Origin of the sequence: Paraburkholderia unamae (assembly GCF_003096875.1) — a bacterium.
GTDB lineage: Bacteria > Pseudomonadota > Gammaproteobacteria > Burkholderiales > Burkholderiaceae > Paraburkholderia > Paraburkholderia unamae.
On sequence record NZ_QEOB01000001.1, the window covers coordinates 626714 to 684384 of the forward strand.

Annotated in this window: 46 protein-coding genes and 1 pseudogene (1 of these 47 cut by a window edge); 34 read left to right on the top strand and 13 right to left on the bottom strand. The window is 66.2% G+C overall.

The window, feature by feature from the left end; all coding sequences use genetic code 11:
• Positions 1-112: 112 nt before the first annotated feature.
• From hpf to kdsD, 7 genes are all read right to left on the bottom strand, one after another.
• The gene (gene hpf / locus C7402_RS02850; RefSeq protein WP_112172035.1) at positions 113-469 is read right to left on the bottom strand and encodes a ribosome hibernation-promoting factor, HPF/YfiA family; all 357 of its coding nucleotides are present in this window, start codon (positions 467-469) and stop codon (positions 113-115) included.
• 173 nt (positions 470-642) lie between these two features.
• Positions 643-2160: an RNA polymerase factor sigma-54 gene (locus tag C7402_RS02855; RefSeq protein ID WP_112172034.1), complete on the bottom strand. Its 1518-nt coding sequence runs from the start codon at positions 2158-2160 to the stop codon at positions 643-645.
• Between the two features lie 303 nt (positions 2161-2463).
• The gene (gene lptB, locus C7402_RS02860; protein WP_112172127.1) at positions 2464-3246 is read right to left on the bottom strand and encodes an LPS export ABC transporter ATP-binding protein; all 783 of its coding nucleotides are present in this window, start codon (positions 3244-3246) and stop codon (positions 2464-2466) included.
• A 5-nt stretch (positions 3247-3251) separates the two neighbouring features.
• Positions 3252-3938: a lipopolysaccharide transport periplasmic protein LptA gene (lptA, locus tag C7402_RS02865; RefSeq protein WP_112172033.1), complete on the bottom strand. Its 687-nt coding sequence runs from the start codon at positions 3936-3938 to the stop codon at positions 3252-3254.
• A 31-nt stretch (positions 3939-3969) separates the two neighbouring features.
• Complete coding sequence (lptC, locus tag C7402_RS02870) at positions 3970-4569, bottom strand: LPS export ABC transporter periplasmic protein LptC (RefSeq protein WP_112172032.1); 600 nt, start codon at positions 4567-4569, stop codon at positions 3970-3972.
• Entirely contained in the window at positions 4566-5120 is a 555-nt protein-coding gene (locus C7402_RS02875) for a KdsC family phosphatase (protein ID WP_112172031.1), read from the bottom strand. Before C7402_RS02875 ends, lptC begins: the two co-directional genes overlap by 4 nt.
• Complete coding sequence (gene kdsD, locus C7402_RS02880) at positions 5120-6106, bottom strand: arabinose 5-phosphate isomerase KdsD (protein WP_112172030.1); 987 nt, start codon at positions 6104-6106, stop codon at positions 5120-5122. Before kdsD ends, C7402_RS02875 begins: the two co-directional genes overlap by 1 nt.
• Before the next feature lie 242 nt (positions 6107-6348).
• On the opposite strand from kdsD, the gene C7402_RS02885 reads away from it, so the two are divergent.
• From C7402_RS02885 to C7402_RS02945, 13 genes are all read left to right on the top strand, one after another.
• The gene (locus C7402_RS02885; protein WP_116609542.1) at positions 6349-8358 is read left to right on the top strand and encodes a monovalent cation:proton antiporter family protein; all 2010 of its coding nucleotides are present in this window, start codon (positions 6349-6351) and stop codon (positions 8356-8358) included.
• Between the two features lie 97 nt (positions 8359-8455).
• Positions 8456-9022, top strand: a complete 567-nt coding sequence (locus C7402_RS02890) for an adenine phosphoribosyltransferase (protein ID WP_112172028.1) — start codon at positions 8456-8458, stop codon at positions 9020-9022.
• Between the two features lie 42 nt (positions 9023-9064).
• Complete coding sequence (locus tag C7402_RS02895; protein WP_112172027.1) at positions 9065-9679, top strand: LysE family translocator; 615 nt, start codon at positions 9065-9067, stop codon at positions 9677-9679.
• A gap of 18 nt (positions 9680-9697) precedes the next feature.
• On the top strand, positions 9698-10555 hold the full coding sequence (locus C7402_RS02900) for an NUDIX hydrolase (RefSeq protein WP_116609543.1): 858 nt from the start codon (positions 9698-9700) through the stop codon (positions 10553-10555).
• Positions 10556-10631: 76 nt separating this feature from the next.
• Positions 10632-11501, top strand: coding sequence for a formyltetrahydrofolate deformylase (gene purU / locus C7402_RS02905; RefSeq protein WP_112172025.1), 870 nt, complete (start codon positions 10632-10634; stop codon positions 11499-11501).
• 271 nt (positions 11502-11772) lie between these two features.
• Positions 11773-13089, top strand: coding sequence for an MFS transporter (locus C7402_RS02910; RefSeq protein WP_116609544.1), 1317 nt, complete (start codon positions 11773-11775; stop codon positions 13087-13089).
• Between the two features lie 45 nt (positions 13090-13134).
• A complete protein-coding gene (locus tag C7402_RS02915; RefSeq protein ID WP_116609545.1) occupies positions 13135-14529 on the top strand; it encodes a NarK family nitrate/nitrite MFS transporter in 1395 nt (464 codons plus the stop codon).
• A gap of 214 nt (positions 14530-14743) precedes the next feature.
• Positions 14744-18475, top strand: coding sequence for a nitrate reductase subunit alpha (locus C7402_RS02920; RefSeq protein WP_116609546.1), 3732 nt, complete (start codon positions 14744-14746; stop codon positions 18473-18475).
• Positions 18472-20025 (top strand): nitrate reductase subunit beta, encoded by a 1554-nt coding sequence (narH, locus tag C7402_RS02925; protein ID WP_116609547.1) that lies wholly within the window; start codon positions 18472-18474, stop codon positions 20023-20025. The genes C7402_RS02920 and narH overlap by 4 nt, the downstream gene beginning before the upstream one ends.
• A gap of 17 nt (positions 20026-20042) precedes the next feature.
• Entirely contained in the window at positions 20043-20729 is a 687-nt protein-coding gene (gene narJ, locus C7402_RS02930; protein ID WP_116609548.1) for a nitrate reductase molybdenum cofactor assembly chaperone, read from the top strand.
• Positions 20726-21409: a respiratory nitrate reductase subunit gamma gene (gene narI / locus C7402_RS02935; protein ID WP_112172019.1), complete on the top strand. Its 684-nt coding sequence runs from the start codon at positions 20726-20728 to the stop codon at positions 21407-21409. The genes narJ and narI overlap by 4 nt, the downstream gene beginning before the upstream one ends.
• A 290-nt stretch (positions 21410-21699) precedes the next feature.
• On the top strand, positions 21700-23700 hold the full coding sequence (locus tag C7402_RS02940; protein WP_116609549.1) for a type IV pili methyl-accepting chemotaxis transducer N-terminal domain-containing protein: 2001 nt from the start codon (positions 21700-21702) through the stop codon (positions 23698-23700).
• A gap of 105 nt (positions 23701-23805) precedes the next feature.
• Positions 23806-24498: a response regulator gene (locus C7402_RS02945; protein ID WP_116609550.1), complete on the top strand. Its 693-nt coding sequence runs from the start codon at positions 23806-23808 to the stop codon at positions 24496-24498.
• A 37-nt stretch (positions 24499-24535) separates the two neighbouring features.
• Here the strand turns inward: C7402_RS02945 and C7402_RS02950 are convergent, their stop codons facing one another.
• The gene (locus C7402_RS02950; protein ID WP_112172016.1) at positions 24536-25621 is read right to left on the bottom strand and encodes an AI-2E family transporter; all 1086 of its coding nucleotides are present in this window, start codon (positions 25619-25621) and stop codon (positions 24536-24538) included.
• Between the two features lie 76 nt (positions 25622-25697).
• On the bottom strand, positions 25698-28589 hold the full coding sequence (uvrA, locus tag C7402_RS02955; RefSeq protein ID WP_116609551.1) for an excinuclease ABC subunit UvrA: 2892 nt from the start codon (positions 28587-28589) through the stop codon (positions 25698-25700).
• A gap of 228 nt (positions 28590-28817) precedes the next feature.
• On the opposite strand from uvrA, the gene C7402_RS02960 reads away from it, so the two are divergent.
• The 6 genes from C7402_RS02960 (at position 28818) to C7402_RS02985 (ending at position 35577) form a co-directional block, all read left to right on the top strand.
• Positions 28818-30023 carry an MFS transporter gene (locus C7402_RS02960; protein WP_372460511.1) on the top strand — a complete coding sequence of 402 codons (1206 nt, stop codon included), beginning with the start codon at positions 28818-28820 and terminating at the stop codon, positions 30021-30023.
• Between the two features lie 136 nt (positions 30024-30159).
• Positions 30160-30699 carry a single-stranded DNA-binding protein gene (locus tag C7402_RS02965; protein WP_112172013.1) on the top strand — a complete coding sequence of 180 codons (540 nt, stop codon included), beginning with the start codon at positions 30160-30162 and terminating at the stop codon, positions 30697-30699.
• A 341-nt stretch (positions 30700-31040) separates the two neighbouring features.
• Positions 31041-32708 carry a hydroxylamine reductase gene (gene hcp / locus C7402_RS02970; RefSeq protein ID WP_116609552.1) on the top strand — a complete coding sequence of 556 codons (1668 nt, stop codon included), beginning with the start codon at positions 31041-31043 and terminating at the stop codon, positions 32706-32708.
• Between the two features lie 17 nt (positions 32709-32725).
• Positions 32726-33781: a 2Fe-2S iron-sulfur cluster binding domain-containing protein gene (locus tag C7402_RS02975; RefSeq protein ID WP_116609553.1), complete on the top strand. Its 1056-nt coding sequence runs from the start codon at positions 32726-32728 to the stop codon at positions 33779-33781.
• Positions 33782-33940: 159 nt separating this feature from the next.
• Positions 33941-34609 carry a helix-turn-helix transcriptional regulator gene (locus C7402_RS02980; protein WP_116609673.1) on the top strand — a complete coding sequence of 223 codons (669 nt, stop codon included), beginning with the start codon at positions 33941-33943 and terminating at the stop codon, positions 34607-34609.
• The gene (locus tag C7402_RS02985) at positions 34606-35577 is read left to right on the top strand and encodes a threo-3-hydroxy-L-aspartate ammonia-lyase (protein ID WP_112172010.1); all 972 of its coding nucleotides are present in this window, start codon (positions 34606-34608) and stop codon (positions 35575-35577) included. Before C7402_RS02980 ends, C7402_RS02985 begins: the two co-directional genes overlap by 4 nt.
• 38 nt (positions 35578-35615) lie before the next feature.
• On the opposite strand, the gene C7402_RS02990 is transcribed toward C7402_RS02985, so the two are convergent.
• On the bottom strand, positions 35616-36500 hold the full coding sequence (locus C7402_RS02990) for a LysR family transcriptional regulator (RefSeq protein WP_112172009.1): 885 nt from the start codon (positions 36498-36500) through the stop codon (positions 35616-35618).
• A 125-nt stretch (positions 36501-36625) separates the two neighbouring features.
• Between C7402_RS02990 and C7402_RS02995 the strand changes: the two genes are divergently transcribed.
• From C7402_RS02995 to C7402_RS47355, 7 genes and pseudogenes are all read left to right on the top strand, one after another.
• Positions 36626-37936, top strand: coding sequence for an MFS transporter (locus C7402_RS02995; RefSeq protein ID WP_116609554.1), 1311 nt, complete (start codon positions 36626-36628; stop codon positions 37934-37936).
• Positions 37937-38212: 276 nt separating this feature from the next.
• Positions 38213-38854 (top strand): response regulator, encoded by a 642-nt coding sequence (locus C7402_RS03000; protein WP_116609555.1) that lies wholly within the window; start codon positions 38213-38215, stop codon positions 38852-38854.
• Entirely contained in the window at positions 38851-39648 is a 798-nt protein-coding gene (locus tag C7402_RS03005) for a response regulator (RefSeq protein WP_244314722.1), read from the top strand. The genes C7402_RS03000 and C7402_RS03005 overlap by 4 nt, the downstream gene beginning before the upstream one ends.
• Before the next feature lie 54 nt (positions 39649-39702).
• Positions 39703-40386: a response regulator gene (locus C7402_RS03010; protein ID WP_116609556.1), complete on the top strand. Its 684-nt coding sequence runs from the start codon at positions 39703-39705 to the stop codon at positions 40384-40386.
• A gap of 270 nt (positions 40387-40656) precedes the next feature.
• A complete protein-coding gene (locus tag C7402_RS03015; protein WP_116609557.1) occupies positions 40657-41391 on the top strand; it encodes an aquaporin in 735 nt (244 codons plus the stop codon).
• A gap of 65 nt (positions 41392-41456) precedes the next feature.
• Positions 41457-43508 (top strand): annotated as a pseudogene (locus C7402_RS47570) (transporter substrate-binding domain-containing protein); the annotation flags it as partial.
• 541 nt (positions 43509-44049) lie between these two features.
• Positions 44050-46002, top strand: a complete 1953-nt coding sequence (locus tag C7402_RS47355) for an ATP-binding protein (protein WP_244314723.1) — start codon at positions 44050-44052, stop codon at positions 46000-46002.
• A gap of 161 nt (positions 46003-46163) precedes the next feature.
• On the opposite strand, the gene C7402_RS03025 is transcribed toward C7402_RS47355, so the two are convergent.
• Positions 46164-47129 (bottom strand): LysR family transcriptional regulator, encoded by a 966-nt coding sequence (locus tag C7402_RS03025; RefSeq protein WP_244314724.1) that lies wholly within the window; start codon positions 47127-47129, stop codon positions 46164-46166.
• A gap of 470 nt (positions 47130-47599) precedes the next feature.
• Here C7402_RS03025 and C7402_RS03030 point away from each other — a divergent pair, with 470 nt between their 5' ends.
• The 3 genes from C7402_RS03030 to C7402_RS03040 all read left to right on the top strand — a co-directional run bounded on the left by C7402_RS03030 (position 47600) and on the right by C7402_RS03040 (position 50433).
• Positions 47600-48724: a porin gene (locus tag C7402_RS03030; protein WP_116609559.1), complete on the top strand. Its 1125-nt coding sequence runs from the start codon at positions 47600-47602 to the stop codon at positions 48722-48724.
• A 251-nt stretch (positions 48725-48975) separates the two neighbouring features.
• Positions 48976-49410 (top strand): CHRD domain-containing protein, encoded by a 435-nt coding sequence (locus C7402_RS03035; protein ID WP_112172000.1) that lies wholly within the window; start codon positions 48976-48978, stop codon positions 49408-49410.
• Between the two features lie 54 nt (positions 49411-49464).
• Positions 49465-50433 (top strand): alpha/beta hydrolase, encoded by a 969-nt coding sequence (locus C7402_RS03040; protein ID WP_116609675.1) that lies wholly within the window; start codon positions 49465-49467, stop codon positions 50431-50433.
• On the opposite strand, the gene C7402_RS03045 is transcribed toward C7402_RS03040, so the two are convergent.
• Positions 50403-51299 carry an EcsC family protein gene (locus C7402_RS03045; RefSeq protein ID WP_116609560.1) on the bottom strand — a complete coding sequence of 299 codons (897 nt, stop codon included), beginning with the start codon at positions 51297-51299 and terminating at the stop codon, positions 50403-50405. The genes C7402_RS03040 and C7402_RS03045 overlap by 31 nt on opposite strands.
• 121 nt (positions 51300-51420) lie before the next feature.
• Between C7402_RS03045 and C7402_RS03050 the strand changes: the two genes are divergently transcribed.
• Together C7402_RS03050 and C7402_RS03055 are read left to right on the top strand one after the other, a co-directional pair.
• A complete protein-coding gene (locus C7402_RS03050) occupies positions 51421-53016 on the top strand; it encodes an MDR family MFS transporter (protein ID WP_116609561.1) in 1596 nt (531 codons plus the stop codon).
• Positions 53017-53063: 47 nt separating this feature from the next.
• On the top strand, positions 53064-53534 hold the full coding sequence (locus C7402_RS03055) for a MarR family winged helix-turn-helix transcriptional regulator (RefSeq protein ID WP_112171997.1): 471 nt from the start codon (positions 53064-53066) through the stop codon (positions 53532-53534).
• A 90-nt stretch (positions 53535-53624) separates the two neighbouring features.
• Here C7402_RS03055 and C7402_RS03060 read toward each other — a convergent pair whose 3' ends face one another.
• Positions 53625-54905, bottom strand: a complete 1281-nt coding sequence (locus C7402_RS03060; protein ID WP_116609562.1) for an amino acid deaminase — start codon at positions 54903-54905, stop codon at positions 53625-53627.
• Positions 54906-55032: 127 nt separating this feature from the next.
• Here C7402_RS03060 and C7402_RS03065 point away from each other — a divergent pair, with 127 nt between their 5' ends.
• From C7402_RS03065 to C7402_RS03075, 3 genes are all read left to right on the top strand, one after another.
• Positions 55033-55962, top strand: a complete 930-nt coding sequence (locus tag C7402_RS03065; RefSeq protein WP_116609563.1) for a MurR/RpiR family transcriptional regulator — start codon at positions 55033-55035, stop codon at positions 55960-55962.
• Positions 55963-55996: 34 nt separating this feature from the next.
• Positions 55997-57478, top strand: coding sequence for an N-acyl-D-amino-acid deacylase family protein (locus C7402_RS03070; RefSeq protein ID WP_116609564.1), 1482 nt, complete (start codon positions 55997-55999; stop codon positions 57476-57478).
• An 84-nt stretch (positions 57479-57562) separates the two neighbouring features.
• A protein-coding gene (locus C7402_RS03075; RefSeq protein WP_116609565.1) for a RidA family protein crosses the window boundary here: on the top strand, positions 57563-57671 show its start. It continues 281 nt past the right edge of the window; only the first 109 of its 390 coding nucleotides appear in the window; the start codon lies at positions 57563-57565; the stop codon falls past the right edge of the window.

Below are 57671 nucleotides of genomic sequence, written 5' to 3' on the forward strand. Positions count from 1 at the left end.
CCAAAGTTGCGCACACTCATGAAAAAGCCGCCCGGTTCGGGCGGCTTGCTTCACGGGCGGAGGATGAACTATCGACTCCAGCCCTGCTTCATGGCGTGGATCGCCACGAGGCTCATTGCGGCGGGACCTCGATCACGGGCGCGGGCTGATGCTTGATCGCATCGTGCTGATGCCCCTGCACGCGGTCCTTGTGACGCACGACCTGGCGGTCCAGCTTGTCGACCACGAGGTCGATGGCGGCATACATGTCGCCGTTCGCGCTCTCCACAAAAATATCCTTGCCTTTCAGATGAAGGTTCACTTCAACCTTCTGTCTCTTATCCTTTTCCTTATGGTTGTCGACCGAGAGGACCACATTGCCATCGATTACCTGATCGAAATGTCTTAGCACCCTGTCCAGTTTGGTGATCACGTATTCTCGCAACGCTGGCGTTACTTCGAGATGGTGTCCACTGATCTTCAGATTCATAGTGCTTCTCCAGGCTAATGGCCGCGTGACGCGTGAAGTGCGGCAATGCCGGTCGACTCTCTGCCTGCGCGCGGCTCCCCGAAAGGCCTGCGACGACGGGCTAGCTCGGCCGGCCATGTCCACCAACGGGCGTAGCGGCCGGAAAACGCTTGCTCCGTAAAAGCCGGAACAAGCTAAAGAGACTTGCGCAGATTGACCGCCGGAATCTTCAGCGCTTCACGATACTTCGCGACGGTGCGTCGCGCGACGACGAAGCCCTGTTCCGCCAGCAGTTCGGCTATGCGGCTGTCCGAAAGAGGAGATTTGGGGTTCTCGGCTCCTATGAGTTGCTTGATGAGGGCGCGGATGGCGGTGGACGATGCAGCGCCCCCCGTGTCCGTCGATACATGCGATCCGAAGAAGTACTTAAATTCAAGTGTCCCGAACGGAGTCAGCATGTATTTGCCGGTTGTCACACGCGAGACAGTTGATTCGTGTAGGCCCAGCGTATCAGCAATCTCCCTCAAAACCAAGGGGCGCATGGCGATTTCGCCGTGCACGAAAAAGTTCTTCTGACGCTCGACGATAGCCTGCGCCACGCGCAGGATCGTCTCGAAGCGCTGCTGGATGTTCTTGATGAGCCAGCGCGCTTCCTGCAACTGCTGGCGCAGCGATCCGCTGCCCGGGTCGCCCCGGTTGTTGCGCAAAATATTCGCGTACAGATGGTTGATGCGCAGCTTCGGCACCACTTCCGGGTTCAGCTCCGCGTGCCAGTTCTGGCCGCTTCGCTTCACGATGATGTCCGGCACCACGTAATCGGCTTCGGCCTTACCGTATGACGCACCCGGGAACGGTTCCAGCGAGCGGATCAGCGTATGCGCGTCGCGCAGCTCGTCGTCGCCCGTCTTCAGTTGCTTGCGCAACCGCGTGAAGTCGCGTGCGGCGAGCAGTTCCAGATGGTTCGACACGATCTCGAGCGCGAGCGTGCGCGTTGGCGACGAATTGACGCGCAGCAGTTGCAGCTTGAGGCACTCGGAAGCCGAGCGCGCGCCGACGCCTGCGGGGTCGAAGCTGTGCAAAAGCGCGAGCGCCGCGTTCAGCTCGTCGCCGTCGACTTCGAGTTCCTCAGGAATATCGGCAAGAATTTCCTCACAGGTCGCGCTGAGGTAGCCGTCTTCGTCGAGCGATTCGATGAGGAACGTGATCAGTGCGCGATCGCGCAGGCTCGCGTTCGTCTCGCGCAACTGCGCCATCAGGTGATCGCGCAGCGTGGTGGTCGATTCGTGGATCTGGAGCGGCGGCAGGTCGTCGTCGTCGGAGGCGTTGCCCGAGCGGCCATAGTCGTCGAGGTTCCACTGGCTCGCGTCGCCGTTCGCGTCGCCGCCGAGGCCGTCGTATTCGTCCACGCCGCGCGGCTCGCTTTCGCCGTTCTCGCTGCTGCCGTTGGCCGAGGTAGTGGACGTGCTTCCGCCCTGCATCGGCTCGGCGCCCGCGGAGGCGGGCGGTTGCGCGATGAGCGAACCGTCGGCGGCCACGCGCAGCGGGCTCGCGATCCAGTCGTCCTCGTTCTCGAGCAACGGGTTCTGCGCGATCGCCGTGGCGACCTCCTGTTGCAGTTCGAGCGTCGACAGCTGAAGCAGCCGGATGGACTGTTGCAGTTGTGGCGTGAGCGCAAGATGCTGCGAGAGGCGGAGTTGGAGGCTGGCTTTCATGGCGGTGTGCGAACCATTGTAAAGAGTTTGCCACGCGGACGAAACCACGGGACATTCGCGAATACGAGCGTGTGCCGTGTCGCGACGCGCCCCGAATTTGGTGCGCAAACAGGATTGCCGTGCACCCGTCATGGACAAGGTCGATACAGCGGGATTACACAGGAAAAACCCAGGAAAAAGCCGGAAAACGCGGGAAAAATGCGCGCAAGCGTGAGCATGCGCGCTGCGGCTCGCTCACGTTCCGTGAGCGCCGCGGGGACAGCCGTGAACGATGGGCGGGCGCGCGAGGCGCGCCCCTGGGACTTACATGCGGAAGTGCTCGCCGAGATAGACGCGGCGCACGCTTTCGTTTTCGATGATGTCGCCGGGTGCACCGGCCGCGAGCACGGTGCCGTCGCTGATGATGTACGCGTGGTCGCAAATGCCGAGCGTCTCGCGCACGTTGTGGTCCGTGATCAGCACGCCGATGTTGCGCTGCTTGAGGAACTTCACGATCTTCTGGATTTCCAGCACGGCGATCGGGTCGACGCCCGCGAACGGCTCGTCGAGCAGGATGAAGCTCGGGTCGGTGGCCAGCGCGCGCGCGATTTCGACACGACGGCGCTCGCCGCCAGACAGCGAAAGCGCGGGATTTTCGCGCAAATGCGAGATCTGCAACTCGTCGAGCAGCGCCTCGGCGCGCGAGGTGATGACGTCTTTCGACAGACGTTTGCCGTTGCCGTCCACCTGAAGCTCGAGCACCGCGCGGATGTTCTCCTCGACGGTGAGCTTGCGGAATACCGAGGCTTCCTGCGGCAGATACGACAGGCCGAGCGCCGCGCGCTTGTGAATGGGCAAGAGGCTGATGGACTGGCCGTCGAGGTCGATCTCGCCGGCGTCGAGCGGGACGAGCCCCACGATCATGTAGAACGAGGTGGTCTTGCCGGCGCCGTTGGGGCCGAGCAGGCCGACCACTTCGCCGCTTTTCACGTCGAGCGAAACGTCCTTGACGACCGTGCGCGAGCCATAGCGCTTCTTCAGGTTGCGCACGACGAGCGAGCTTGTCTTGCCGGCGAGCTGGCGGCCGTGGCTTTGGGGTGCGGTGATGGTGTTCACTGTTGCGGCGCTCCCTTCAGCGTAGAGGACGGAGCGAGCGTGGCCGGCGCGCCGGTGAGTCCCGCTGCGCCCGTGTTGCGCGGCGCAAGCATCGCGCGCACGCGGCCGCCGGGGTTGCCGGGGCCGGCGACATCCTTGCCCGAGCGCGCGGTGTAGAAGTCGTTCTGGCCGTCGTACGTGACCACGCTGCCGTGGACCTGATCCATCACCGTCGAGGTGCCCTGGAGGCGGCGCACCGTGGCGCGGGTCGTGAGCGTGGTGAGGTCCTGCTTGCCGTCGTAGTCGATGCGCTCGGCCGTGCCGTCGACGAATTCGTCGAGTCCTTCGCGCTTCTGGCGGAAATAGGCGAGCTTGTCGTCGGGCGTGCCCGGCGCAACGGTGCCGGTCGCGTACTGGTAGCCCTGCGGGTCCTGCGTGACGACGAGCTTGTCGGCCTTGATGAGGATCGTGCCCTTGGTGGCGACCACGTGGCCGGTGAAGACGGTCTGCTGCTTCAGGTCGTCATAGGTCATGTTGTCCGCTTCGATATTGAGCGGCTTGTCCTTGTCGGCGCGCTCGGCGTGGGCCGCGGGCGCGAGGCCGCCGAGCAGCAGCGCGGCGGCGAGCGCCGGCAGCGCCGCGAAAAGGGCGCGGCGCGCGTTGAGCGAACGGCCGTTCAGAGGACGGGGAAGCGAATCGTTCATGCAATCATGCCTTGCGTGGACGGCCCGGCGTTCAGGACGAGCCGCCGGAGTCAGCCGGGGCGATCGCGCCTCGGACGTTGCCGAAGAGCTGGATGACCCGGGTAACGTTGTTGTAGTTCATGCCGCTGGTGGCCGTCATGACCGACTGGCCGCGTCGAAGTTTAACCGGCTTTTCAGTCAGGATCACATCGTCGTTCACGAGCACTTTGAAATGTTCGGAATCGGCTTGCATTTCCGGGTCGCCTGCACCAGCCGAGCGCACGATGCGCGCGTTGTCGTACAGATTGACGATCGAGGCGTCGGCGTTGACCGTGCCGCGCAAGCCCGTGGCCGTCACGATCGGCTTGCCGGGCTGGAACGCGCGCACGGCCGGGTTCGTGAGGTCGCTGTTCTCGTCGTCCTCGTAGTGAACCATGTGCGTGGCCGTGAGCCGGTACTGCGTGGCGCCGGACTGGTCGAGCTCGGACACCGAGAAGTTATCGGCGAAATAATCGGGCGAGTGCGTGAGCGGACGCGGCGCCGCCTCTTTCTCGCGCGGCTGGACGGCCTGTAGCAGCCACCACGTGAAGCCGGCGAGCGCGGCCACGCAAAAGAGCGGCACGAGCGAAGTGAGGCGGAACTTCTGGTTCATCGCGGCATCCCGGCAAGCGGCGCGCAGGCCGCGGCGAGCAGGGCGTCGTAATGGTTCTGCGCCCGCAGGATCAGGTCGGTGACTTCACGCACGGCGCCGTGGCCGCCCACCTTGTCGGACACCCAGTGGGCGCGCGAGAGCACGTCCGGGTGGGCGTTCGAGGGCGCGGCGGCGAAGCCGCACTGGAGCATCACGCCGAGGTCGGGCCAGTCGTCGCCCATGTAGCCGCACGCCTCGGGCGCGATGCCCGTTTGCGAGAGCAGCTCGGCGAACGCCACGCGCTTGTCCTCCACGCCTTGCCACAGGTGCGTGATCTTCAGCTCCTTCGCGCGCACGGCGACGATTTCCGAGCGGCGGCCGGTGATGATGGCCGTGTCGATGCCCGCTTCGCGCAGGAGCTTGGCGCCGTGGCCGTCGAGCGAGTTGAACGCCTTCATCGTGTCGCCCGCGCCGGTGAACAGCAGCCCGCCGTCGGTGAGCACACCGTCGATGTCGAAAATCATGAGCCGCACGCGCGCCGCGCGCGCGGTTGCGTCGAGTGGGGTAGCCATCAGATCACCTTCTTGGAGAACAGGTCGTGCATGTTGAGCGCGCCGATCAGCATGCCCTCGGTATCGACGACCAGCATCTGATTGATGCGATGGCGCTCCATGAGTTCCACGGCTTCGACGGCGAGCTGGTCCGGACCGATGGTGCGCGGGCCCTTCGTCATGACTTGCGTGATCGGCAGGTCGCGGAAATCGCCCGCGCGCTCGAGCACGCGGCGCAGGTCGCCGTCGGTGAAAATGCCTTGCACGCGGTTCTCCGCGCTGACGATCGCCGTCATGCCCATGCGCTTGGCCGTGAGCTGGAAGAGGGCGTCGCGCACGGTGACGTCGTCGCGCACCTTCGGGATCTCGTCGCCCGTGCGCATCACGTCGCGCACGTAAGTGAGCAGACGCCGGCCGAGCGCGCCGCCCGGATGCGAGCGCGCGAAGTCGTCCGCGCCGAAGCCGCGCGCGTCGAGCACGGCGACCGCGAGCGCGTCCGAAAGCGCGAGCGCCGCCGTGGTGCTCGCGGTGGGCGCGAGGTTCAGCGGGCAGGCTTCCTTCTCGACGCCTGCGTCCAGATGCACGTCGGAGAGCTGGCCGAGCGTCGATTGCGGGCGATTGCCCGTGATGCCGATGAGCTTCGCGCCAATGCGCTTGACGAGCGGCAGGATGGCGACGAGCTCTTCCGACTCGCCGGAGTTCGACAGGCCGATGAAGACGTCGTCAGCAGTGACCATGCCGAGGTCGCCGTGGCTCGCTTCGGCCGGATGCACGAAGAAGGCGGGCGTGCCGGTGGAGGCGAGCGTAGCCGCGAGCTTGCGGGCAATGTGGCCCGATTTGCCGATGCCGGAAACGACCACGCGTCCACGGCAACTGAGGATGAGATCGACCGCGCCGACGAAGTTGTCGTCGAGCCGGTCGCGAAGTCCGCGCACGGCGTCGGCTTCGATGTCGAGCACGTCGCGAGCGAGCTTCAGCGCCCGATCGCCATTGATTTTCGCTATCATTCGCGGAGTATAACAAAGGCGTCTGTGCGCCGCGCCGACGCCCCCTGCGCGAAAACCTCGTGCACGGACCGCGAGGCGCGGCCTCGCAGTTTCCTGTAGCTCCCCGTGGTTCCCCGTAGATTCTCCCTGGCACTTCCCATCAAGCCGCCTTTGCATCGATCATTGACCCGGACTGGGACAGGATCGGCGCGGGTGAATAATTGCATCGCCGGTCACGCTGACGAACGAGGACGTTTCACACGATGATTTCCCCGCTGGAAATGACGCTGTTCCTGCTGCTCGCCTCGGTGGTTGGCGTCGTGCTGTTTCGGTATCTGAATCTGCCGCCCATGCTCGGCTATCTCACGGTCGGCATTCTGGTGGGCCCGCGCGCGCTCGGCATCGTGCCGGACACGCACGGCGCGCAGAACCTGGCCGAGTTCGGCGTCGTGTTCCTGATGTTCTCGATCGGGCTCGAATTCTCGCTGTCCAAGCTGCGCGCGATGCGCCACGCCGTGTTCGGCCTCGGGCTCTCGCAGGTGCTGGGCACGATTCTGGTGGCGCTGCTGCTCGGGCTCGTGCTGGAGCCGTGGGTGCATATCACGTGGCAGGCGTGCGTGGCGCTGGGCGGCGCGCTCGCCATGTCGTCCACGGCCATCGTGAGCAAGATGCTCTCCGAGCGGCTCGAAATCGAATCGGAGCACGGCCGCAACATTCTCGGCGTGCTGCTGTTCCAGGATCTGGCCGTGGTGCCGCTGCTCATCGTGATCGCCGCGTTCGGCGGCTCGTCGAGGTCGCTGCTCGAATCGCTCGGCACGGCCGCCGTGAAGATCGTGCTCGCGCTCGGCATCCTGCTCTTTGTCGGCCAGAAGTTCATGACGCGCTGGTTCAACGTGGTCGCGCGCCGGCGCTCGCAGGAGCTGTTCGTGCTCAACGTGCTGCTCGTCACGCTGGGCGCGGCGTTCATCACCGACAAGTTCGGCCTGTCGCTTGCGCTCGGCGCGTTCATCGCGGGCATGCTGATCGCCGAAACGCCGTACCGGCACCAGGTGGAGGAGGACATCAAGCCGTTTCGCGACGTGCTGCTCGGCCTCTTCTTCGTGACCACGGGCATGCTGCTCAATCCGCACGTGATCTGGCAGCACCCGGTCATGGTCGGGGCGTTCGTGGTCGGCCCGGTCGTGCTCAAGGCCGTGCTCATCACGGCGCTCACACGCCTTTTTGGCGCGTCGCCGGGCGTGGCCATGCGCACGGGTCTCGGCCTTGCGCAGGCCGGCGAATTCGGCTTCGTGCTGTTGAACCTCATTCTCGACAAGCATCTCGTCGACCCCACATTGCTCCAGGCGATTCTCGCCGCCATGCTGCTTTCCATGCTGGCCGCGCCGTTCCTGATCCAGAACGCCGATCGCATCGTGCTGCGCCTTTCCTCGACGGAATGGATGCAGCAGTCGCTGATGATGACGCGCATCGCCACGCAAAGCATCAAGCAAAGCGGCCACGTGATCGTGTGCGGCTACGGCCGGGCGGGGCAGAACCTCGCGCGCATGCTCGAATACGAAGGCCTCTCGTATGTCGCGCTCGACCTCGACCCCGACCGCGTGGCGGCGGCGGCGGCGGCGGGCGAGTCGGTGGTGTTCGGCGACGCCGCGCGGCGCGAGTCGCTCGTGGCGGCGGGCATCCATCGCGCGGCGGCCGTGGCGATCACGTACGCCAACACGCAGTCGGCGTTTCGCGTGCTCCACCACATTCACGAACTGGAGCCCACGCTGCCCGTGATCGTGCGCACCGTGGACGACTCCGATCTCGAACGCCTGCTCGCCGCGGGCGCGACCGAGGTGATTCCGGAGATCGTGGAAGGCAGCCTGATGCTCGCTTCGCACATGCTGGTGGTGATGGGCGTGCCGATGCGCCGCGTGGTGCGGCGCGTGGAGGAGCTGCGCGACGAGCGCTACAGCCTTTTGCGCGGCTACTTCCACGGCACCGACGATGCAGGCGAGGACGGTCACGAGCAGGTGCGGCTACAATCCGTACCGGTTGACGAGCGCGCCGACGCCGTGGGCCGCACGCTCGCGGAACTGGGTCTTTACGACCTCGGCGTGGAGGTCACGGCGATCCGCCGCCACGGCATTCGCGGCGTGGAGCCGGACCCGTCGACCAAGCTGCGCGAGGCCGACATTGTCGTGCTGCGCGGCTTGCCGGAGCAGCTCGCACAGGCCGAGGAACGGCTTTCGCGGCACCGCAAGCCCGGCGCCGCCGGCGCGGCGGCGGCCTGAGGCGTGCGGGCGAGCGCACCTTGAAAATCCGCTTGCGGGGTCCCGCCCCGTTTATGCGTTCTACTGTTCTTTATTCTTGTCACGACCCGGAGAAATCATGTCCAACGCACCCGCGAGCCCGAGCGCCGAAGCCGCCCAGTTCGTGAAAAGCCTGATCCGCACGGTGCCCGACTGGCCTCAGCCGGGAGTGCAGTTCCGCGACATCACCCCGCTCATCGGCGACCCGAAGGGCCTGCGCGTGCTGATCGACCTGTTCGTCGAGCGCTACGTGGACGCGAAGCTCGACTACGTGGCGGGGCTGGATGCGCGCGGCTTCATCATCGGGCCGATCGTTGCCTATGAACTGAACGTGGGCTTCATTCCGATCCGCAAGATCGGCAAGCTGCCGTACAAGACGGTGTCCGAGACCTACAAGCTCGAATACGGCGAAGCGACCGTCGAGATTCACGAAGACGCCTGCGGCAAGGGCGACCGTGTCGTGATCGTGGACGACCTGATCGCCACCGGCGGCACCATGATGGCCGGCAAGCTGCTGCTGGAGCGCCTCGGCGCGAGCGTGGTGGAGGGCGCGGCGATCATCGATCTGCCGGACCTGGGCGGCTCGAAGCTGCTCACCGATGCAGGGCTGCCGCTTTTCACCGTGACCGCTTTCGGCGGTCACTGAGCACCGCTGAATTCCGAACGCATACCGCCACGAGTCGATCTCATGCCGAATTTCGCGCTCTTTCTCGCCACCTCCATCGCCATCACGTTCGCGCCCGGCCCTGACAACCTCCAGGTGCTCGCGCGCGGCATCTCGCAGGGCCGCGCGGCCGGCCTCGTCGCCGCGCTCGGCTTTGCCGCGGGCGTGACGTTCCACATCACGCTCGCCGCACTCGGCGTGGCCGCCGTGCTGCGCTCCTCGCCGCTCGCGTTCCAGATCCTCAAGCTCGCGGGCGCGGCGTACCTCGTGTGGATCGGCGTGAAGGCGCTGAGGAGCCAGGGTCTCGCCGCAGCGGGCGAGCGGCCGCGCCAGGCGCTTTCCGCGATTTTTCGCCAGAGCGTGCTCGGCAACATCATGAATCCGAAGGTGACGCTTTTCTTCGTGGTGTTCCTGCCGCAGTTCGTGGATGCGCATGGCGCGCACAGCGTCACGCTGCAAATGCTCGAACTCGGCCTCGTGTTCATGGCGCAGACGGTCGTGGTGTTCTCGATCTTCGGGCTGTGCGCGGGCACGATCGGCGGCTGGCTCAAGCGCCGCCCGCGTGCGGGCGTGTGGCTCGATCGTCTCGCCGGTTTCACCTTCATTGCCATCGGCATTCGCATCGCCCTGCGCGACTGACCTACGGAGTCCTGACCGATGACCTTGCCTTGCATTACCGACGCGCGGCGCTTCGACGTCGGCGCGCATCTGCCGTTTCATATCGGCGACGAGCGCGTGGGCTGGATCCGCGAAAATGACGTGGCGCTGCTCGCGCGCTGGCCCGATGTGTTCGAGATCGACGGCGACGCGGACAACGCGCGCGTCACGCTCGCGCCGCACTTCGACAACGTCGCGGCGCGCAGCGCGGCGCTCGGCTCGGTGATCGGCGCGCTCGCCGCGGAAGGCCGCATTCCGGGCTGGCGCAACGAAACCTACGCGATCCGAAACGCATTCGACGCGACGCCGCTGGCCTATATCGAGCGCGCGGCGTCGCGCTTCTTCGGCACGATGACGTACGCGGTGCATCTGAACGGCGTCGTAGAATATGCGGAACGCGCGCCGCAGTTGTGGATCGCGCGGCGCAGCGACACCAAGGCCACCGACCCCGGCATGCTGGATAACGTCGTGGCGGGCGGCATCGGCTGGGGCTTCGGCATCGAGGCCACGCTCGTGAAGGAGTGCTGGGAAGAGGCGGGCATTGCCGCCGATCTGGCGCGCGAGGCGCGCGCGGGCCGCACGGTGCACGTGCTTCAGTCGCTGCCGGAAGGCACCCAGGCCGAGCAGATTTTCGTCTACGATCTCGCGCTGCCGGCCGATTTCGTGCCTCACAACCAGGACGGCGAAGTCGGCGAGCATCGCCTCGCGCGCATCGACGAAACCGCGCGCTGGATCGAGGAAGGCGCCATGACGGTGGACGCGAGCCTCGCGACGCTCGACTGCCTGCTGCGCCGCCAATGGATTGACGAAGACGCGTGCGAGGGCATTGCCGCGATCTTCGAACCGCCGACGCTGTGAAAGGGCGCCGGTTTTTTAAAGCCCAAACCAAAGCCCTTTTAGAAACACCAAAGTATTGACGGGAGTTACCAAGGTCATGTCGACCGATCACAGCTTCATCCTCAAACTGTCGTGCGCCGACCGGCCGGGCATCGTGCATGCCGTGTCGGGTTTTCTGTTCGAGCGCGGCAGCAACATTCTCGATTCGGCCCAGTTCGGCGACAGCCACACGGGCGAGTTCTTCATGCGCGTGCACTTCCAGCAAGTGGGCGGCGATCCGGGTCTCGAAGGCTTGCGCAGCGCGTTCGCGCCGCTCGCGCAGGAGTTCGGCATGCGCTGGGAGCTGCACGATGCGAACGTGAAGCCGCGCGTCGTCATCATGGTCTCGAAGATCGGCCATTGCCTGAACGACCTGCTGTTCCGCTATCGCACCGGCCAGTTGCCCATCGAGATTCCGGCGATCATCTCGAACCACAAAGACTTCTATCAGCTCGCCGCGAGCTACAACGTTCCGTTCCATCACTTCCCGCTGCTCGGCGGCACGGCGGCCGACAAAGCCGCGCAGGAAGCGCGCGTGCTCGAAGTGGTGAACCGCGAAGGCGCTGACCTCGTGGTGCTCGCGCGCTACATGCAGATCCTCTCGACGCAACTGTGCGACGCGCTCGAAGGCCGCGCGATCAACATCCATCACTCGTTCCTGCCGAGCTTCAAGGGCGCGAAGCCGTACTACCAGGCGTTCGACCGCGGCGTGAAGCTGATTGGCGCAACGGCGCACTACGTGACGTCGGATCTCGACGAGGGTCCGATCATCGAGCAGGAAGTGGAGCGCGTGGATCACAACATGACGCCCGACCAGCTCACCGCCATCGGCCGCGACGTGGAGTGCGTGACGCTCGCGCGCGCGGTGAAGTGGCATGTGGAGCATCGCATCGTGCTCAACGGGCACAAGACGGTGGTGTTCCGCTGATTTCGCTTTGGTCTTGCGCTGATCTATCGTTGATCAGGTGCGACACCGTGCCGTAGCGTGTTGTGTGACACGCTACGGCTTTTCGAAATATTCTTGTTGTTCTCCCGCGCATTCGCGTACCCGCGTTTTTCCCGTGCGCACCGCCTCATACCCCCGTACTACTCCTTAAGGCCTAGCGGCGCATCGTCGCGCACTCCCTGCGGAGAATAGTCCTTACCTTCCCCGTTTCCTACGCTTGTCACGTCAACAAGACGAGCGAGAGGAAACACCCATGAAAGCCGCCCCATCCCCACAGGCGGAGCCCGTGCCGGATAGCCGCGCGTGGCGCGTGCTCACCTCGAGCACATTTGCATTCACGATCTGCTTTGCCGTCTGGATGATGTTCGCGATCCTCGGCATTCCCCTCAAGAAGCAGCTTCATCTCACCGATACGGAATTCGGCCTGATCGCCGCGATGCCGGTGCTCACCGGTTCGCTCGCGCGCGTGCCGCTCGGCATCTGGACCGACCGCTACGGCGGGCGCGTCGTGTTCTTCATCACCATGCTTGCGACGATCGTGCCGATCTGGCTCGTCTCGTACGCGACGCAACTGTGGCAATTCCTCGTGCTCGGACTGTTCGTGGGTTTCGCGGGCGCCTCGTTCTCGGTGGGCACGCCCTATGTGGCGCGCTGGTTCCCGAAGTCGCGCCAGGGCTTCGCTATGGGCGTTTTCGGCGCGGGCAACTCGGGCGCCGCGCTCAACAAGTTCGTGGCGCCGGTGCTGATCGTGGCGGCCGGCACGTGGACCATCGTGCCGAAGGTCTACGCGGTCGCGATGCTCGTCACCGCGTTGCTGTTCTGGGTGTTCTCCGCGAGCAACCCCGCGCACCGCGTGTCGGGCTCGACGAGCGTGGCGGCCCAGATGCGCGTGCTCGCCGACCCGCGCGTGATGCGCTATGCGCAGTACTACTCGGTGGTGTTCGGCGGCTATGTCGGCCTTTCGCTGTGGATGCCGCAGTACTACGTGAACCAGTACGGCTTCGGCATCGAGCAGGCCGCGTTTCTCGCCGCGTGCTTCTCGCTGCCCGGCGGCGTGCTGCGCGCGCTTGGCGGCTGGCTCTCCGACCGCTACGGCGCGTATCGCACGACGTGGGCCGTGATGTGGGTCGCGCTCGCCTGCTTCTTCCTGCTGAGCTACCCGCCGACCGACTTCACGATCCACGGCGCGCACGGCCCGCTCGGCCTGCATATCAGCACGGGGCCGGTGTTCTACACAGTGCTGATGTTCATCGTCGGCATTGCGATGGCGGTGGGCAAGGCTTCCGTCTTCAAGTTCATCGGCGACGACTACACCGACAACATCGGCGCGGTCTCGGGCGTGGTGGGGCTGGCGGGCGGTCTCGCGGGCTTCATCCTGCCGATCCTGTTCGGCTTCCTCGTGGACCTGACGGGCGTGCGCACCACCTGCTTCATGCTGATGTTCGGCGCGACGGTGGTGAGCCTGCTCTTCATGCACGTCTCGTTTCGCCCTGAAGCGCTCGCGAAACTCACGAGCAAGACCCGGCACGGCGTGGCGCCGGAGCTGAAAGAAACAACGTACTCCGAATGATCAAACTCGCGCCGCGTGTGCGGCGCCAACTGTACGAGCACAATCATGTCCAAATATCTCCTGACCCAATGGGAGCCTGAGAACGCGAAGTTCTGGCAGGCTTCCGGCGAGCAGATCGCCACCCGCAACCTGTGGATTTCGATTCCGGCGCTGATGCTGGCGTTCGTGGTGTGGTCGCTGTGGAGCGTCACGGTGGTCAACCTCGACAAGGGCGGCTTTCACTTCACAAAGAACGAGTTGTTCTGGCTCACGGCGCTGCCCGCGCTCTCCGGCGCCACGCTGCGCATTTTCTACTCGTTTCTCGTGCCGATTTTCGGCGGCCGCCGCTTCACGGCGATCTCCACGGCGAGCCTCCTGATCCCGGCCATCGGCATGGGCTTCGCGCTGCGCGATCCGTCCACGTCGTATTCCACGCTGCTCGTGCTCGCGCTGCTGTGCGGCCTGGGCGGCGCGAACTTCAGCTCGTCGATGGCGAACATCAGCTTCTTCTTCCCGAAGGCGCGCAAGGGGTTCGCCACGGGCCTCAATGCGGGCATCGGCAATCTCGGTGTTTCGGTCGTGCAGTTCGTCACGCCCATCGTGATCTCGACCGCCGTGTTCGCGGGCCTGCTCGGCGACGGCCAGACATATGTGAAGAACGGCGTCGAGCACAGCATCTGGTTGCAGAACGCGGGCTTCGTGTGGGTGCCGCTCATCATCGTTTCGTCGTTCGCCGCGTGGTTCGGCATGAACGACATTGCCGACGCGAAGGCCTCGTTCAGCGAACAGGCCGTGATTTTCCGCCGCGCGCATAACTGGATCATGTGCTTCCTCTATGTCGGCACGTTCGGCTCGTTCATCGGCTTTTCCGCGGGTCTCGCGCTGCTCACGAAGGCCGAGTTCCCCGCGATCAACCCGACCGCATGGGCCTTCCTCGGGCCGCTTGCCGGTGCGCTCACGCGTCCCGTTGGCGGCTGGATCTCGGACAAGCTCGGCGGCGCGCGCGTCACGCTCTGGACCTTCGTGGCGATGATCGTGGCGGTGATGGGCGTGATCGTGTTCCTGCCGGGCGGCACGTTCGGTGGCGCGCAGGGCAGTTTCGCGGGCTTCCTCGCGATGTTCGTGGTGCTGTTCGCGCTCACCGGCATCGGCAACGGCTCGACCTTCCGCATGATCCCCGTGATCTTTCTCACGCAGCATCAGCGCGCCGCGCAAGGCGCGGGCGCGCAGGCGCAGCACAGCGCGCTTGCCGAAGCGGGCAAGGAATCGGCTGCCGTGCTCGGCTTCGCGGGGGCAATGGGCGCATACGGCGGCTTCTTCATCCCCAAGAGCTTCGGCACCTCGCTCGACATGACCGGCTCGCCGGTTTCCGCGCTCCTGTGCTTCATCGGCTTCTATGTGGTGTGCGCACTGGTCACGTGGCTCTTCTACGCGCGCCGCAACGCGTCGATGCCTTGCTGACGCGCGAGCGTGGAGCGAACTAGTCCTTAGGGAGTAGCGCGGCGCGTTGGGACTCATCCCTTTGCGCTGCGCGAACACTCCCCTCGGTGAATGGGCAGGCCAGCGCCTGCTCGCCATACTCGGAACGACACGAGCGCCTGGCGCCACGCGTGACGAACACGCAAGCGGCGACGGGCGCGATCGATCGAATCCAGCAGCAGCCCCGGAGAACCTGATGAGTTATTTTCTGGACCGGTTGAAGTTCATGTCGCGCGTGAAGTCGACCTTCTCGAACGGTCACGGCGCGGTGGTGAACGAGGACCGCAAGTGGGAAGACGGCTATCGCAGCCGCTGGCAGCACGACAAGATCGTGCGCTCCACCCATGGCGTGAACTGCACGGGCTCGTGCTCGTGGAAGGTCTACGTGAAGAACGGCCTGATCACGTGGGAAACGCAGCAAACCGACTACCCGCGCACGCGCGCGGACCTGCCCAATCACGAACCGCGCGGCTGCCCGCGTGGCGCGTCGTATAGCTGGTATGTGTATTCGGCGCAGCGCGTGAAGTATCCGATGATCCGCGGCCGACTGATCGAAATGTGGCGCGAGGCGCGCAAGACGCTCGACCCGGTCAAGGCATGGGCCTCGATCGTCGAGGACCCGAAGAAGGCCGCGCGCTACAAGCGCGCGCGCGGTCAGGGCGGCTTCGTGCGCGCCGACTGGGACACGGCCACCGAGATCATCGCGGCGGCCAACGCCTACACCATCGGCAAGTATGGCCCGGACCGCGTGGTGGGCTTCTCGCCCATTCCGGCCATGTCGATGGTCTCGTACGCGGCGGGCGCGCGTTACCTGAGCCTGATCGGCGGGGCGTGCCTGTCGTTCTACGACTGGTATTGCGACTTGCCGCCGGCCTCGCCGCAAACGTGGGGCGAGCAGACCGACGTGCCTGAATCGGCCGACTGGTACAACTCCACGTATCTCATGGTGTGGGGCTCCAACGTGCCGCAAACGCGCACGCCCGACGCCCACTTCTACACCGAGGTCCGCTACAAGGGCACGAAAACGGTGGCGGTGTCGTCCGACTTCGGCGAGATGGTGAAGTTCGGCGACATCTGGCTCGCGCCGAAGCAGGGCACCGACGCGGCGCTCGCGCTCGCGATGGGCCACGTCGTGCTCAAGGAATTCCACGCCAGCGGTAAGTCGGCGTACTTCCGCGACTACGTGAAGCAGTACACCGACATGCCGATGCTCGTCACGCTCGCCGAGCGCGACGGCTCGCTCGTGCCGGACCAGTTCCTGCGTGCCTCGCAACTGGCCGCGAATCTCGACGAAGCGAACAACCCGCAATGGAAGACGCTCGCCATCGACTCGGCCACGGGCGACATCGTCGCGCCCAACGGCTCGATCGGTTTTCGCTGGGGCGAGGGCGAGCACGACGGGGGCAAGAAGGTGGGCCGCTGGAACCTCGAAATGAAGGACGGCGGCAGCGGTCGCGAGATCGATCCGCGGTTGTCGCTCGTCGATCAGCATGACGAAGTGGTCGAAGTGGGCTTCCCGTACTTCGGCGGCGAACAGGGCGCGCTGCTCGCGCGCCGCGTGCCCGCGAAGCGCGTGACGCTCGCCGACGGCACGCGCGCGCTGGTGGCGACCGTCTACGACTTGCAGATGGCCAACTACGGCGTCGATCAGGGGCTGGGCGGCCCGAACGTCGCGTCCTCGTATGACGAGGATGTGCCCTGCACGCCGGCATGGCAGGAAAAGCACACCACGGTGCCGCGCAAGCTCGTGATCCAGGTGGCGCGCGAATTTGCCGACAACGCCGACCGCACGCGTGGCAAGAGCATGGTGATCGTGGGCGCGGCGCTCAATCACTGGTATCACAACGACATGATCTACCGCGGCATCATCAACCTGCTGATGATGTGCGGATGTATCGGCCAGAGTGGCGGCGGATGGGCGCATTACGTGGGCCAGGAAAAGCTGCGTCCGCAGTTCGGCTGGGCGCCGCTCGCGTTCGCGCTCGACTGGTCGCGCCCGCCGCGCCAGATGAACGGCACGTCGTTCTTCTACAACCACACGAGCCAGTGGCGTCACGAGAAGGTGGGCGTCGACGAGATCCTGGGCCCGGGCGCCGACCGCGCGCGCTACAAGGGGCTCTCGATGCTCGACCTCAACGCGAAGTCCGAGCGCCTCGGCTGGCTGCCTTCGGCGCCGCAACTGGGCGCGAACCCGCTCGACGTGGTGGACGCCGCGCAGCGCGCGGGCGTGCCGCCGGTGCAGTACGCCGTCGAGCAGCTCAAGTCCGGCAAGCTCGATTTCGCCTGCGACGACCCCGACAATCCCGCGAACTTCCCGCGCAACATGTTCGTGTGGCGCTCGAACATTCTGGGCAGCTCGGGCAAGGGCCACGAATACTTCCTCAAGTATCTGCTCGGCACGCAGAACGCGCTGTTCGGCGACGAAGCCGACGCGATCAAGCCCGCCGAAGTGAAGGTGCGCGAGGCGGCCGAAGGCAAGCTCGACCTGCTCACGGTGCTCGACTTCCGCATGAGCACGACCTGCCTGTACGGCGACATCGTGCTGCCCACGGCCACGTGGTACGAGAAGGACGACCTCAACACGTCGGACATGCACCCGTTCATCCACCCGCTTTCGGAAGCGGTGCAGCCGCTCTGGGAGAGCAAGACCGACTGGGAGATCTACAAGACCATCGCGAAGAAGTTCTCGGAGATCGGCGGCGCGCACCTGGGCAAGCGCACGGACCTCGTGTGCACGCCGCTCATGCACGACACGCCGGGCGAATTGGGCCAGGCGTTCGAGCCGAAGGACTGGCGCCTTGGCGAATGCGATCTCGTACCGGGCAAGACCGCGCCCGCGATGACGGTCGTGGAGCGCGACTATCGCGAGATCTACAACAAGTTCACCTCGGTCGGGCCACTGCTGGAGAAGCTCGGCAACGGCGGCAAGGGCATTAACTGGAACACCGTGCACGAGGTGGGCGAGCTTGCACAGCTCACGGGCATCAAGCATGGCGAGGGTGAGGGCGCGGCGGCGGGCCGCCCGCGTCTGGAGACGGCCATCGACGCCGCGGAGATGATCCTCACCTTCGCGCCCGAAACCAACGGCCATGTGGCGGTGAAGGCATGGGACGCGCTGTCGAAGATCACGGGCCGCGACCACACGCATCTGGCCGAAGGCCGCGAGCACGACAAGATCCGGTTTCGCGACGTGCAGGCACAGCCACGCAAGATCATTTCCGCGCCCACGTGGTCGGGGCTCGAATCGGAAGAGGTGAGCTACAACGCGGGCTACACGAACGTGCACGAGCTGATTCCCTGGCGCACGCTCACGGGCCGTCAGCAGTTCTATCAGGATCACCGCTGGATGCTCGACTTCGGCGAGGGCTTCTGCAACTACAAGCCCGCCATCGACACGAAAACCGTTTCGCCGATGCTCGGTGCGAAGCCCAACGGCGAGCACGAACTCGTGCTGAACTGGATCACGCCGCACCAGAAGTGGGGCATCCACTCCACCTATACGGACAACCTGCGCATGCTCACGCTCTCGCGCGGCGGCCCGCACGTGTGGGTGTCGGAAGCCGAGGCGAAGGAAGCGGGTCTCGTCGATAACGACTGGGTGGAAGTGTTCAACGTGAACGGCACGCTCACCGCGCGTGTGGTGGTGAGCCAGCGCGTGCCGCGCGGCATGTGCCTCATGTATCACGCGCAGGAAAAGATCATCAACGTGCCGGGCGCGGAAACGAGCGGGATGCGCGGCGGCATTCACAACTCGGTCACGCGCACGGTGCTCAAGCCCACGCACATGATCGGCGGCTATGCGCAACTGTCGTATGGCTTCAACTACTACGGCACGGTCGGCAGCAATCGCGACGAGTACGTGATCGTGCGCAAGATGAAGAAGGTCGAGTGGCTCGAAGGCCCCATGAAGGAAGGAGCAGCATCATGAAAATCCGCGCCCAGGTGGCGATGGTCCTGAACCTCGACAAGTGCATTGGCTGCCACACGTGCTCCGTGACGTGCAAGAACGTGTGGACGTCGCGCGATGGCGTCGAGTACGCGTGGTTCAACAACGTCGAAACGAAGCCCGGCATCGGCTATCCGAAGGAATGGGAGAACCAGGACAAGTGGAACGGCGGCTGGGTGCGCAACCCGAACGGCAAGATCGCGCCGCGCCAGGGCCCGAAGCTCAAGGTGCTGGCCAACCTGTTCGCCAACCCGAACCTGCCCGGCATCGACGACTACTACGAACCGTTCACCTACGACTACGAGCATTTGCAGAACGCGCGTCTTTCGCAGACGCCGCCCACCGCGCGCCCCGTGTCGGTCATCACCGGCAAGAAGATGGACAAGATCCATTGGGGTCCTAACTGGGAAGACGACCTGGGCGGCGAGTTTGAATCGCGCAGCCGCGACAAGCTGTTCGAGAACGTGCAGAAGGAGATGTACTCGAGCTTCGAGAACACCTTCATGATGTATCTGCCGCGTTTGTGCGAGCACTGCCTGAACCCCGCGTGCGTGGCGTCGTGCCCATCGGGCTCGGTGTACAAGCGCGAAGACGACGGCATCGTGCTCGTCGATCAGGACAAGTGCCGCGGCTGGCGCATGTGCATCTCCGGTTGCCCGTACAAGAAGATGTACTTCAACTGGAAGAGCGGCAAGGCCGAGAAGTGCATCTTCTGCTATCCGCGCATCGAGGCGGGGCAGCCTACCGTGTGCTCGGAAACCTGCGTGGGCCGCATCCGTTATCTGGGCGTGATGCTCTACGACGCGGACCGCATCGGCGCGGCGGCATCGGTGGAATCGACGCAGGACCTGTACCAGTCGCAGCTCGACGTGTTCCTCGATCCGCACGATCCGGCCATCCAGGCCGAGGCGCGCCGCCAGGGCGTGCCGCAAAGCTGGCTCGACGCGGCCGCGCGCTCGCCCGTGTACCGCATGGCGGTCGACTGGAAGATCGCGTTTCCGCTGCATCCCGAGTACCGCACGCTGCCGATGGTCTGGTACGTGCCGCCGCTCTCGCCGATCCAGTCGGCGGCCGATGCGGGGCATATCGGCATGGACGGCGTGATTCCCGATGTCGCGAGCCTGCGCATTCCCATGCGCTATCTCGCCAACCTGCTCACCGCAGGCGACGAGAAGCCCGTGGTGTCCGCGCTCAACCGCATGCTGACCATGCGCGCCTACAAGCGCACGCAGACCGTGGACGGCGTGAACGACCATGCCTTGCTCGAGCGCGCGGGCCTCACGCCGGAGCAGGTGGAAGACATGTACCGCACCATGGCGATCGCGAACTACGAGGACCGCTTCGTCGTGCCGTCGTCGCACAAGGAGATGGTCGAGGACTCGTTCAACGAGAAGGGCAGTTGCGGCTTCTCGTTCGGCAACGGCTGCTCGGGCGGCGTGTCGGAAGGTTCGCTGTTCGGTGCGAAGACCGAAGGCAGCGTGGCCTACGCGGACATGCCGAAATCGCGTCGCAAGACGCCATCGCAAGCGTGAGCGGGAGGACCTCCATCATGTCGATTTATCCGGTTCTCTCCGCGTTGCTCGATTACCCCGAGCAGCCTTTGCTCGACGCGCTCGACGACATCGAGGCCATACTAGCGGCTTCCCCGCACGGCGCGTTCGCCACGCGCGAACTCGCGCCGCTCGTCGCCGCGCTGCGCGAGCGCTCGCTCATCGAGTCGCAGGAAAACTACGTGGCCACGTTCGATCGCAATCCGCGCCACTCGCTGCATCTGTTCGAGCACGTGCACGGCGAAAGCCGCGCGCGCGGCCAGGCGATGGTCGATCTGCTCGACGAATATCGCAGCCACGGCCTCGACATGGCGACCAACGAGTTGCCCGACTACGTGCCGCTCTTTCTCGAAGTGCTCGGTCTGATCGACGAGGACGACGCGAGCGCGCTGCTCGGCGAGGCGATCCACGTGCTCGCCGCGCTCGGCAATCAGCTCGAAAAGGATGAAAGCCCGTACGCGGGCATTTTCCCGGTACTGTGCGAACTGAGCGAAGTCGAGCCGCTGCCGCTCGTGGGCGCGCCCGTGCGCGACATGGACGAGGCGCTCGAACGCTTCGGCACCGGCGCGGACGGCGTCGAGCCGCTCGTGCGCTCGTTCGCCGCGAGCGCCGCTCCGCAGGTCGTTCATTTCCACCCGCGAACGGCGCACGCCGCTGCTAGCGCCTGCGTAAAGGAATCGCCATGAACACGTTCAACCCGTTTTTGTTCGGCATCTATCCCTACATTGCCGCCGCCATCTTCCTGTTCGGCAGCCTCGCGCGCTTCGAGCGCGAGCAATACACGTGGAAGGCGGACAGCTCGCAGATGCTTTATCGCGGCCATCTGCGGCTTGGCAACATCCTTTTTCACGTCGGCATTCTCGGCCTCTTCTTCGGCCATCTGTTCGGACTGCTCACGCCCGTGGCGGTGTGGGACTGGCTCGGCGTGCCGCACGCGGTCAAGCAACTGGTCGCGATGGTGGCGGGCGGCGTGATGGGTTCGATGTGCCTGGTCGGCCTTGCGATCCTGCTGCATCGGCGGCTTTCGAACGCGCGCGTCTCGGCCGTGACGCGCGTGGGCGACAAGGTGCTGCTGCTCTGGCTGCTCGTCACGCTGCTGCTCGGGCTCACGACGATCGGCGAGTCGGCAAGCCATATGGACGGCGCGATGATGGTGCGGCTCATGACCTGGGCGCAGCACATCGTCACGTTCCAGGGCGACGCCGCGAGCTACGTGGCGAGCGCGCCGCTCATCTTCCGCCTGCACCTCTTCATGGGCATGACGCTCTTCGTGATCTTCCCGTTCACGCGGCTCGTGCACGTGTGGAGCGGGTTTGCCTCGATCACCTATCTTTCGCGCGCGTGGCAACTCGTGCGCAGCCGCTGACGCGTGGTTTTCCCGGTCCTTGCGGCCGGGAACGACGGTGCCTCTGACGACCGTGGGGATCGGTCGTCGTTCGCGGGGAGCGAGCCGCGCTCGAACTCCCCGCCTTTTTTCGCGACGCGCGCATGATGAGGGCTGTGCGATGGAAATCGCCTGAACAGGCGAGTGCACTGACGCATAGTGTCGCAGTCGGCAATCGATCCCGCGACATCTCGCGCCATCTGCGATTCACCGTCAGATAATGATCGGCGTACGCCTCGCCGTTTCGGCGCCGCCGATTCCCGCTACCGGCCATGACATCCTCTCCCGATTCCGCCGCTGGTTCCACCATCGGTTCCACCACCGGTTCCACCTCGGATTCCGCTGAAAGCGCCGCCGCGCCGTTCCCGCGCCGGCTCTCTACGCGCATCGTGGTGCTGTCCACGGTCGCGCTCGCGCTCGTGCTCGCGATGATCAGCGGCACGCTCTGGCTCTCGTGGCAACTGGAAGGCGCGGGGGCCGCCATCAACGACGCGGGTAGCCTGCGCATGCGCGCCAACGCCGTGGCGATCGCGCTCTGGGAGGCCCGCACCGGCAAGCCCGCGCAGGTCGACGCCCAGATGCGCCAGCTCGACGAAACGCTGCGCGAACTGCGCGACGGCGACCCGGCGCGGCCGCTCTTTCTGCCCGCCGACGCGAATATCCACGCGCAGTTCGAGCGTGTCGCCTCGGCCTGGAGCGACGCGCTCAAGCCCGCGGCGCTGCACGACCTCGCGGCCGGCGCGGGCGAGCCTTCCACCTATATCGGGCTGCTGTCCGGTTTCGTCGACGAGGCGAACGGCCTCGTGAGCCTGATCGAGCGCGAGAACGCGCGCAAGACGGCGTGGCTGCGCATCTCGCAGGTCGCGCTGGCGGCGCTTTCGTGCGTGGGCACGGTGGCGATCGTGTATCTGCTCTACCAGTGGTTCGTCGCGCCCGTGCAGCGCTTGCAGGACGGGCTCGCACGCGTCGAGGCACGGGAGTTCCATACACGCTTGCCGGTCGACGCCGAGGACGAGTTCGGGCATCTCGCCCAGGGCTTCAACCGCATGGTCGCGGAATTGCAGGCGCTGTACCAGGACCTGGCCGCGCGCGTGGACGCCAAGACCGCACAGCTCGCGGCGCAGAACCGCGAACTCGCCACGCTCTACGAAATGGCGGCGTTCCTCAACACGCCGGGGCCGGCGGAAAGCGTGTGCCACGACTTCCTTACGCGCGTGATGCGCGAGTTCGACGCCGAGGGCGGCACGGTGCGCGTCGTCTCGCCCGACGACGGCAATCTGCATCTGCTCGTGTCCGAAGGCATGCCCGAAGCGCTCACGCTCGCCGAGCAATGCATGCCGGCGCAGGACTGCGTGTGCGGCGGCGCTTCGGCCGAGGCGCCGGTCGTGTTCGGACTGCGCGCGCCGGGCGGCGCGAGCGAGGCGAACGCCGCCTTCGCGCAGCGCTGCCTGAAGGCGGGCTTCGTGAGCGTGGCGGTTTCGGCCATCGTCGCGCAGAACGAGACGCTCGGCACGTTTTCGCTCCATTTTCGCGAGGAGCGCGAGATCTCGGCATCCGGCATCCAGTTGCTGCAAACGCTCGGCCGCCATCTCGGCGTCGCGCTGATGAACCGTCGGCTCGTGGCGCTCGGGCGCCAGCTTGCCGTCTCCGAGGAGCGCAACCTGGTCGCGCAGGGGCTGCACGACAGCATCGCGCAGGGACTGAGCTTCCTGAAGATGCAGGTGCACCTGCTCGACGGCGCGGCGGGCCGGGGCGACCTCGACGAGATTCGCGAGATCGTGCCGCTGCTCGCGGGCGGCGTGGAGGAGAGCTACGACGACGTGCGCGAGCTGCTGCTGAACTTCCGCACGAAGCTGGCGCCAGGCAAGCTGCGCCTCGCCGTGGAGGACACGGTGGCGCGTTTCAGACGCCAGTCGGACGCCGAGCTGACACTCGACTATCGCGACGAAGGCGGGCCGCCGCTGCCGCCCGATCAACAGCTTCAGGTGCTGTTCGTGCTACAGGAGGCGCTTTCGAACACGCGCAAGCATGCGGAGGCGCTGCATGTGCACGTGAGCGTCTTGAACGGGCGCGACTTCAGCCTGAGCGTGGCGGACGACGGCGTGGGCTACGATCCCGCCGAAATCGCCTCGCGCGGTGAGTCGCATGTGGGGTTTCATATCATGCACGAGCGCGCGCGCCGCCTGAGCGCCGCGCTCACGCTCGACAGCTCGCCCGGCAACGGGGCGCGCGTGGCGCTTGTGCTGCCCGCCGCGAGCCGCCTGGCCGCGTGAAGCAGGCACGGCGCACCATGACACCCATGACACCGGCATCACGATCAGAATCAGAAACCTGAGCGACAACGGAATAAGAAAACGTCGCCACACCCAACCATCCCCATGACCATCCGCATTCTGCTCATCGACGATCACACGCTCTTTCGCTCGGGCGTGAGCGCGCTCTTGCAGCGCCAGCCCGACCTCGAAGTGGTGGGCGAGGCCTCGGACGGCGTAGAGGGCGTCAAGCGCGCGAAGCAGCATGTGCCCGACGTCATCCTGCTCGACCTGAACATGCCGGGCCTCTCGGGCCTCGAAACGCTGCAACTGCTGGTGGAGGACCTGCCCGACACGGCGGTCGTGATGCTCACCGTTTCCGAGGACGCCGACGAACTCACCGCCGCCATGCGCGCGGGCGCGCGCGGCTTCCTGCTCAAGAGCATCGACGCGGACGCGCTGGTGGCCGCGATCCGCAAGGCCGCGAGCGGCCAGCCCGTCATCACCGAGCACATGACGGCCAAGCTCGTCGAGCAGATGCGCAAGCCCGCGCAGCCGAGCGCTCCAAGTGTGCAAAGCGCGGCGCGCACGAGCGCCGATGCGCTCACGGCGCGCGAGCGCGAGATCGTGCGCGAACTGGCGCGCGGCGCGAGCAACAAGGAGATTGCGCGCACGCTCGACCTGGCGGAGAGCACGGTGAAGATTCACGTGCGCAACATTCTGCGCAAGCTGAATCTCTCGAGCCGGGTGCAGGTGGCGATTTATGCGGTGGGACAGGACGGCATGGCGGGCGCAACGGGCGAGCGGGGCGGCAACTGAGGCCGCCCGCCCGCGCCGGGCGCAGGCGGAAGGCGGCTCAGACGAGCCGCAGATAAATCAGCTCGCGCTTCATATAGGCGTAGAAAATGGGCGCGGCGATCACGCCCTGGATGCCGAACGCGGCTTCCATCACGAGCATCGCGACGAGCAGCTCCCACGTGCGCGCCTCGATCTGGCCGCCCACGATGCGCGCGTTCAGGAAGTATTCGAGCTTGTGGATGACGATGAGGAACGCGAGCGCCGTGACGGCGGCCGGCAGGCTCACGGTGAGCGCGATGGCGACGATCAGCGTGTTCGAGATCAGGTTGCCGATCACGGGCAGCAGGCCCACCACGAAAGTCACCACGACCAGCATCTTCGCGAGCGGCAGCGGCGCGTGAAAGAGCGGCAGCACGAGCAGCAGGAAGAGGCCGGTGAACACCGTGTTGATGGCCGAGATCTTCACCTGGGCGAACACGATGCGGCGGAACGCGTCGGCGAAACGCGAGACGCGCGCGACGAACGCCGTGGAAAGCGGTAGCCGCGTGGCGTTCTTCTGCGCGCCGATGGCGATGATCGCGCCGATGATCATGCCGATCACGATATGCCCGAAAATGCGCGCGGCGTTCTTGCCGCCCTGGCCAAGCTGGGTGGCGTGCTCGTGCATGAGCGCGAGCGCCTTGAGCTTCATCTGGGCGACATCCACCGGCAGATAGGCGGCGATGGATTCAGGAATGCGACTGCGCGCCTGGTCGACGAAGGTCATCATCTGCGCCATGACCTTCTGCACGCTCGGCACGTCGTTCTCGAACTGCTCGATCACGCCCACCGTGAGGCCCGTGAGCACGCCCACGATCACGATGGAGACCAGCACCACCGAAAGCCAGCGCGCGCGGCTGCTCGACATGCGCCGCTCGATGAGCGGCGAGATGGTGTGGACCAGCTGGAAGACGAGCATGCCTGCGAGCAGCGCGCCGAGCAGGTTCAGGTGCAGCACCGCCCACATACCGGCGAGCGCGGCCATATAGCTGCCGATCTCGACTGCCGAAAGCTTCGGCAGGCTCATGTCGCTCGTGAGCCTGACCGGCCTTGGCCGCAGATCGCGCACCTGTTTATCTTCGGTCGCTTCGTTGCGCTTGACCATTTTCGGTGTATTCCGTCCCCAAACCACGGGGACGCAAGCGTCCCCAACCCGTTGTTGCCGCAGCTATTTCTACTGCTTACTTTCCCGAAGCCGTGTCGAGTGTGGCCATCTGGCGCTTGAGCAGCGGCGCGAGATAGCGGCCCGTGAAGCTGGCCTTCGACTTCGCCACCTGTTCGGGCGTCCCCTGGGCCACGATCTGCCCACCGCCCGCGCCGCCTTCCGGACCCATGTCCACGATCCAGTCGGCGGTTTTGATGACATCGAGATTATGCTCGATGATGACCACCGTGTTGCCCTGATCGCGTAGCCGGTGAATCACTTCCAGCAAAAGTGCGATGTCGTGGAAGTGCAGGCCCGTGGTCGGCTCGTCGAGTATATACAGCGTGCGGCCCGTGTCTCGCTTGGAAAGTTCGAGCGAGAGCTTCACGCGCTGCGCCTCGCCGCCCGACAAGGTCGTTGCCGACTGGCCGAGGCGGATATAGCCCAGGCCCACGTCGAGCAGCGTCTTGAGCTTGCGCGCCACCACCGGCACCGCCTTGAAGAACTCGTAGGCGGATTCCACCGTCATGTCGAGCACTTCGCTGATGTTCCGGCCCTTGTATTGAATCTCCAGCGTCTCGCGGTTGTAGCGCTTGCCGTGGCAGACGTCGCAGGGCACGTACACATCGGGCAGGAAGTGCATTTCCACCTTGAGCACGCCGTCGCCCTGGCAGCTTTCGCAGCGCCCGCCCTTCACGTTGAACGAGAAGCGGCCCGACTCGTAGCCGCGCTCCTTGGCCGCCGGCACGCCCGCGAACAGCTCGCGGATGGGCGTGAAGAGACCCGTGTAGGTGGCCGGATTCGAGCGCGGCGTGCGGCCGATCGGCGACTGGTCGACGTTGATGACCTTGTCGAAGTGCTCCATGCCCTCGATCGCCTCGAACGGCGCCGGTTCCGCCGACGATCCATATAGATGCTGCGACACGGCGTGATACAGCGTGTCGTTGATGAGCGTGGACTTGCCCGAGCCCGAAACGCCCGTCACGCAGGTGAGCAGGCCCACCGGCAGATCGAGCGTCACGTGCTTGAGGTTGTTGCCGTACGCCTCGACGATGCGCAGCCGCCGCTCGCCGGGCTCGATGCGCTCGTCCGGGTAGTCGATGCGGCGTGCGCCCGAGAGGTACTGGCCCGTCATCGAGGCCGGATCGTGCTCGACTTCGGCCGGCGTACCCTGCGAAATCACCATGCCGCCGTGCTCGCCCGCGCCCGGCCCCATGTCGACCACGTAGTCGGCCATGCGGATCATGTCCTCGTCGTGCTCGACCACGATCACCGAATTGCCGAGGTCGCGCAGATGCTTGAGCGTGGAGATGAGGCGGTCGTTGTCGCGCTGGTGCAGGCCGATGGAGGGCTCGTCGAGCACGTACATCACGCCCGTCAAGCCCGAGCCGATCTGCGAGGCGAGGCGGATGCGCTGCGCCTCGCCGCCCGAAAGCGTTTCGGCGCTGCGTTCGAGCGAGAGATAGTCGAGCCCGACGTTGTTCAGGAACATGAGGCGCGCGACGATTTCCTTGACCACCTTGTCGGCGATCTCGCGCTTCGCGCCTTCGAGGTGCAGCGTCTGGAAGTAGCCGAGCGTGTCGCGCAGCGGCCAGCCGCTCACCTCATAAATGGCGCGCGCTTCTTCACCCATGCCGATGCGCACGAAGCGCGCTTCCCGGCGCAGGCGCGTGCCTTCGCAGTGCGGGCAGGCCTGATTGTTCTGGTACTTCGAAAGCTCCTCGCGCACGGCGGCCGAGTCGGTCTCGCGGTAGCGGCGTTCGAGATTCGGGATGATCCCTTCGAAAACGTGCTCGCGCACCGAAGTGCGGCCGCGCTCGTTGATGTACGAGAACGGGATCTCCTGCTTGCCCGAGCCGTAGAGCAGGATCTTGCGCACCTTCTCCGGCAGATCTTCGAACGCGGTGTCGATGTCGAAGTCGTAGAACGCCGCGAGACTTTGCAGCATCTGGAAGTAGAACTGGTTGCGCCGGTCCCAGCCCTTCACGGCGCCCGCCGCGAGCGACAGCGACGGGTGCGCCACCACGCGCTTCGGATCGAAGAACGTGATCTGGCCGAGACCGTCGCACTCGGGGCACGCGCCCATCGGGTTGTTGAACGAGAAAAGGCGCGGCTCCAGCTCCGGCAGCGAGTACGAGCAGATCGGGCAGGCGAACTTCGAGCTGTAGAGGTGCTCCTTGTTCGTGTCCATTTCGAGCGCGATGGCGCGGCCGTCGGCCAGACGCAGCGCGGTTTCGAACGACTCCGCGAGGCGCTGCTTCATGTCGGGGCGCACCTTGAGGCGGTCCACCACCACGTCGATGGTGTGGCGCTCGCTCTTCTTGAGCTTGGGCAGCGACTCGACCTCGTAGATCTTCGCTTCCCCTTCGTTGGCCGTGCCGCCGCCCGAGCGCACCCGGAAACGCACGAAACCTTGCGCCTGCATGTCGTCGAAAAGCTCGACGTGCTCGCCCTTGCGGTCCGCGATCACGGGCGCGAGGATCATGAGCTTCGTTTCCTCGGGCAGGGCGAGCGCGGCGTCCACCATCTGCGAGACGCTTTGGGACTTCAGCGGAATCTCGTGGTCCGGGCAGTAGGGCGTGCCGATGCGTGCGTAAAGCAGTCGCAGGTAGTCGTGAATCTCCGTGACGGTGCCGACCGTCGAGCGCGGGTTGTGCGAGGTGGCCTTCTGCTCGATGGAAATAGCCGGCGACAGACCCTCGATCAGGTCCACGTCGGGCTTCTCCATCAGTTGCAGGAACTGACGTGCGTAGGCCGAGAGGCTCTCCACGTAGCGGCGCTGGCCTTCCGCGTAGAGCGTGTCGAACGCCAGCGAGGACTTGCCCGAGCCCGAAAGCCCGGTGATCACCACGAGCTTGTGGCGCGGCAGGTCCAGATTGACGTTCTTCAGGTTGTGGGTTCGGGCCCCACGGATACGGATCTGTTCCATGAACCTGCGGGAGAAAGGGAAACCAAACCTGCTACTATAACGACTTTTCCAGACCGCCGTTACGGCTTGCTGACGGTCTTTGAAAGGGCCCGGAGCGGCAAGTGCAAGGGCCTCGAAAGAGGCGCGTCAGGGAGCGTCCGCCTGGTCCGCGCGTGGTCCGGTTTGGTCCGGTCTTCAACGTGCGGGCAGTTGCGGTCAAAAGCAGCAGCCCAAACCCACAACGCTCCGATGTCCTCCAACTCACCCGCTACTTCCTCACGCATGAGCGCGCCCGAACTGCGCGCGACCGTATCGCTCGCGGCGATCTTCGCGCTGCGCATGCTGGGTCTGTTCATGATCATGCCGGTGTTTTCCGTCTACGCGAAAACCATTCCCGGCGGCGACAACCTCTTGCTGGTCGGTATCGCGCTCGGCGCGTACGGCGTCACGCAGTCGCTCCTCTATATTTTCTACGGCTGGGTGTCGGACATGGTGGGCCGCAAGCCCGTCATCGCCGCCGGTCTCATCATCTTCGCGATCGGCAGTTTCGTCGCGGCCGGCGCGCACGACATGGTGTGGATCATCGTCGGGCGGGTGATTCAGGGCATGGGCGCCGTGTCGTCGGCGGTGCTCGCGTTCATCGCCGACCTGACCGCCGAGGAGCACCGCACCAAGGCCATGGCGATGGTGGGCGGCTCGATCGGCATGTCGTTCGCCGTGGCCATCGTGGGCGCGCCCATCGTGTTCCACTGGCTCGGCATGAGCGGCCTGTTCACGCTGGTCGGCGTGTTCTCGATTCTCGCGGTGGCTGTGGTGATCTGGGTCGTGCCCGACGCGCCCAGCAAGCCCGTGCACGTGCGCGCCCCGTTCGCCGAGGTGCTGCACAACGTCGAACTGCTGCGCCTGAACTTCGGCGTGCTCGTGCTGCACGCCACGCAAACCGCGCTCTTTCTCGTGGTGCCGCGCCTGCTCGTGGATGCGGGCCTGCCGGTCGCCTCGCACTGGAAGATTTACCTGCCCGTCATGGGCCTCGCGTTCGTCCTGATGGTGCCCGCCATCATCGCGGCGGAGAAGCGGGGCAAGATGAAGGCCGTGCTCGTTTCGGCCATCGGTCTTATCCTGATCGGCCAGCTGTTGCTCGGCTCGCTCGCGCATACACTTGTCATTGTGTCGGCCGTGCTGTTCGTGTACTTCCTTGGCTTCAATATTCTGGAAGCGTCGCAGCCCTCGCTGGTTTCCAAGCTCGCGCCGGGCAACCGCAAGGGCGCGGCCACGGGCGTGTACAACACCACGCAGTCGATCGGGCTCGCGCTCGGCGGCGTGGTGGGCGGTTATCTGCTCAAGCACGAGGGCGCGAGCGCGGTGTTTTACGCCTGCTCGGGACTCGTCTTGTGCTGGCTTATAATCGCGGCCAATATGAAGGCGCCGCCCAAGCGGGCCTCAAGTCGAACCTGAGCGAACCAACAACGGTTCACAGCAACGCAATTCGCGGAGGCGGTCCGCGACCGGTGAAGGCGCCTGATACATCGGGCGCTCGCCGGCGCGTACCGCGCGGCCGCTCCTCGCAACGGAATCAAACAGGAGAATATTCATGGCATCCGTGAACAAGGTGATCCTCGTCGGCAACCTCGGCGCCGAGCCGGAAGTGCGCTATCTGCCGAGCGGCGACGCCGTGGCGAACATTCGCCTCGCGACGACCGACCGCTATAAGGACAAGGCGTCCGGCGAGTTCAAGGAAATGACCGAATGGCACCGCGTGGCGTTCTTCGGCCGTCTGGCCGAGATCGTCTCGGAGTACCTGAAGAAGGGCTCGTCGGTGTATATCGAAGGCCGGATCCGCACGCGCAAGTGGCAAGCGCAGGACGGCACCGACCGTTACTCGACGGAAATCGTCGCCGACCAGATGCAGATGCTGGGCGGCCGCAGCGGCGGCGCGTCGGCAGGTAGCGACATGGGCGACGACGGCGGCTACAGCCGCGAACCGTCGGCGCCGCGCGGCGGCGGCCGTGCCGCAGGTGGCAACAGCGGCGGCGGTGCGCCGCGTTCGAGCGGCGGTGGCGCGGGCGGCGGCCGTTCGAGCGCGCCGGCCGGTGGCGGCTTCGACGAGATGGACGACGATATCCCGTTCTAAATCGTCCGAACGAATCTGCCGGACCTGAAGCCCCGGCTCGACCGCATGGTCGAGCCGGGGCTTTTTCATTCGCCGGTGCGCACCAGGTGACTCTGGCAAGCCGGGCGAGCCGGGCGCAATGCGCGATGTACCGCGACCCGCTGCGACGTTTGCGCCCACTTGGGCGTTTGTGCGCCGGAACCGGCGCTTTTTCTGATTTTTGTCACGGCAAAACTCCCGTCGGCGAGTCACCATAAAAAAGATGCATTTAATTTGCATCTTACAAGAGAGCGCAGGTCGATCCCACAGCGTACCAGGCGCTCAGACCATCGCCGTGATCCCCACAAGGAAAGGAGCAAGCCGTGTTTTGCTATCAATGTGAACAGACCGACCGTACCCAGGCCACACCGGGGTGCGCCTCGGCCAAGGGCAACTGCGGCAAGGACGCCACGACCGCCGATCTGCAAGACCTGCTGATCTACGCGGCCAAGGGCATCGCACAGTACGGCGCGCTGGCGCGCAGCCTCGGCAGCCCCGATCGCGAAGCCGACCGCTTCACGCTCTACGCGCTGTTCACGACGCTCACCAATGTCAACTTCAACGCGAGCCGTTTCGTGGCGATGCTGCGCGAGGCCGCCCAGCATCGCGACCGCCTGAAGGCCGGCTGCGCGGCGCTCGCGCTCGCGCAAGGCGTGGCCGTGCAAGAACCGGCAGGCCCCGCGCAATGGCAGCCGGGCAAGGATCTCGCCGAACTCCAGGCGCAGGCCGCGAGCGTCGGCATCCAGGCCGGGCTGCCCGCCGTGGGCGAAGACGTCGTGGGCTTGCGCGCGCTCGTGCTCTACGGCTTGAAGGGCGTGTGCGCCTATGCCCATCACGCGCGCGTGCTCGGCTACGAGAGCGAAGAAGTCTATGCGGGCGTGGAGGCGGCACTGGTGTTTCTCGCGAGCGATCCCACCCAGGCCGGCGACCTGCTCGAACATGCGCTCGCGCTCGGCAACCTCAATCTGAAGGTGATGGAACTGCTCGACGCGGCGAACACGGGCCGCTTCGGTATGCCCGAACCCACCGCCGTGCGCGTGACGCCGGCCGCGGGCAAGGCGATTCTCGTCTCGGGCCACGATCTCGGCGATCTGGAGGCGCTGCTCGAAGCGACCCAGGGCACCGGCGTGCAGATCTACACGCACGGCGAAATGCTGCCCGCCCATGCTTATCCGAAGTTCAAGGCGTATCCGCATCTCGCCGGCAACTACGGCGGCGCCTGGCAGGACCAGCAATCGGACTTCGCGAACTTCCCCGGTCCGATCCTGATGACGTCCAACTGCCTGATCGAGCCGCTGCCGCAGTATCGCCAGCGCATCTTCACGACCGGGCCGGTGGGCTGGGCCGGCGTGCGCCATCTCGAACATCACGCGTTCGCGCCGGTCGCGCAGGCCGCGCTCGCGCTGCCGGGCTTCCGCGAAACGGCGCCCGAGGAAACCATCACCATTGGCTTCGCACGCAACACGGTGCTCGGCGTGGCGGACAAGGTGATCGACGCCGTAAAGGCCGGCCAGATCCGCCACTTCTTCCTGATCGGCGGCTGCGACGGCGCGGCGCCCGGCCGCAACTACTACACCGAGTTCGCGCAAGGCGCGCCCGACGACACCGTCGTCATGACGCTCGGCTGCAACAAGTACCGCTTCAACCGCCACGAGTTCGGCGACATCGGCGGCATTCCGCGCCTGCTCGATCTCGGCCAGTGCAACGACAGCTACTCCGCGATCCAGATCGCCGTCGCGCTTTCCAAGGCGTTCGACTGCGGCGTGAACGACCTCCCGCTCACGCTCGTGGTGTCGTGGTTCGAGCAGAAGGCCGCGGCAGTGCTGCTCACGCTGCTCGCGCTCGGTCTGCGCAACATCCATCTCGGACCGACGTTGCCGGCCTTCCTCACGCCGAATGTGCTCGACATCCTCGTCAAGCAGTTCGGCATCTCGCCGATCGGCGACGCGCAAGCGGACCTGAACGCGGCGCTCGCCCGCAAGGCCGCCTGAGCGGGGGAGCGAGTGTCATGAGTTATCAGATCGAGCTCACCACGCGCGACGGTCAGGCGTTCGGCTTCGCGTGCGAGCCGGGGCAGGACGTGCTGGCGGCGGCCGCGGCGGCGGACATCACGCTGCCGTCGCAGTGCCGGCGCGGTAGCTGCGGCGCGTGCCATGCCACCGTGACCGAAGGCGCGTATACGCTCGGCGAGCACAGCGCCGACGCGTTACCGGCCGACGAGCCGCGCGCGGTCCTGCTGTGCCGAACGACGCCTTCGGCCGACCTGCGCGTGGCCGCGCCGTACGACCACACGAAGGTGCTGCTCCAGCCGGTGGCGGTGCGCGCGGCGCGCATCGTTGCGCTGGAGACGATCGCCGACGACACGCGCCGCCTCGAACTGCATCTCGAGCCCGACGACGCCAGCGGCAGCGCCGCCGAATTCGAAGCGGGCCAGTTCGTCGAGCTGGCGTTGCCCGAGGGCGGCGTGCGGCGGCCGTTCTCGCTCGCCAACACGAGCAACTGGGAAGGGCGGCTGGAGTTCCTGATCCGGCTGCGGCCGGAGGGCGAATTTTCGGCGTACCTGCGCGAGCGCGCGCAGCCGGGCGACCGGCTCACCGTGCACGGCCCGCAAGGCGGCTTCGGCCTGATCGCCGACAGTCTGCGTCCGCGCTGGTTCGTGGCGGGCGGCACCGGCCTCGCGCCCGTGCTTTCGATGCTGCGCCGCATGGCCGACTACGGCGAGATGAACGATGCGCGGCTTTTCTTCGGCGTGAATCGCGAGAGCGAGCTTTTCATGCTCGACGAACTCGATGCGCTGCGCGCGGCGCTGCCGCAGTTGCATGTCGAGCTTTGCGTGCGCGAGCCGGACGATGCCTGGGAGGGTGCGCACGGCACGCCCGTCGATGCGCTCGCGGCCGGGCTCGCGGCCGTGGCAACGTCGGTGGCAACTTCGGTGGCAACGTCGGCGGCGATGCCCGACATCTACGTCTGTGGTCCGCCCGCCATGGTGAGCGCCGCGCAGGCGGTGGCGGCGCGCTCGCGCGTGCCGTCCGCGCAGTTCGTCAGCGAGCGCTTCACCGTTTGAGCGGGGCGCAGCGTCTTGCTTCGTGTTTTTCCCGTGTCAGTGTTGACCTCGCCTTCGGGCGAGGTTTTTTTTCGCGTGCCGGGTGACCTGGCGTGACGCAGCCGACGTGAACCAGAAGAGATTGACATTCAGTCATAAACTGCCAAAATGTCCAATATCATGAAGCTATCCCGTGAAACCTGTTCCGGCCAGCCCGGCGACGAAAACGCGCTGCTCCTGCGCGAGGGGCGCAAGATCGTCGAGGCGCTCGGCCAGACGCTCGCGCCGCTCGTCGAGGTGGTGCTGCACGACCTCACGCGGCCCGAGCATTCGGTTGTGGCGATCGCGAACAACCTGTCGGGTCGCCAGGTGGGCGACGCCGCCACCGAAATGGGCGTCGCGCGCATCACCGACCCCGGTTTTCCCGAGGTCGTGCCGAACTATCCGAATCGCTTTCCCGACGGGCGTCCGGCCAAGAGCACCTCGATCGGGCTGAAAAACAGCGCGGGCGAATACGTCGCGGCGCTCTGCCTGAACATGGACGTGTCGTTGCTCGGCGCGGTGACGGCGGGCCTCGGCCAGCTGATCCAGACCGGCACGGCCGCGCCCGTGACAGAAACGCTCGCGCCGCGCGGCGCGGGCTGCGTGCGCGAGGCGCTCGAACGCTTCGCCGCCGCGCGCAATACGACGCCCATCGGCATGACGCTCGCCCAACGCCGCGAGGCCGTGCGCGAGCTCGCCTCCGGCGGCCTCCTGAACCTTCGTCATGCGCTCGCCGACGTGGCCGCCACACTCGGCGTCGCGCGCTCGACCGTCTACACCTACCTGCCAGCCGAAGAACGACCATGAGCACTCTGCCTATCACCTTCGAAGACGTCGCCGCCGCCCACGAACGCCTGCGTGGCGTCGCGCACCACACGCCGGTTCTGACCTCGCGCACCGCGAACGAACGCACGGGGGCGCAGCTTTTCTTCAAGTGCGAGAACCTCCAGCGCATGGGTGCGTTCAAGTTTCGCGGCGCGTATAACGCGATTGCGCAGTTCACGCCGGAGCAGAAGGGGGGTGGCGTGATCACGTTCTCGTCGGGCAATCACGCGCAGGCGATTGCGTTGTCGGCACGCCTGCTCGGCGTGAAGGCCGTGATCGTGATGCCGCACGACGCGCCCTCGGTGAAGGTGGAGGCTACGCGCGGCTACGGCGGCGAGATCGTCTTTTACGATCGCTACACCGAGGACCGCGAGGCGCTCGGCCAGCGGCTCGCGGCAGAGCGCGGCCTCACGCTGATTCCGCCCTACGACCATCCGCACGTGATGGCGGGGCAGGGCACGGCCGCGAAAGAGCTGTTCGAGGAAACGGGTGAGCTCGACCTGCTGCTCACGCCGCTCGGCGGCGGCGGGCTGCTGTCGGGCTGCGCCACGGCCGCCCATGCGCTCGCGCCCGCGTGCACCGTGATCGGCGTCGAGCCCGAGGCCGGCAACGACGGCCAGCGCAGTCTGCAAAGCGGCGAGATCGTCCATATCGACACGCCGAAGACGCTCGCCGACGGCGCGCAGACCCAGCACCTCGGCAACTACACCTTCGCGGTGATCCGCGAGCGCGTGAGCGAGATCGTCACGGTGAGCGACGCGGAACTGGTCGAGACGATGAAGTTCTTCGCAAGCCGCATGAAGCTCGTGGTCGAGCCCACGGGTTGTCTCGCGGCGGCGGCGGTGCTGCACGGCAAGGTGGACGTGCGCGGCAAGCGCGTGGGCGTGCTCATCTCGGGCGGCAACGTCGACCTGCTGCGCTTCGCCGAGCTGGTTCAGGCAGCGGGCTAAGCTACCCGGCCGCGCCGCGCCCCGCTGCGCCCGGCGCGTCAGCCCAGCAGTTCGGCAAGCGCCGCGCGCGCGTTCGTCACGTGCGCGGCTTCGCCGGGCCGGGCCGGCAGCAAATGGAATTCGGCCGCGGGCAACACCGGCAATCCGAACGAGGCCGGGCAGGGCATCACCCCTTCGCCGATCGCCGATTCGTTCAGGCACGAGATGCCCAGGCCGGCCTTCAACGCGAGTTGCAGGCCGGCCACGCCCGACGCCGAGTGCGAGATCAGGTACGGCATGCGCGACTCGTCGAGCAGCTTCACCACGCGGCGCTGCAACTGGCAGGTGGCGGGCAGCAGCACGAGCGGCCAGGGCGGCGTGAGCGCGGGCCGCTCGCGCAGCGTTTGCGCCGCGCCGACCCACAGGAGTTTCTCGCGCCGGATCACCGTGCTCGGGCGCGCGCCGCCGGCGCGGCCGCCTTCCTCGACGAGACGCAGCGAGAGTCCGATGTCGAAGGCGTTGCCGTCGGCGGTGCTGTCGATTACGGCGCTGGGCAGCACCGTCACATGCAGGCGCAAACGCGGGTGCTGGCTCGCGAAACGCCGGATGATTTCGGCCACGTCGTGTGGACGGTAGTAGTCCGTGATGGCGATGCGCACCTCGCCGTCGAGCGTACGCCCGAGCATGTCGTCGAACGCGGCGTCGCACAGCGCCACGATGCGGCGCGCGTGATCGAGCAACTTCGCGCCGGCCGGCGTGGCCGACATGCCCTGCTTGCTGCGCACGAAAAGCGGCTGGCCCACGCGCTCCTCGAGCTTCTTCAACTGCTCGCTCACCGACGACTGCGAAAGAAACACCCGCTCCGAGCCCGCCGAGACGCTGCCCGCCTCGGTAACGGCGATAAACGTGCGCAACTGCGCGAGGTCGAAACCGCGTGCGTTCATGAACAGTTGTCCTTGCTGGTTTTGACGATTCGGAATTTCCGAATCGATCGATAGGATTTTCCCGCTTTTCCGAAGGATGGTGCGCTTCTACGATGCCCCCAGTCAATCGTTTTCTGGAGGGCGTCATGAGACGCATGGCAGCGCGCGGTGCGACGCATCGCTGGAAGGTGTTAGGGGTGGGCGTGGCGGCCAACGCCAGTTTTGCCGCGGCGCTCGGCGGCATTCCCGCAACCGGGGTGTTGATCCGTTCGGGCTACCACATCGGCACGGCGGAGCTGGGTTTCGTGCTGGGCATGCTCGGGCTCGGCATCGTGCTGAGCGAACTTCCCTGGGGACTCCTGACAGATCGCTGGGGCGACCGGCGCGTGCTGCTCACGGGGCTCACCACCACGGCGCTCGCGCTGCTCGCCATGGCGGCATGGGGCGCGCCGGCAGGCGTCCATGTGCCGGGTCCGAAAGCGCTCGCGGCGGGCCTGCTCGCGCTTGGGCTGCTTGGCGGCAGCGTGAACGGGTCGAGCGGGCGCGCGGTCATGGCGTGGTTCGCCTCGCACGAGCGCGGCCTTGCGATGAGCATCCGTCAAACCGCCGTGCCGGCGGGCGGCGGTCTCGGCGCACTCGTGTTGCCCGCGCTCGCCGAGCATGCGGGCTTCGCGGCTGTGTTTGGCGCGCTCGCCGCGATGTGCGCGGTCTCCGCCGTGCTTACGATCATCTGGCTGCACGAGCCGCCGCGCGAACTCGATGGCGCGCGCGCTCCACAGGCGCAGGCCCAAGCGGAACTCGCCGTTTCGCCGTTGCGCCGCGTGGCGGTGTGGCGGCTCGTGATGGGTATTGGCGTGCTGTGCGTGCCCCAGGTGGCGGTGCTTTCTTTTGCGAGCATTTTCCTGCATGACGTGGGGCATGCGGGTACCGTGGCTGTCAGCGCGACGCTGGTGGCCGTGCAGGGCGGAGCGGCCTTCATGCGCGTTTGGGGCGGACGCTGGACCGACCGCCACGGCAACCGGCGTACCTGGCTGCGCGGCAGCGCGGCGCTCACCGTTGTGCTTTTCACGCTGCTGGCCGCGCTGACGGCTGTCACGGCGCAGGCGCACCACGCGAGCGGTTGGCTCGTCGTGCTGCTCGCGAGCTTGCTCGTGCTGGGCGGCATTGCGGCTTCCGCATGGCACGGCGTGGCGTTCACCGAACTCGCTACGCTCGCGGGCAACGGCCGCGTCGGCAGCGCGCTCGCGATGGGCAATACCGGCGCTTTCCTCGCGTTCTGGGTCGCGCCCTCGGCGATTCCGATGCTGTTGTCGTGGTTCGGGTGGGCCGCCGTCTGGGTTGCGGCCGCCCTGTGCGCGGCGCTGGCGTGGCCTGCCTTTGCCAATCCGCGTGAGCGCAATGGCGTGGAGCATGGCGGCCCGGTGCGCCAGCGGGTCCGGCCTCGAGCCGCCGCTTGATAGCTGGCCGATGGTCGGTCGATAGCCGGTCGATACTGGCGCCCTTCAGATTTATCTCAATCAAAGTTGAGATGCGCGCAATTTCTCTCGGAAAAGTCGATCAAAATACATAACACATGCGAAAGGACTGCTTAAGATTCATTTAACCTTTCGGAAATCTCCGATTTCGAAGGATGGGATTCAATGGTCAGATAAACGACCTTGCTGACGTTGCGGCTTGCCGGTGCACCTGTGCGGCGCTGGCGCGGCGTCACCCCACCTCAAAGGAGATTCAGTGTGAAGCTACGTGTCGTTCTGGCGGACGATCATCCATTCGTTCTGCTTGGCGTTCGCTCCGCACTCGTCGCCTGCGGCGATATCGAGATCACAGGCGAAGCGTGCGGCGCAAGCGAACTCTTCGAACTGCTCAAAACCGTGCCGTGCGACGTGGTGGTGACCGACCTCAACATGCCCGCGGCCAGTGGCGAGGCCGAAGACGGGCTACGCCTCGTGCGCCGCTTGCGCCATGACTGGCCTGACATTCGCGTGGTCGTGCTGACCAGCGTGGCGAACGCCGCCATCCTGCGCGCGGTGGCGCACACGGGCGTGACCGCCATGCTGCGCAAGAACGAACCGCTGGACGGACTCGCGGGCATCGTGCACGCGGCGGGGCAGGGCACGGCCTGGATCAGCCCGGCCATCGAGCGTGAGCTTGCGAGCGCGGACGGCGGGTCCATCATGCGCGTGCCGCGTTTGACGCCGCGCGAATCGGAGGTGATCCGCAAGTTCGCGGGGGGCAGCTCGATTACCGAAATCGCGCGCGCGCTCGACCGCGACGTGCGCACGGTGAGCCGCCAGAAGCGCGAAGCCATGGCGAAGCTGGGTGTGAGCAACGACGCGGGACTCTTCGCCTTCGTGAGGGCGCACGGACTGTTATGAATCTGCCTTCTTCCCCGCCGGCGCATGGCACTGCCACGCACCTGCCGCCTCTGCGCACCATGCGCGAGAACGGCGAGCCGCGTGTCGGCCTGTCCGGCGCGGGTGCCGCCGCGGCACACGAAGCGCCCGATCTCGCGGCACCCGTGCGCGTGATCGTCGCGGACGATCATCCGCTCGTGCTGTACGCACTGGAAAGCCTCCTCGCCAACTATCCAAACCTGCAACTCGTTGCGCGCGCCCAGAGCGTGCCCGAACTCTTCGAAGTCGCGGCGCAGCACAGCTTCGACCTCGTCCTGATGGACCTCTACATGGCGCTGCCCGGCGAAATGGACGGACCCGAGGCGATCCGCGCGTTTCGCGTCCAGTTTCCGCAGAAGGCCGTTGTCGTGCTGACGATGGAAAACGACGCTTCCGTGTTGCGCAAGACCATCGACCTGGAGGTGAGCGCGGTGCTCAGCAAGCGCGACCGTCTCGACCTCATTCCTGTTGCCATCGTTTCGGCCATGGCGCGCGAGCACTATGTCGGCCCGGTCGTGCGCGACCTGCTTGCGGAGGCGGCGCGTACCGAGCGGCGCGAAGAAGTGCATCGTATCCTCACGCGGCGTGAGTTCGAGGTGCTCACGCACTATGCGAGGGGACTGGGCGTGACGGAAATCGCCGGTTTGCTCGGGCGCAGCGTGAAGACGATCAGCGCGCAGAAGTGCGCCGCCATGAAGAAGCTCGCGCTCGGCAACGACATCGAGCTTTATCGCTTTGCCGTGGAATGCGGCGTGACGCAGGTCGAGCCGGCCTGAGCGCGTGCGTTCATACGCATTCACCCTTTCATTCAATTGCACGCAGATTCTTTCATGGCTGGCAGCCACGGGGTTCGAAAGGAGGACTCGCGCGCGGCGAGCCCCTTGCGCGTGATCGTTGCTGACGACCACGCATGTGTGCGGCTCGGCGTGGCGAACCTGCTGCGCGCAACGGCGTGGGCCGTCGTTGTCGCCGAAGCGGACGACACGCTTGCGCTCGTCACACAGCTCGACCAGGTCGACTGCGACGTCATCGTCACGGATCTCTGCATGCCGGGTCTCGACGGCGAATACAGCTCGCTTGCCGTGTTGCGGCGCCTCGCTCGCGCCCCGTGTGCGCCGGCGATCGTCGTCCTGACCATGGTGTCGACGCCGCAGATTCTGACCGGCTTGCTGCATCACGGGATCGACGCGATTGTCGACAAGCGCGACACGGCACTTGCGCTTCTTCCCGCACTCGCTGCGGTGCGCGCCCGTGCACCGTTTCTGTCAGAGCGCGTGCACGAAGTGCTGGCGCTGGCCGGCGCGGCGTGCGCACCCTGCGCGGGTGTGCCGAGTGCGCGCGAGTGGGAGGTTTTCCAGCTTTACGCGCAGGGCCTGTCCATCCGTCAGATCGCACACCGGCTCGAACGCAGCGGCAAAACCATCAGCGCGCAAAAGCGCAGCGTGATGCGCAAGCTCGGCCTCGCCACCGAGCGAGACCTCATCCGTTTCACGACACAGGTCGGGCTCACGTGATTCACGTGCGAACCTGATGCGTTTCAGATTTTTCAGTCGCCCGGCGGATTTTCCCTTCCATCGTTCAAAGCAATATCCGGCGCGTTTTAAGAGTTGTCCTATCTGATTGCCGAGATCGTCTCCCCATAATTTCTAGCTCGACGCGCGGTCCGTCAGATATTGCCGCTCCGGCAATGCGATCGATGAGCGCGCCAGTCGGAAAAGGTGTAGCGAGCCAGCAACCGGTCCGACGGCATCCGCGCGAATTCCTGATGGACACGGAGAAGAACGATGAAGCTCGGTAAGCGTTTGGCGGTCGAGGGCGCGGGCACCGCATGGCTCGTGTTCACGGGCTGCGCGGCTACGGTGCTCAGCGCGAGCCTGCCGGCGCAGGGCTGCAACGTGCTCGAAATGGCCGCCGCATTCGGTTTCGCGCTGACGGTAGCGAGTTACGCGGCCGACCGCGCGGCGAGCGCGCACTTCAATCCGGCGGTCACGATCGGCTATGCGATTTCGCGGCGCTTTCCCGTGCGCGAGGTCGGGCCGTATATCGCGGCGCAGACCATCGGCGCCATTGTCGGCGCTGCGTTGCTCATTCGCGTCGCGAGCGGCCGGCCGGGGTTTTCCGTCGCGGTTTCCGATTTCGGCAGCAACGGTTACGACGATCATTCGCCGAGCGAGTACACCCTCGCCGCCGTGTTCGTGCTCGAACTGGCCGTGACTTTCGCATTTGTCTTCGTGCATTTGCTGATGTCGAGCACGGCTGCGCGTCGCAAGGCGGCGCCGATCGCGGCAGGCGTATGCCTCGCCGCCATTTATCTGGTGGCCATTCCGGTGAGCAACGGCGGCTCGAATCCCGCGCGCTCGACCGGCCCGGCGCTTTTCGTCGGCGAGTGGGCGCTCGACCAGCTTTGGCTCTTCTGGGCGGCGCCGCTGTTGGGAGGCGCCGCGGCCGGCGTCGTGTACCGGTTGGTGAGCCGCCAACAATCCCATGTCTTATCCGCGCCGCTGCGCGACGGCGTCTGAATGCCCCGTATGCCTTGCGCCGTGTGCCGCGTCGTGTGTTGCCCCGTGTGCCGCGCCGTGTGCCCATGAAATCAATTATCCGCATCGCCGGCCCGGGCGCGCGCCTTGCCGCATGGTGGCGCGTTGGTGTGCTCGCGTGCGCGCTCGCGCTCGGCACGCTGGCGGCGCACGCCGCACCTTCGTGCGAGCCGCCTGGCGAATCCGTCGAGCTCGCGCGCGAAGTGTCCACGGCGTTGCCGCCGCGGCTCGTCGTCGGGGTGGTCGCGGGGGGCTGGGCACCGCTCGAGGTCTTCGACGGCGCCACGCTCACGGGCTTCAGCGCCGACTATCTGCATCTGCTGGCGGGCGCGGGCGTGAAACTGCAACCGCGCATCTTTGCGGATATGCCCGCGTTGCTCACGGCAGCCTGTGCGGGCGACATCGACATCGTCATGAGCCTCGCGCGCACGCCGTCGCGCGAACGCTGTCTCGCCTTCACGGTGCCTTATCTGAACGGCACGACGGCATTCGTCACGCGCGCGGGCAAGGGAGCGCTCGCGACCCAGCCCGCGCGCCTCGCGCGCGCGACATTCGCGGTCGAGCGCGGCTATGCACTCGAATCCGCCTTGCGCGAGCGCTTTCCCCAGGCGCGCATCGAAACGTTCGTGAGCACGCCGGCCGCGCTGCATGCCGTCGCCCTGGGCAGCGCGGACATCTACGCGGGTTTCGCGCCGGTGGCACGCTACCAGCTCTCGCTGGAAGATTTTCGCGACCTGCGTGTCGCCTTCGAGGAGCGCGACCGTATGCGCGAGTTGCGCTACGCCGTGCCGGTGTCGAAGTCGGTGCTGCGCGATCGGCTCGACCTGCTGCTGGCGGGCGTGCGGCCCGCTCCGGCGGCGGCCGTGCGTGCACGCTGGCTCGACGGCGGCGCGCGCCAGGACGCCGCGTCGCCCTCGTTCAGCCTGAGCGCCGACGAACGCGCGTGGCTGCGCACGCTGCCGCCGCTGAAGGTGGGCTACGACACGGCGTGGCTGCCGTTCAGCTTCACGAACCGGGACCGTGCGCCCTCGGGCATGGCCAACGACTATCTCGACTATCTTTCCCGCACCCTCGGCATCACCTTCGAGCGTGTGCCGTTCTATCCCTGGACGAAAGCCGGGGACGCCATGGAGCGTGGCGAGATCGCGCTTGCCGCGACCTCGGTGAACGACGGATCGATCGGCGCCGGCACGCTCTATACGGAGTCCTTCGAACACTATCCGCTCGTGATGGTGGGGCGCCGCGACGAGCCGATGGCGCGCTCGCTCGCCGACTTCACGGGCCGCCGCATCGCGCTCGCGCCGCACGCGCCCGAACTGGAGGCGTTGCTGCGCGTGGGGCGCGGCAATCCGGTTGGCACGCATGCAGTGCGCGTGGGCAGCCTCGATGAAGGCCTCGCGATGGTCGCGCGCAACGACGCCGACGTGCTGGTGGGCAACGCCGCTGCGCTCGACGTGCCGCTCAGCGCCGCCTACCTCGACACGCTGAAGGTGCTGGGCGCGGTGGGCGTGGACGACTCAACGGTCTTCGCTGTGCGTTGCGACCTCGCGCCGCTCGCGCGGCTCATCGATCGCGCGCTCGGGGCGATGTCGCCCGTCGAGCAGCAGCAGATCCGCAACCGCTGGACCGCCGCCACCGCCACGCGCTCCGGCGGCTGGAGCGTGAACGCGCTGCGGCTGCTGCCGCTCCTGATCGTTTCCGCCGTGCTGCTGCTCGTCACGCTGCGCGCTTACGTGTTGTTGCAGCGCGAGATGCGCCGCCGCCGCCGCGCCGAGCAGGTGCTCGCGCGCCAGGTGGAGTTGCAGGACACGATGATGGAGATGATCCCGTATCCGCTCGGCGCCCGGGATCTCGAAAACCACTATCTCGCGCTCAATCGCGCCTACGAGGAGGCGACGGGCTTGCAACGCGCTGCGGTGCTTGGGCGCACGGGCGCGGCCGTCAACGCCTGGGGGCCCGAAAACAGCCTGCGCATGGACGAGCTCTACCGGCTCACGATCGCCGAGGGCGAGAGCCAGCGGGTCGAGCTGATCTTCGAAAGCGCGGCGGGCGAAGCCCGTCACGGCATCTTCTGGACGCGCCTGTGCCGCGACCTGCAAGGCGCGCCGTTCTGCGTGCTCGGCACCATGATCGACGTCACCGACATTCGCCACGCCGAGTTGCGCGCGCGAGTCGGAGCGGCTGCTCTCGGATGTCACGGCTTCACTGCCGGCCATCGTGTTCCAGTTGCGCCGCGCGCCGGACGGCCATTACTCGTTTCCCTATATCGGCGGCGACACGCAGCGGCTGCTCGGCGACACCGCCGACGCGCTCCGCCACGCCAGCTCGGTCGATCTCGCGCGCGTGCACCGGCACGACCGCGCGCGCCTCGCTTCGCGGCTCGAACGCTCGGCGCGCCGGTTCGTGCCGGTGCATGCCGAGTTCCGCTTTCATGGCGCGGCGGGCCTCGTGTGGGTGCGGGCCGAATTCGCGCCGCGCTGCGCCGACGACGGCGCGATCGTCTGGAGCGGCTATGCGGTGGACGCGAACGTCGAGCATATGCGCGCCGACGAACTCGAACATGCGCGAGACATAGCCGAGGCGGCCTCGCGCGCGAAGGACGATTTTCTCGCCATGATGAGCCACGAGATCCGCACGCCGATGAACGGTGTGCTCGGCCTCGTGGAGGTGCTCGAGCGCACGCCGCTGAACCTCGACCAGACGCAGATGGTCGGCATGGTGCACGAGTCGGCGGGCGCGCTGCTACAGATTCTCGACGACCTGCTCGACTACTCGAAGATCCAGGCCGGGCACCTCGTGATCGAATCGCAGCCGTTCGACGTACGCGGGCTCGTCGACAACGCGGTCGGCCTGCTCGCCGCGCGTGCGCACGAGAAGGGGTTGAAGGTGCGCGTGGACGTGGAGCCGGGCGTGGCGGCGCTTCTGCGCGGAGACAGCGTGCGGCTGCGCCAGATTCTCTTTAACCTGCTCGGCAACGCCATCAAGTTCACGCCGGCGGGCGATGTGAGCGTGCACGTTGGCGCGCGCGATCTGGGTGAGCGCGGCGGCCGTGGCGACGGGCCGGCTTGCCAACGGCTCTCGGTTTCGGTGACCGACACCGGCATCGGCATCGCCCCCGAGGCTCAGGCGCAGCTCTTCGAGCCCTTCGTGCAGGCCGAGACTTCGACCACGCGGCGCTTTGGCGGCACGGGTCTCGGTCTCACGATCTGCCGCAAGCTCGCGGCGCTGATGGGCGGGACGCTCGAGTTGCGCAGCGAACTCGATCGCGGCACCTGTCTCACGTTGCATATCGAATTGCCGGTGGAGACGCGTTCCTGCGTGGCGCGCGGGCTGCGGGGCAAACGCGCGCTCGTCGCGTGCGACGAGGAGAGCGAGGTCGCCGCGTTGATGCACTTTGGCATCGCGCTCGGCATGAAGATGCGTCGTGTGGAGCCCGCGCACCTCATGCGCGCGGCGCGGGCGGGGCAGGCCGATCTGGTGTTCGCGTCTGAAGCGCTGGCCGGGGAGTTGGGCAAGCTCGGTGCCCCCGTGCTTTGCCTGACCGAGAACCCGAAACCGAGCGGCTACCGCGTGGCGGAAAACGGCGTGCGCGTGAGCGTCAATCCGCTGTCCTGGCGCGGCTTGAGCGCGGCCTGTGCGATGGCGCTGGCTGGCCTGCCGGTCAAGGCGGCGGTGCCGCCGCGACCGGCAGCCGACGCCGAGACCACGCTCCCCACACCCGACCGGGAAAAGGAGCTGGCGGCCGGCCGTCTCATCCTCGTTGCGGAAGATCATCCGGTGAACCAGGAGTTGATTCGCCATCAGCTCGCGCTGATCGGCTTTGCATGCGATGTCGTCGACGACGGTGCACAGGCGCTCGAAGCGCTCGCCGGCTGCGAATACGGCTGCCTCATTACCGACTGTCATATGCCGAACGTATCGGGCTACGACCTTGCGCGGCGCGTGCGCGAGGCGGAGCGCGAAACCGGTGGCGGACTGCATTTGCCGATCGTCGGCATCACCGCGAATACGGCGCCCGAGAACATGAGCCAATGCCGCGAGGCCGGCATGGACGATTGCCTCATCAAGCCCACGCGCGTGGCCACGCTGCGCGAGCATCTCGCGCGCTGGTTCGGCGTGGAGGGCGTGCAGCGCGCGCTGCTCGACGACGCCGCGCGCGACGCGCTCGCGCAAGGACCGTCGGCGGGTGCCGGGATTGCATCGGGTTCCGGTTCGGGTGCGCCGGGCGAGCGCTCCGCAAGCGCTCGTCCGTTCGAACCACTCGATCTCGCGCACATGATCCAGGTCTGGGGCGGTGAGGCCACCGTCAAGACGCTGCTCGGCTCATTCGTCTCCGCCATGCGCGACGATCTCGAAGCGTTGCCGCCGCTGCTCGAACACGTGGATATCGAGCGCTTGCGCGAGTGGCATCATCGGCTCGCGGGCGCCGTGGGCGTGTTGCAATATCCTGCGCTGCTCGCCGAGCTGGAGACGTTCCGCAGTCATATGAACAGTCACACAGCCGCGCAATTGCGCGAAGAGGGCTATGCGCTCATTCGCACCTGCCAGGCCATGCTCGGCGGCATCGAGCAGCAGGCCGCATTGCTCGCATGAATGGGGCGCATGACGCATACGTCATGCGCAGCGCGGAAAACAGGCGAAAAAAAACGCGGCCGAAGCCGCGTTCAAGGTTGGAGACCCTTCAATGAAGAGTCACTTCTCGCATTTCCTAGCTTAGTCGGCGCGCGAAGAGAAATCGAGACAAATTCGATCAATTAACTATTACAAGAAGTGCTCGTAATCACGCCTGCCGAGGCGTCGTCGCGCTTGCGAAACCATTCGACGGTGAAGTCAACGAACGAGCGTGTTTTTGCCGGTACATGACGGCGGCCGGGGTAGACGAGCGAGAGTTCCTTGTCCGCGTCGCGGATTTCCCACTCTGACAGTACACGGACGAGCAGGCCTTGCGCGAGATCGGCGCTTACCTGATTCGCGGGCAGGATAGTGATGCCCATGCCCGCGATCGCGGCCTGGCGCAGCATGACGGAATTATTCACGGCGTAGGCGGGCGCGATCAGCACCGGCTCGCGCGCGCCGTCGGGGCCCTCGAAGTGCCATTCGTTGCCGTGGATGTCGGCGGAGGGCGCGAGCAATGTGTGCAATTCGAGATCGGTGGGGCGGCGCGGCGCGGGGTGACAGGCCAGATACGCGGGGGCGGCGACGGCGACGGGCGCCACACTCACGAGCGGCCGGCGGATGAGCGTGCCGCCGCTCACCTGGCGCGGCGCGACGATGCCGGCGTCGAAGCCTTCCTCGATCAGATCGACGGGGCGGTGCAGCAGCGTGAGCGAAAGCCGCACTTTCGGAAACGCAGCGAGAAAGCGCTTGAGCATGGGTGTGAGGTCGTGCAGCGAAAACGAGGCGTGCGCGACCACGCGCAGTGTGCCCGAGGGCACCGACACGCCGTGGGCGATCTGCGTTTCTATGCGCTCCAGGTCGTCGAGAACCTGGCGGCAGCCCTGCGCATACGCCAGACCCGCTTCGGTGAGCGAGGCGCTGCGCGTGTTGCGGTTGAGCAGCCGCGTTTCCAGATGCGCTTCGAGCAACGCCACATAGCGCGTGACCACCGCGTTCGACATGTTCAGACTCGCGGCCGCACGGCCGAACGATCCGTGCTCCGCGACGCTCACGAACACGCGCATGGCCTGGAGCTGATTCATGTTCTTGGGAAGTGGGGACATGTGCTGATATGGACTGCTATGGAAAGCCGACGCGGCGCAAAGGCTGACGAATGAATGGCAAGCGGATGGCAAGTGGATGACGCTTGGCGCCTGCCGTGACGGATAGTACCGATCCACGTAGGCTGGAAGGAATGGGAATCGTCCGAATCGCCGCCTTATCCTGAATTGAGCCTGTTGTCTCGCGGCAACATTTTATTGGGATACCGTATCAACGGTGTTACTGCCCATAAAAATGAGATAGGTCGTGAGCATTGAGGGGTAAGCGATTGAGGGTTAACGACAGGCAAATTCAATTAATTCGAAAAATCTTTTGCCGGGATGCAGGGTGGCCCGCCCGAAAGCGACGCCCATAAACTTCGACATGCCAATCAATGCGGTGATGCATTCACCGCGCCAAGGAAACGCTATGCCGGCGTGAGGCCGGCGACGGCATCCACTTTTGCCGAAAGGCCTTGCATCGAAGGAAGCATATGAAAAAGAAACTCGCTCTCGCGGCGGCAGTCGCTGCGACTTTTGCATCGGCGTCGTACGCGCAAAGCAGCGTCACGCTATACGGTATCGTCGATGCCGGCTTTACGTACACGACGAACGTGAACGGCAACGCCAACTACGCGCTGACGAGCGGCAACATCCAGGCAAGCCGTTGGGGCTTGCGCGGCGTCGAGGATCTCGGCGGCGGGCTGAAGACGATCTTCACGTTGGAAAGCGGCTTTAACGTCACGAATGGCCAGCAAAACGGCGGCCTGTTCAATCGTCAATCGTATGTCGGTCTGACGCAAGAGCAGTACGGTACGCTCACGTTCGGCCGTCAGTTCGACTCGATGGTCGACTACATCGCGCCGCTCACCGCAGTCGGCACCTGGGGCGGCACCTACACGGCGCACCTGATCGACAACGACAACCTGAACGGCACGTTCTCGCTCAACAACTCGATCAAGTACACCAGCCCGAACTTCTCGGGCTTCCAGTTCGGCGGCATGTACGCATTCTCGAACCAGGCCGGCGGTTTCGCAGTCAACCGCGCGTACAGCGCCGGCATGAGCTACGCGAACCAGGGGCTGCGCCTCGCCGCGGCTTACACGCAGATCAATGGCGTGAATAGCACCGGCAGCGGCGCGGTTCAGGGCTCGTCGCTTGCGAGCACGTACGCATCGATCGGCTCGGGTAACCGTCAGCGCACCTGGGGCGCAGGCGGCAGCTACACCTATGGTCCGATGGTCGGCGGCGTTGTGTTCACGCAGTCGCGTCTCGATGGCCGGCTCATCGATTCGGTGCGTTACAACAACATCGAAGCGAACTTCCGCTACAACCTGACGCCGGCGCTCGGCATTGGTGCGATGTACGCGTACACGAACGCGAACGGCGCGGCTATCGACGCCGGGACCGGCAGCGCTTCGGCGCACTGGAACCAGTTCGGTCTGCAAGCCGACTACGCGCTCTCCAAGCGCACCGATGTCTACCTCGAAGGCGTGGGCGTGTGGGGCGCGGGCCAGAACGCGGCGGGCATCACGCAAGTGGGCTTCCAGGGCAACGACAACTACTCGTCGAGCAAGAACCAGGGCATCGTCACGACGGGTATCCGTCACCGCTTCTAAGGAGAATTCGGGGTCGTCGCGTTCCTGGTTGCGTTCGCCACAAGCAGCGCGATCGGGAATGTGTCGCACCGGATGGCAAGAAGGTAGTACTTGGGTTGATGGGCGCCGCTTGCGGCGCCCTTTTTTATTCCCCGTAAGCTTACGTTGCGCCGACATCGGCGCACCGGACGCGCCTCGCGGATTTGCTCTAGCATGTGGGGGCGCGACTGCGGCCTTCTGGTGCAGCGCGCCACAACAACAGGAGAAATTCCATGAAAGCGCTTCGCCCGCTCCAGCTCGCTCTCGCTCTGTGTGTCCTTGCTTCCAGCGCCGCATTCGCCGATACCGTCGCGCTGAAGGCCGATCTCGAACCGTCCAGCGAAGTGCCGCCGCGCGTGAGCCAGGGCCACGGCATGCTCAACGCGACCTTCGACACGTCCACGAAGTCGCTGAACTGGACCGTCACGTACGAAGGTCTGTCAGGCCCGGCGACGGCCGCGCACTTCCACGGCCCGGCGCCGGTTGGCCAGAACGCGGGTGTGCAGGTGCCGATTCCGAAGGGCGAGCAGGCCAGCCCGATCAAGGGTTCGGCCACGCTCAACGAGCAGCAGGTCACCCAGTTGATGGGCGGCCAGTGGTACTTCAACGTTCATACGGCGCAGAACCCTTCGGGCGAAATTCGCGGCCAGGTGCTGCCCGCCAACTGAGCGTCGTTCGATCTTCAGCCTGCCACGTGACGCCGTGCGAAAGGGGAGCCGATGATGAGCTGGCAGTGCAGGCTGATCTGCGGCTTCCTGCGCCGCACCTTCCTGCCTGAAACGCGCAAGTCGATCGACGTCGCGCGCGTGCGCAGGCTCACCGCGAGGCGCATCTGGACGCCGGGCGTGCCGCACGGCTGGCGCCTGCGCGAGCAGTACGCCGCATCCGATGCCCCTTTGCGCGGCGAGTGGCTCATCTGCGAGCGCTCGCCCGCGCAGCGCACGTTTCTGTATCTCCACGGCGGCGGCTATTACTTCTGCTCGCCGCGCTCGCAGCGCGCGATTTCGTTTGGTCTCGGCAAGCGAGCCGATGCCGATGTCTTTTCGCTCGACTATCGCCTCGCGCCCGAGCATCCGTTTCCGGCGGCGCTCGACGATGCGCTCGCCGCTTATCGCCGCTTGCTGGCGGACGGCAGGCGGCCCGGCTCCATCGTGATCGGCGGGGATTCGGCGGGCGGCGGCCTTGCGCTCGCGACGCTCATCGCGCTGCGCGATGCGGGCGATCCGCTTCCGGCGGGCGCGGTGCTCTTTTCACCCTGGACCGATCTCGCGGCAACGGGCGCATCGATATGCGAGAACGACGGCCGCGATCCGATGTTCAGCGGCGGTGTATTCGCCCGCATCGCGCCGTTCTACCTGGGATCGGCCAGCGCGACCGACCCTTACGCCTCGCCGCTCTATGCCGACTTTCGCGGCTTGCCGCCGCTAAGCTTTTTCGTGGGCAGCACGGAAACGCTGCTCGACGACACGCGCCGCGCGGTCGAGCGCGCACGGGCCGCCGGGGTGGCGGTGGAGTGCGAGATCGCGCGCGGTCTGCCGCACATCTGGCCGATCTACGCGCCCTTCATGCCGGAGGCGCGCAGCACGCTCGACGTCGCCGCGCAATTTGCGCGCCGCGTTGCCGCTGCCGACGCGCACGACAGCGAGAACCCGCGCCCGCCTCAATCGAGCGCGACGTCGATCGCGTCATAGGCTGCGTGCACGGCGGCTTCGCCATAGCGGCGTTCGAGCCGGCGCACGGTGAAGTGCCCGTGGGCCACCTGCTGGAAGTGGTCGATGAAGACGGTGTTGACCATCGCGCCGAGCACCGCGCCGATGGCCGGTATCGACTTGGCGGCGACCTGCTCGCTCACCTGCACGGAAAAGCGCGCGGCCACGGTTTGCATGAGCTTGAGCAGCGCCGTCGAGCCGTGCGCGGCGAAACCCTTCGTCGCCATTTCCGACGATGCCTTCGACACCGCCTTCGCCAGCGCGCCGCGCAGGATGAAATAGCCGAAGTCGGCTTCGTCGTCGGCGGCCGAACGGCCGCCCATGCCGAACACGGTGAGACATTGCAACTGCGCGTCGGGGCTTTTCAGATCCTCGCCTTCGCTGCGCGCGATGTCGCAGATCGAGCGGAACATCAGCGTGGTCGTGACGGGCAGTTCCACGGGCAGCGCGAAAAGGCCGAAGGCGCCGCCCGCCGCGCCCGTGGTCGCCACGGCGAACTTGTGGAGCAGGTTGCTGGGCTTCGCGCCCACGCCCGGCTCGCCATTGACCTCACTCCCGCCGTTACCGCCATTCGGCGCCGCGAGCGCGCCAGGCTTGCCGAGTGTTTTCAGCGCGAGCCGCAGACATTTGCGCAACGCGGCTTGCGTCGCGTCGGTCACCTTGTCGTTCGCGACGCCCGGCAGCCGCGCGATCAGCTTTTCCACCGGCGCGCCGACGATAGCCGCGAGCTTCATCCCAAGCGGCGGCGTTTCGAGTTCGTGTTTGGCGCGCCGCAGCGCGTCGAGGTCGGCAGCCGAGAAGGCCGAGATGGCGCCCTCGCGGGCCGGATCTTCGGTGGTGGGTTCCATTGCGCTCCCGGAATCGCGGCGGCAAAGGCGGGCGTCGCCGCCGCTCGACGCCCCAGTGTAGTGGATTGGGCCGTGCTATGATGGCCAATCTTTGACGCGTCAACCGTTGCTGGATCAAAAAATGGCCGTTCATACCGCCGCCCATCACTCAAGCGGGCAGGTTCTGCCGTTCCGGGAGTCGCTGCTCGCGATGCTCGGCGTTTCATTCGTGACGATGCTCGTCGCGCTCGACCAGACCGTCGTGGGCACCGCGCTGCCGACCATCGTCGCCGAGCTGCGCGGTTTCGAGCTCTACGCGTGGGTCGCCACGTCGTACTTGCTGACCTCGGTCATCACCGTCCCCATTTTCGGCCGCCTCGGCGACTACTACGGGCGCAAGCCGTTCGTGATCGCCTCGATCGTCGTCTTCACCGCCGCTTCCGTGCTGTGCGGCGCGGCCAACAGCATGCTGTTCCTCGTGATCGCGCGCGGGCTGCAAGGCATCGGCGGCGGCATGCTCGTGGGCACCGCGTTCGCCTGCATTCCCGATCTCTTTCCCGATTCCGTGGTGCGCCTGCGCTGGCAGGTGCTGATGAGCTCGGCGTTCGGCATCGCCAATGCGATCGGGCCGTCGCTCGGCGGTTTCCTCACGCAGTATTACGGCTGGCGTTCGGTGTTTTACGTGAACCTGCCGGTCGGCCTGCTTTCGCTCTTTTTCGTCTGGAAGTATTTGCCGCATTTGCGCCACGTCGCGCACGAGGCGCGTATGCGCCTCGACTGGCCCGGCGCGCTGCTCATCGCGGTTGCGCTCGGCAGTCTCCAGCTTTTCGTCGAGCGGTTGCCGGGCCATGGGCTGAGCGCTTCCGCCCTTGGCCTGCTCGCGCTGGCGCTGGCGGCCGGCTGGGCGCTCTGGCAGTGGGAGCGGCGCTGCCCGCAGGCGATCCTGCCCGTCGACATGTTCCGCAACGCGAGCCTGAACGCGCTTTTCACGCTCGCCGTGCTGGGCGGCTTCACGATGTTCTCGCTGCTGTTCTACGCGCCGCTGCTGTTCCAGGGCGGCTTCGGCATGACACCGAAGGAAGCGGGCGTTGTCATCACGCCGCTCGTGGTGTTCATCACGATCGGCAGCATCGCGAACGGGCGGATCGTTTCGCGCATTCGCAACCCGAATCTCATGCTCTACATCGGCTTCGCCATGCTGGCGGCGTCCTGCTTCGCAGTGTCGCTCGCCACGCGCGGCACGCCGCGCGGGCTGCTCATGGCGTTCATGATCGTGGCGGGCGTCGGCCTCGGCTTCGTCATGCCGAATCTCACCGTGTTCGCGCAGCAAACCGCCGGACGCGAGCACCTCGGCATCGCCACGGCGCTGTTGCAGTCGCTGCGCATGATCGGCGGCATGATCGGCACGGCGCTCACTGGCACGATGGTCACGCAGCTCTATTCGAGCGGCGTGCAAAAAGCGCTCGAAGCCGATCAAGCGGGGCACTGGCTGCCGCAACTCGCCGATCCGCAGATTCTCATCAACCGCGACGCGCAGACCGCGCTCATCGCCGATCTCACGCACGCCGGGCATCATGGCGCGCCTTTGCTGGAGGCCGCGCGCGAGGCGCTCGTAGGCGCGATTCACCTTGGCATCGCGCTCGCGGCGGTGATTGCGCTGGTCTCGTTCTGGCAGACCCGGCGCGTGCCACCCGTGAAGCTTCAGCGCAAAGTCGAGCCCGTGATTCACGCGGATTGAGTGACCGGGTCAGGGCGCCCAGGTCGGCACGCAGGAAAAAACAAAACATGGAAATTCAGGATCGCATCGCCATCGTCCAGCAGTTCGGGCGGACTTATCGCGCGTTCATGTCGGCATTCGAGGCGCAGGTCGGGCATCCGCTGCCGCGCTGGCGCATTTTGCTCGCGCTTTATGACCAGAACGGCGAGTCGTCGCAAAAGCGGCTCGTCGAGCGGCTGCGCGTGGACCCCGGCGCGCTCACGCGGCAGTTGAAGGCGCTGGAAGCGCTCGGCTGGATCGAGCGCCGCGCCGACCAGCGCGACAACCGCATCACCAATGTGACGCTCACCGGATCGGGCCGCGCCGTCATCGAAGACGGGCTGCCGCGCCGCAACGCGTTCCTGAACCAGACGATGTCGCTGCCCGACGACGCGCTCGCGGCGCTATCGGGCGCGCTCGGGATGATGGAGACGCGCATCGGCGAAGCCGCCGTGGCGCCTGTGCTTATTGCGCAGGCGCAGGGGCCCGAGGCGGGCTGAATGCCTGCCGATGAAGGAGGCGGCGTGTAACGCGCCGCCTCGTCGCGCAACGGCTGGAAGCGCGCAAGAGAACGTGGCAAGGGAGCGTGATCAGAAGAACGTCTCGATCACTTCCGTCACGCGATACGACGGATCGACCATCAGCACCTGGCGCCACTTGTCGAACGTGAGGCAGGGGTGCGAGATGTCGAACGCGATCATGTCCCCGACCTTGATATCGGCGCCCGCCGGGATCTTCAGGTAAGCGTGCTGATCCATCATCTGGAACACTTCCCAGCCTTCGCTTGCCGCCACTTCGCGCGGCGTGCCGCCGTTCGCGGGGCGATAGTGGCGCGAAGCCTCGGGAAAGCCCGCGTCGAAGGCGGCGTCGCGCTTGCCGAAGCCGATGATGGCGCGGCCCGGCTCCGGAATCGACTGCACGTAGGCCCACAGTTGCAGCGCGGGCAGGAGTGCCACGCCCATTTCGCGCGCCACGGGGTTGCGCGTGAGAATTTGTGACTGCGCCTGCTTGTAGACGCCCACGTCGTGCGTCACGTAGCAGCCGGGGCGCAGCACCACGTCGATGGCGCCCGCCTGGGTGGACGGCGCGAACTCCTCCGCCACGATGTCGTACCAGGCCGAGCCCGCGCCCGAGAGCAGCGCGGGCGTGCGCGCGAAGCGGCCTGCGGCGGCGAGTTCCTGCGTGACGTTGAGCGCGTCGCGCAGGAAGGTGCGCACTTCGCTTTCTTCCTTGAGGATGCCCTCGTAAATCTCCACACCCGCAAGCTTGAGCGAATCGGGGTAACGCGCGATGGCCGCGAGCACGGCGTTGCGCGTGTCGGTATCGCGCACGCCGGTGCGCCCCCGCGGCACGCCCAGTTCGAGCAACAGCTGAAGCGTGCGGCCCGACGCGCGGAAGAATTCGCCCAGCTGCTCCACGCCTTCGACCGAATCGACGAGGCAGAAGAACTCGAAAGTCGCATCGCTCAGCAACTCCGCGATGATCGCCATGTTGCGGCGGCCCACGAGCTGGTTCGCCATCAGCACGCGCGAGATGCCGCCACGGTAGGCGGCGCGCGTCTGGTGCGCCGTGGCGAGCGTGATGCCCCAGGCGCCCGTTTCGATCTGGCGGCGAAAGAGCTGCGGCGCCATCGTCGTCTTGCCGTGCGGGGCGAGCTTCACGCCGTAGCGCGTGACGAAGTCCTGCATCCACTTGAGGTTGTGTTCGACGCGGTCGGCATAAAGCACCGCAGCGGGCAGGCTCACGTCCTCTTCGAGTAAATTCCATTCGAGGCGCCCCGCGTCCCCGAGCGGCACGCTCGCGCCCGGCACGTTGCCGAGCCCCTTGCTGTTCGGGTCGATCGTTGCACTCTGATAGTTTGTAACTTTCATTTCCCTTCGCTCCATATGCTTCATGCGACGCTGGTGCGCCGGTCTCTTCGGATCCGGCGTTGACTTGGAGATAGTACACAAAGTAACATCGCTTCGTGAATTGTTATTTACTAACAGGCTCCCCGCGATGAATACCGCCGCCGATCCGGCGCGCTTCGACATCGTCGCGCGCATTGCGCAATGCGTGCCGGATCTGCGTCCGGCCGAGCGCGATGTCGCCGCGCTCATTCTCGACGATCTCGCCGGCGCCGCGCGTGCGAGCATTGGCGAGCTCGCGCAGCGCGCGGGCGTGAGCGTCGCCTCGGTCACGCGCTTCGCCAAGACCGTGGGCTGCCACGACGTGCGCGAACTCAAGCTACGGCTCGCGCAAGCGGCTGCGGTGGGCGAACGTTTTCTGCGCGTCGGCGCAGCTGCCGTTGAAGGCGGCGAACGTGCGGCGCACGTGGCGGACGCCGCGCCCGAGCCGCTCGCTACGCGCGTCTACGACGAGATTCACGCCGCGCTCGCACGCAACCACGAATTGCTGCGCCAGGCGCCGTTCGCGCAAGCCGCGGCGGCGCTGGGGGCCGCGCGCATGATCTACGTGTTCGGCATGGGCGGCGGCTCCAGCGCGCTCGCCGACGAAATGCGTTTTCGCCTCGTGCGCCTCGGCCGTCCGGTCGCGTCATACCAGGACAGCCTGTTGCAGCGCATGGTGGCGAGCACCGTCTCCGACGAATGCGTGGTCGTCGCGCTGTCCGTAACAGGGCGCGTGCCCGAACTGATCGATGCGTGCCGCATTGCCCGCGATTACGGCGCGACGCTCATCGCGCTCACCGCACCCGCTTCACCGCTCGCCGCGCTCGCCGACTGGGTCGTGCCGATCGTCGCGAGCGAGACCGATTTCATCTACAAGCCATCGTCGTCACGTTACGCGATGATGATGGCACTCGACGTGCTCGCCACCGAACTGGCGCTCGCCCAACCCGAGGCGAGCCGCGAGTTGCTGCGGCGCATGAAGCACACGCTCGACGCGCATCGCGGCGGCGGCGGCGAACGCCAGCCGCTCGGCGACTGAGCATCGGACCGAGAGCCACCCTGAGGAGACGTGTATGCATTCGCATCCCGAAGCCGCTGACACGCTGATCGTCGGCGCGATGCTTTATGACGGCACCGGCGCGCCGCCCGTCGAACGCGATGTGGCGCTGCGCGACGGGCGCATCGTCGCGATCGGCAATCTGTCGAACTGGCTCGCGGAGGAAGTGATCGAGGCGAACGGGCGCGCACTCGCGCCGGGCTTCATCGACGTGCACACGCACGACGACACGCACGTGATCCGCTCGCCGCAAATGCTGCCGAAGATCAGCCAGGGCGTGACGACGGTGGTCGTCGGCAATTGCGGGATCAGCGCGTCGCCCGTGACGCTCAAGGGCGATCCGCCCGACCCGATGAATCTGCTCGGCGAGCGCGAGGCGTTCAGTTATCCGACTTTTTCGGCCTATGTCGACGCCGTGAACGCGGCGCGGCCCGCCGTGAACGTGGGCGCGTTGATCGGCCACACGGCGCTGCGCAACAACCATATGAACGACCTCAAGCGCGCCGCCACGGGCGACGAGATCGCGGCCATGCGCGCACAGCTCGAAGATGCACTGGACCACGGCGCGCTCGGGCTTTCCACGGGTCTCGCGTACGGTTCGGCATTCGAAGCATCGACCGAGGAAGTCGCTTCGCTCGCGCAGCCGCTCGCCGCAGCGGGCGCGCTCTACACGACGCACATGCGCACCGAGTTCGACGCGATTCTCGAAGCGATGAGCGAGGCGTACCACATCGGCCAGCATGCGCGTGTGCCGGTGGTGATTTCGCATTTGAAGTGCGCCGGGCCCTCGAACTGGGGGCGCAGCACGGAGGTGCTCGCCTCGCTCGAAAGCGCGCGCAAGTATCAGCCGGTGGGCTGCGACTGCTATCCGTACAGCCGCAGCTCCTCAACGCTCGACCTCAAGCAGGTGAGCGGCGACATCGACATCACGATCACGTGGTCCACGCCGCACCCCGAGCAGGCGGGCAAGCTCATCAAGGACATTGCGGCCGAGTGGGGCGTCTCGCAGCAGGAAGCGGGCAAGCGCCTGCAACCGGCGGGCGCGGTGTATCACAACATGTCCGAAGACGACGTGCGCCGCATCCTCTCGCATCCGGCCACGATGGTCGGCTCCGACGGCTTGCCCAACGATCCGTTGCCGCACCCGCGCCTGTGGGGTGCGTTTCCGCGCGTGCTCGGGCATTACGCGCGCGATGTGGCGTTGCTGCCGCTCGAAGAAGCGGTGCGCAAGATGACGGGCCTTTCGGCGCGGCGCTTTGGTCTCACGCAGCGCGGCGAAGTGCACGTGGGCTGGCATGCCGACCTCGTGCTGTTCGACCCCGCGAAGGTGCGCGACGCGGCGACTTTCGAGAAGCCGCAGCAAGTGGCCGAAGGCATCGACGCGGTGTGGGTGAACGGCGTGCTTTCATACCGCGACGGTCAGACCACGGGTGAGCGCGCGGGCCACTTCGTCGCGCGCGGCAAACGCGAAATCCAGGCTGAGACGAACGCCTTTTAAGCAGGCGTCATTGATCGAATTTCGACCCCCGGCGTGCGTGGCTCACGAAGCCGCGCACGCCGTACGATTGCAAAGGAGCAAACGATGAAACGAATTGGAGCGGAAGGCGGCAAGGGCCAGGGCGGACAACATCTGCCGTTCGCGCGCGCCGTGGAAGCCGACGGCTGGCTGTACGTCTCGGGCCAGACGCCGA

Excerpts from the sequence above, each read along its gene's own strand:
- C7402_RS03050 (WP_116609561.1), top strand. The coding sequence starts at position 51,421 with ATGGCCGTTCATACCGCCGCCCATCACTCAAGCGGGCAGGTTCTGCCG.
- C7402_RS02875 (WP_112172031.1), bottom strand. The coding sequence starts at position 5,120 with ATGGCTACCCCACTCGACGCAACCGCGCGCGCGGCGCGCGTGCGGCTC.
- C7402_RS02950 (WP_112172016.1), bottom strand. The coding sequence starts at position 25,621 with ATGGTCAAGCGCAACGAAGCGACCGAAGATAAACAGGTGCGCGATCTG.
- C7402_RS02945 (WP_116609550.1), top strand. The coding sequence starts at position 23,806 with ATGACCATCCGCATTCTGCTCATCGACGATCACACGCTCTTTCGCTCG.
- C7402_RS02980 (WP_116609673.1), top strand. The coding sequence starts at position 33,941 with ATGAAGCTATCCCGTGAAACCTGTTCCGGCCAGCCCGGCGACGAAAAC.
- C7402_RS02890 (WP_112172028.1), top strand. The coding sequence starts at position 8,456 with ATGTCCAACGCACCCGCGAGCCCGAGCGCCGAAGCCGCCCAGTTCGTG.
- C7402_RS02990 (WP_112172009.1), bottom strand. The coding sequence starts at position 36,500 with ATGAACGCACGCGGTTTCGACCTCGCGCAGTTGCGCACGTTTATCGCC.
- purU (WP_112172025.1), top strand. The coding sequence starts at position 10,632 with ATGTCGACCGATCACAGCTTCATCCTCAAACTGTCGTGCGCCGACCGG.
- C7402_RS03035 (WP_112172000.1), top strand. The coding sequence starts at position 48,976 with ATGAAAGCGCTTCGCCCGCTCCAGCTCGCTCTCGCTCTGTGTGTCCTT.
- C7402_RS02910 (WP_116609544.1), top strand. The coding sequence starts at position 11,773 with ATGAAAGCCGCCCCATCCCCACAGGCGGAGCCCGTGCCGGATAGCCGC.
- C7402_RS03070 (WP_116609564.1), top strand. The coding sequence starts at position 55,997 with ATGCATTCGCATCCCGAAGCCGCTGACACGCTGATCGTCGGCGCGATG.
- narH (WP_116609547.1), top strand. The coding sequence starts at position 18,472 with ATGAAAATCCGCGCCCAGGTGGCGATGGTCCTGAACCTCGACAAGTGC.
- C7402_RS02920 (WP_116609546.1), top strand. The coding sequence starts at position 14,744 with ATGAGTTATTTTCTGGACCGGTTGAAGTTCATGTCGCGCGTGAAGTCG.
- kdsD (WP_112172030.1), bottom strand. The coding sequence starts at position 6,106 with ATGATAGCGAAAATCAATGGCGATCGGGCGCTGAAGCTCGCTCGCGAC.
- lptC (WP_112172032.1), bottom strand. The coding sequence starts at position 4,569 with ATGAACCAGAAGTTCCGCCTCACTTCGCTCGTGCCGCTCTTTTGCGTG.
- C7402_RS02885 (WP_116609542.1), top strand. The coding sequence starts at position 6,349 with ATGATTTCCCCGCTGGAAATGACGCTGTTCCTGCTGCTCGCCTCGGTG.
- C7402_RS03065 (WP_116609563.1), top strand. The coding sequence starts at position 55,033 with ATGAATACCGCCGCCGATCCGGCGCGCTTCGACATCGTCGCGCGCATT.
- C7402_RS02915 (WP_116609545.1), top strand. The coding sequence starts at position 13,135 with ATGTCCAAATATCTCCTGACCCAATGGGAGCCTGAGAACGCGAAGTTC.
- C7402_RS02895 (WP_112172027.1), top strand. The coding sequence starts at position 9,065 with ATGCCGAATTTCGCGCTCTTTCTCGCCACCTCCATCGCCATCACGTTC.
- C7402_RS03045 (WP_116609560.1), bottom strand. The coding sequence starts at position 51,299 with ATGGAACCCACCACCGAAGATCCGGCCCGCGAGGGCGCCATCTCGGCC.
- C7402_RS03010 (WP_116609556.1), top strand. The coding sequence starts at position 39,703 with ATGGCTGGCAGCCACGGGGTTCGAAAGGAGGACTCGCGCGCGGCGAGC.
- C7402_RS02940 (WP_116609549.1), top strand. The coding sequence starts at position 21,700 with ATGACATCCTCTCCCGATTCCGCCGCTGGTTCCACCATCGGTTCCACC.
- lptA (WP_112172033.1), bottom strand. The coding sequence starts at position 3,938 with ATGAACGATTCGCTTCCCCGTCCTCTGAACGGCCGTTCGCTCAACGCG.
- C7402_RS03060 (WP_116609562.1), bottom strand. The coding sequence starts at position 54,905 with ATGAAAGTTACAAACTATCAGAGTGCAACGATCGACCCGAACAGCAAG.
- C7402_RS02975 (WP_116609553.1), top strand. The coding sequence starts at position 32,726 with ATGAGTTATCAGATCGAGCTCACCACGCGCGACGGTCAGGCGTTCGGC.
- uvrA (WP_116609551.1), bottom strand. The coding sequence starts at position 28,589 with ATGGAACAGATCCGTATCCGTGGGGCCCGAACCCACAACCTGAAGAAC.
- C7402_RS03055 (WP_112171997.1), top strand. The coding sequence starts at position 53,064 with ATGGAAATTCAGGATCGCATCGCCATCGTCCAGCAGTTCGGGCGGACT.
- C7402_RS03005 (WP_244314722.1), top strand. The coding sequence starts at position 38,851 with ATGAATCTGCCTTCTTCCCCGCCGGCGCATGGCACTGCCACGCACCTG.
- C7402_RS02995 (WP_116609554.1), top strand. The coding sequence starts at position 36,626 with ATGAGACGCATGGCAGCGCGCGGTGCGACGCATCGCTGGAAGGTGTTA.
- narJ (WP_116609548.1), top strand. The coding sequence starts at position 20,043 with ATGTCGATTTATCCGGTTCTCTCCGCGTTGCTCGATTACCCCGAGCAG.
- C7402_RS47355 (WP_244314723.1), top strand. The coding sequence starts at position 44,050 with ATGAACGGTGTGCTCGGCCTCGTGGAGGTGCTCGAGCGCACGCCGCTG.
- C7402_RS03040 (WP_116609675.1), top strand. The coding sequence starts at position 49,465 with ATGAGCTGGCAGTGCAGGCTGATCTGCGGCTTCCTGCGCCGCACCTTC.
- C7402_RS03015 (WP_116609557.1), top strand. The coding sequence starts at position 40,657 with ATGAAGCTCGGTAAGCGTTTGGCGGTCGAGGGCGCGGGCACCGCATGG.
- hpf (WP_112172035.1), bottom strand. The coding sequence starts at position 469 with ATGAATCTGAAGATCAGTGGACACCATCTCGAAGTAACGCCAGCGTTG.
- C7402_RS03030 (WP_116609559.1), top strand. The coding sequence starts at position 47,600 with ATGAAAAAGAAACTCGCTCTCGCGGCGGCAGTCGCTGCGACTTTTGCA.
- C7402_RS02855 (WP_112172034.1), bottom strand. The coding sequence starts at position 2,160 with ATGAAAGCCAGCCTCCAACTCCGCCTCTCGCAGCATCTTGCGCTCACG.
- C7402_RS03025 (WP_244314724.1), bottom strand. The coding sequence starts at position 47,129 with ATGTCCCCACTTCCCAAGAACATGAATCAGCTCCAGGCCATGCGCGTG.
- C7402_RS02985 (WP_112172010.1), top strand. The coding sequence starts at position 34,606 with ATGAGCACTCTGCCTATCACCTTCGAAGACGTCGCCGCCGCCCACGAA.
- narI (WP_112172019.1), top strand. The coding sequence starts at position 20,726 with ATGAACACGTTCAACCCGTTTTTGTTCGGCATCTATCCCTACATTGCC.
- C7402_RS02965 (WP_112172013.1), top strand. The coding sequence starts at position 30,160 with ATGGCATCCGTGAACAAGGTGATCCTCGTCGGCAACCTCGGCGCCGAG.
- C7402_RS02960 (WP_372460511.1), top strand. The coding sequence starts at position 28,818 with ATGTCCTCCAACTCACCCGCTACTTCCTCACGCATGAGCGCGCCCGAA.
- C7402_RS02900 (WP_116609543.1), top strand. The coding sequence starts at position 9,698 with ATGACCTTGCCTTGCATTACCGACGCGCGGCGCTTCGACGTCGGCGCG.